41 protein-coding genes and 1 riboswitch are annotated in these 49754 nt (G+C 74.8%); of the genes, 16 read left to right on the forward strand and 25 right to left on the reverse strand.

Translation table 11 applies throughout. The features are described from left to right. Nucleotides 1-92 precede the first annotated feature (92 nt). Both ACFVZH_RS34750 and ACFVZH_RS34755 read right to left on the reverse strand, forming a co-directional pair. Entirely contained in the window at nucleotides 93-836 is a 744-nt protein-coding gene (locus ACFVZH_RS34750; RefSeq protein ID WP_384903778.1) for a hypothetical protein, read from the reverse strand. Nucleotides 837-870: 34 nt separating this feature from the next. After that, nucleotides 871-1572: a GntR family transcriptional regulator gene (locus tag ACFVZH_RS34755; protein ID WP_384903780.1), complete on the reverse strand. Its 702-nt coding sequence runs from the start codon at nucleotides 1570-1572 to the stop codon at nucleotides 871-873. A gap of 198 nt (nucleotides 1573-1770) precedes the next feature. Between ACFVZH_RS34755 and ACFVZH_RS34760 the strand changes: the two genes are divergently transcribed. After that, nucleotides 1771-3012: an amidohydrolase gene (locus ACFVZH_RS34760; RefSeq protein ID WP_384903782.1), complete on the forward strand. Its 1242-nt coding sequence runs from the start codon at nucleotides 1771-1773 to the stop codon at nucleotides 3010-3012. Beyond that, nucleotides 3009-4487, forward strand: a complete 1479-nt coding sequence (locus ACFVZH_RS34765; protein ID WP_384903784.1) for an APC family permease — start codon at nucleotides 3009-3011, stop codon at nucleotides 4485-4487. Before ACFVZH_RS34760 ends, ACFVZH_RS34765 begins: the two co-directional genes overlap by 4 nt. Nucleotides 4488-4538: 51 nt before the next feature. On the opposite strand, the gene ACFVZH_RS34770 is transcribed toward ACFVZH_RS34765, so the two are convergent. From ACFVZH_RS34770 to ACFVZH_RS34795, 6 genes are all read right to left on the reverse strand, one after another. Further along, a complete protein-coding gene (locus ACFVZH_RS34770) occupies nucleotides 4539-5744 on the reverse strand; it encodes an amidohydrolase (protein ID WP_384903786.1) in 1206 nt (401 codons plus the stop codon). 87 nt (nucleotides 5745-5831) lie between these two features. After that, a complete protein-coding gene (locus tag ACFVZH_RS34775) occupies nucleotides 5832-8627 on the reverse strand; it encodes a SpoIIE family protein phosphatase (RefSeq protein ID WP_384903788.1) in 2796 nt (931 codons plus the stop codon). Then, nucleotides 8624-10690, reverse strand: a complete 2067-nt coding sequence (locus ACFVZH_RS34780; protein ID WP_384903790.1) for a SpoIIE family protein phosphatase — start codon at nucleotides 10688-10690, stop codon at nucleotides 8624-8626. The genes ACFVZH_RS34775 and ACFVZH_RS34780 overlap by 4 nt, the downstream gene beginning before the upstream one ends. Continuing rightward, on the reverse strand, nucleotides 10687-11892 hold the full coding sequence (locus ACFVZH_RS34785; RefSeq protein ID WP_384903791.1) for an MFS transporter: 1206 nt from the start codon (nucleotides 11890-11892) through the stop codon (nucleotides 10687-10689). The genes ACFVZH_RS34780 and ACFVZH_RS34785 overlap by 4 nt, the downstream gene beginning before the upstream one ends. Nucleotides 11893-11963: 71 nt before the next feature. Beyond that, the gene (locus ACFVZH_RS34790; protein WP_384903793.1) at nucleotides 11964-12389 is read right to left on the reverse strand and encodes a hypothetical protein; all 426 of its coding nucleotides are present in this window, start codon (nucleotides 12387-12389) and stop codon (nucleotides 11964-11966) included. Nucleotides 12390-12572: 183 nt separating this feature from the next. Beyond that, complete coding sequence (locus ACFVZH_RS34795) at nucleotides 12573-14021, reverse strand: peptidoglycan D,D-transpeptidase FtsI family protein (protein WP_384903795.1); 1449 nt, start codon at nucleotides 14019-14021, stop codon at nucleotides 12573-12575. A 101-nt stretch (nucleotides 14022-14122) separates the two neighbouring features. Between ACFVZH_RS34795 and ACFVZH_RS34800 the strand changes: the two genes are divergently transcribed. Further along, nucleotides 14123-14500 carry a hypothetical protein gene (locus ACFVZH_RS34800; RefSeq protein ID WP_384903797.1) on the forward strand — a complete coding sequence of 126 codons (378 nt, stop codon included), beginning with the start codon at nucleotides 14123-14125 and terminating at the stop codon, nucleotides 14498-14500. A gap of 142 nt (nucleotides 14501-14642) precedes the next feature. Here the strand turns inward: ACFVZH_RS34800 and ACFVZH_RS34805 are convergent, their stop codons facing one another. From ACFVZH_RS34805 to ACFVZH_RS34815, 3 genes are read right to left on the reverse strand one after another with little or no spacing between them, the layout of a single operon-like run. Beyond that, entirely contained in the window at nucleotides 14643-15260 is a 618-nt protein-coding gene (locus ACFVZH_RS34805) for a response regulator (protein WP_384903850.1), read from the reverse strand. A gap of 38 nt (nucleotides 15261-15298) precedes the next feature. After that, nucleotides 15299-16531, reverse strand: coding sequence for a sensor histidine kinase (locus tag ACFVZH_RS34810; protein WP_384903799.1), 1233 nt, complete (start codon nucleotides 16529-16531; stop codon nucleotides 15299-15301). After that, nucleotides 16528-17523 (reverse strand): hypothetical protein, encoded by a 996-nt coding sequence (locus tag ACFVZH_RS34815; protein WP_384903801.1) that lies wholly within the window; start codon nucleotides 17521-17523, stop codon nucleotides 16528-16530. The genes ACFVZH_RS34810 and ACFVZH_RS34815 overlap by 4 nt, the downstream gene beginning before the upstream one ends. 175 nt (nucleotides 17524-17698) lie before the next feature. On the opposite strand from ACFVZH_RS34815, the gene ACFVZH_RS34820 reads away from it, so the two are divergent. Further along, nucleotides 17699-18196 carry a cupin domain-containing protein gene (locus ACFVZH_RS34820; protein WP_384903803.1) on the forward strand — a complete coding sequence of 166 codons (498 nt, stop codon included), beginning with the start codon at nucleotides 17699-17701 and terminating at the stop codon, nucleotides 18194-18196. 49 nt (nucleotides 18197-18245) lie between these two features. Here the strand turns inward: ACFVZH_RS34820 and ACFVZH_RS34825 are convergent, their stop codons facing one another. Next, nucleotides 18246-19016: an IclR family transcriptional regulator gene (locus tag ACFVZH_RS34825; protein ID WP_384903805.1), complete on the reverse strand. Its 771-nt coding sequence runs from the start codon at nucleotides 19014-19016 to the stop codon at nucleotides 18246-18248. 188 nt (nucleotides 19017-19204) lie between these two features. Between ACFVZH_RS34825 and ACFVZH_RS34830 the strand changes: the two genes are divergently transcribed. Next, a complete protein-coding gene (locus tag ACFVZH_RS34830) occupies nucleotides 19205-20698 on the forward strand; it encodes an aldehyde dehydrogenase (NADP(+)) (protein ID WP_384903806.1) in 1494 nt (497 codons plus the stop codon). A 3-nt stretch (nucleotides 20699-20701) separates the two neighbouring features. Here the strand turns inward: ACFVZH_RS34830 and ACFVZH_RS34835 are convergent, their stop codons facing one another. Next, nucleotides 20702-21718 carry a zinc-dependent alcohol dehydrogenase family protein gene (locus ACFVZH_RS34835; RefSeq protein ID WP_384903808.1) on the reverse strand — a complete coding sequence of 339 codons (1017 nt, stop codon included), beginning with the start codon at nucleotides 21716-21718 and terminating at the stop codon, nucleotides 20702-20704. A 101-nt stretch (nucleotides 21719-21819) separates the two neighbouring features. Here ACFVZH_RS34835 and ACFVZH_RS34840 point away from each other — a divergent pair, with 101 nt between their 5' ends. Further along, nucleotides 21820-22734 (forward strand): AraC family transcriptional regulator, encoded by a 915-nt coding sequence (locus tag ACFVZH_RS34840; protein WP_384903810.1) that lies wholly within the window; start codon nucleotides 21820-21822, stop codon nucleotides 22732-22734. 6 nt (nucleotides 22735-22740) lie between these two features. Here the strand turns inward: ACFVZH_RS34840 and ACFVZH_RS34845 are convergent, their stop codons facing one another. Beyond that, on the reverse strand, nucleotides 22741-24120 hold the full coding sequence (locus ACFVZH_RS34845) for an MFS transporter (RefSeq protein ID WP_384903812.1): 1380 nt from the start codon (nucleotides 24118-24120) through the stop codon (nucleotides 22741-22743). A 70-nt stretch (nucleotides 24121-24190) separates the two neighbouring features. On the opposite strand from ACFVZH_RS34845, the gene ACFVZH_RS34850 reads away from it, so the two are divergent. The 3 genes from ACFVZH_RS34850 (at nucleotide 24191) to ACFVZH_RS34860 (ending at nucleotide 27178) form a co-directional block, all read left to right on the forward strand. Next, nucleotides 24191-25231 (forward strand): GlxA family transcriptional regulator, encoded by a 1041-nt coding sequence (locus ACFVZH_RS34850; protein ID WP_384903813.1) that lies wholly within the window; start codon nucleotides 24191-24193, stop codon nucleotides 25229-25231. A 90-nt stretch (nucleotides 25232-25321) separates the two neighbouring features. Next, nucleotides 25322-26029 carry a DsbA family oxidoreductase gene (locus ACFVZH_RS34855; protein WP_384903815.1) on the forward strand — a complete coding sequence of 236 codons (708 nt, stop codon included), beginning with the start codon at nucleotides 25322-25324 and terminating at the stop codon, nucleotides 26027-26029. Nucleotides 26030-26119: 90 nt separating this feature from the next. Continuing rightward, a complete protein-coding gene (locus ACFVZH_RS34860) occupies nucleotides 26120-27178 on the forward strand; it encodes an aminotransferase class V-fold PLP-dependent enzyme (protein WP_384903816.1) in 1059 nt (352 codons plus the stop codon). A gap of 211 nt (nucleotides 27179-27389) precedes the next feature. Here ACFVZH_RS34860 and ACFVZH_RS34865 read toward each other — a convergent pair whose 3' ends face one another. Further along, nucleotides 27390-27899, reverse strand: a complete 510-nt coding sequence (locus ACFVZH_RS34865; protein WP_384903818.1) for a MarR family winged helix-turn-helix transcriptional regulator — start codon at nucleotides 27897-27899, stop codon at nucleotides 27390-27392. A 132-nt stretch (nucleotides 27900-28031) separates the two neighbouring features. On the opposite strand from ACFVZH_RS34865, the gene ACFVZH_RS34870 reads away from it, so the two are divergent. Beyond that, nucleotides 28032-29099: an alkene reductase gene (locus ACFVZH_RS34870; protein ID WP_384903820.1), complete on the forward strand. Its 1068-nt coding sequence runs from the start codon at nucleotides 28032-28034 to the stop codon at nucleotides 29097-29099. A 69-nt stretch (nucleotides 29100-29168) separates the two neighbouring features. On the opposite strand, the gene ACFVZH_RS34875 is transcribed toward ACFVZH_RS34870, so the two are convergent. Then, nucleotides 29169-30272, reverse strand: a complete 1104-nt coding sequence (locus tag ACFVZH_RS34875) for a pyridoxal-phosphate-dependent aminotransferase family protein (protein ID WP_384903852.1) — start codon at nucleotides 30270-30272, stop codon at nucleotides 29169-29171. A 237-nt stretch (nucleotides 30273-30509) separates the two neighbouring features. Here ACFVZH_RS34875 and ACFVZH_RS34880 point away from each other — a divergent pair, with 237 nt between their 5' ends. Then, a complete protein-coding gene (locus ACFVZH_RS34880; protein WP_384903822.1) occupies nucleotides 30510-32060 on the forward strand; it encodes an FG-GAP repeat protein in 1551 nt (516 codons plus the stop codon). Between the two features lie 51 nt (nucleotides 32061-32111). Then, nucleotides 32112-33197 (forward strand): amidohydrolase family protein, encoded by a 1086-nt coding sequence (locus ACFVZH_RS34885; protein WP_384903824.1) that lies wholly within the window; start codon nucleotides 32112-32114, stop codon nucleotides 33195-33197. An 11-nt stretch (nucleotides 33198-33208) separates the two neighbouring features. Here ACFVZH_RS34885 and ACFVZH_RS34890 read toward each other — a convergent pair whose 3' ends face one another. Further along, nucleotides 33209-34408, reverse strand: coding sequence for a cysteine desulfurase-like protein (locus ACFVZH_RS34890; protein WP_384903826.1), 1200 nt, complete (start codon nucleotides 34406-34408; stop codon nucleotides 33209-33211). A gap of 102 nt (nucleotides 34409-34510) precedes the next feature. Here ACFVZH_RS34890 and ACFVZH_RS34895 point away from each other — a divergent pair, with 102 nt between their 5' ends. Continuing rightward, nucleotides 34511-35458 (forward strand): LysR family transcriptional regulator, encoded by a 948-nt coding sequence (locus tag ACFVZH_RS34895; protein ID WP_384903828.1) that lies wholly within the window; start codon nucleotides 34511-34513, stop codon nucleotides 35456-35458. Nucleotides 35459-35464: 6 nt separating this feature from the next. Here ACFVZH_RS34895 and ACFVZH_RS34900 read toward each other — a convergent pair whose 3' ends face one another. Both ACFVZH_RS34900 and ACFVZH_RS34905 read right to left on the reverse strand, forming a co-directional pair. Continuing rightward, nucleotides 35465-36025: a GNAT family N-acetyltransferase gene (locus ACFVZH_RS34900; RefSeq protein ID WP_384903830.1), complete on the reverse strand. Its 561-nt coding sequence runs from the start codon at nucleotides 36023-36025 to the stop codon at nucleotides 35465-35467. Then, entirely contained in the window at nucleotides 36022-38178 is a 2157-nt protein-coding gene (locus ACFVZH_RS34905) for a penicillin acylase family protein (RefSeq protein WP_384903832.1), read from the reverse strand. Before ACFVZH_RS34905 ends, ACFVZH_RS34900 begins: the two co-directional genes overlap by 4 nt. Nucleotides 38179-38247: 69 nt before the next feature. Here ACFVZH_RS34905 and ACFVZH_RS34910 point away from each other — a divergent pair, with 69 nt between their 5' ends. Together ACFVZH_RS34910 and ACFVZH_RS34915 are read left to right on the forward strand one after the other, a co-directional pair. Next, nucleotides 38248-38967 (forward strand): siderophore-interacting protein, encoded by a 720-nt coding sequence (locus ACFVZH_RS34910; RefSeq protein WP_384903834.1) that lies wholly within the window; start codon nucleotides 38248-38250, stop codon nucleotides 38965-38967. Between the two features lie 288 nt (nucleotides 38968-39255). Beyond that, the gene (locus tag ACFVZH_RS34915) at nucleotides 39256-40242 is read left to right on the forward strand and encodes an SCO1860 family LAETG-anchored protein (protein ID WP_384903836.1); all 987 of its coding nucleotides are present in this window, start codon (nucleotides 39256-39258) and stop codon (nucleotides 40240-40242) included. A 90-nt stretch (nucleotides 40243-40332) separates the two neighbouring features. Here ACFVZH_RS34915 and cobC read toward each other — a convergent pair whose 3' ends face one another. Further along, complete coding sequence (gene cobC / locus ACFVZH_RS34920) at nucleotides 40333-41997, reverse strand: Rv2231c family pyridoxal phosphate-dependent protein CobC (RefSeq protein ID WP_384903838.1); 1665 nt, start codon at nucleotides 41995-41997, stop codon at nucleotides 40333-40335. A gap of 60 nt (nucleotides 41998-42057) precedes the next feature. On the opposite strand from cobC, the gene ACFVZH_RS34925 reads away from it, so the two are divergent. After that, nucleotides 42058-42786: a ZIP family metal transporter gene (locus ACFVZH_RS34925; RefSeq protein ID WP_384903839.1), complete on the forward strand. Its 729-nt coding sequence runs from the start codon at nucleotides 42058-42060 to the stop codon at nucleotides 42784-42786. Between the two features lie 2 nt (nucleotides 42787-42788). Here the strand turns inward: ACFVZH_RS34925 and ACFVZH_RS34930 are convergent, their stop codons facing one another. Genes ACFVZH_RS34930 through ACFVZH_RS34950 form a run of 5 tightly spaced genes read right to left on the reverse strand, consistent with a single transcriptional unit; the run spans nucleotide 42789 to nucleotide 49398 of the window. Next, nucleotides 42789-44174: a cobyrinate a,c-diamide synthase gene (locus ACFVZH_RS34930; protein WP_384903841.1), complete on the reverse strand. Its 1386-nt coding sequence runs from the start codon at nucleotides 44172-44174 to the stop codon at nucleotides 42789-42791. After that, complete coding sequence (gene cobO, locus ACFVZH_RS34935) at nucleotides 44168-44776, reverse strand: cob(I)yrinic acid a,c-diamide adenosyltransferase (RefSeq protein WP_384903843.1); 609 nt, start codon at nucleotides 44774-44776, stop codon at nucleotides 44168-44170. Before cobO ends, ACFVZH_RS34930 begins: the two co-directional genes overlap by 7 nt. Continuing rightward, a complete protein-coding gene (locus tag ACFVZH_RS34940) occupies nucleotides 44776-46863 on the reverse strand; it encodes a putative cobaltochelatase (RefSeq protein WP_384903844.1) in 2088 nt (695 codons plus the stop codon). Before ACFVZH_RS34940 ends, cobO begins: the two co-directional genes overlap by 1 nt. Before the next feature lie 55 nt (nucleotides 46864-46918). After that, entirely contained in the window at nucleotides 46919-48427 is a 1509-nt protein-coding gene (locus tag ACFVZH_RS34945) for a cobyric acid synthase (RefSeq protein ID WP_384903846.1), read from the reverse strand. After that, nucleotides 48424-49398: a cobalamin biosynthesis protein gene (locus ACFVZH_RS34950; protein WP_384903848.1), complete on the reverse strand. Its 975-nt coding sequence runs from the start codon at nucleotides 49396-49398 to the stop codon at nucleotides 48424-48426. The genes ACFVZH_RS34945 and ACFVZH_RS34950 overlap by 4 nt, the downstream gene beginning before the upstream one ends. 34 nt (nucleotides 49399-49432) lie before the next feature. Then, a riboswitch (cobalamin riboswitch) is annotated at nucleotides 49433-49565 on the reverse strand. Between the last annotated feature and the right edge of the window lie 189 nt (nucleotides 49566-49754).

Genomic DNA, 49754 nt, shown 5'->3' on the forward strand with positions numbered 1-49754 from the left:
CGCCAACACCAAGCCCGCGTCAGCCACCACAAACGACGCGGCCACACACCACCCGAACCTGCCCAACCGTCACGACAAGGACCGTTGCAGTACTAGGGCCGTCGGGGGGCCGTGGCCGCGGCTCCCCGGTCCGCCGCGTCCGCCGGGCGGCGCTCCTCGCGGCGGCGCCGCCAGGCGAGGGCGAAGCCGACCGCCGCGATCAGGGCGGGGGCGGCGGACTGCGCCGTGAGGGACGCCAGCCAGTCGGGGTTGAGCCGGGACGTCATGCCGCTGGTGTACTGGCAGGTGGCCTGGGGCGGGAAGAAGGAGTACTCCAGTGTCCGGGGTGCGTTGCTCCCCCAGTCGCCGCCCGTGACGCACGCCGACGACGGCCCCGCGAGCAGCTTCCAGCCGGCCAGCGCGTACAGCATCGCGAACGCGGAGCCGGTCACGAAGAGGGCCGTCGCCGTCCGGTTCAGCTTCTCCGCCCGGGACATCGGCCGCACCCAGGGGGCGCCGACGCGCGGTTCGAACCACTCCGCGACCAGGGCGGAGAACAGGCAGAGGACGAGGGCGGCCAGGACGAGCCAGAGGATCGGGCCGAGGACGACCCAGGCGTCGAGGGAGGAGACGTCCCCCCGCTCGAACTCGCAGACGGTGGCCGGGGGGAACGCCTCGTTCCGCGTCCGCAGCAGTGCGCCGGGGCCCCGGGTCATCCCCTGCATGCACCGCTCGTCGTACTCGAGCATGGTCAGCAGGGCCAGGCCGCAGCCGATCACCACCACGCCGAACGCGATCCCCGCCACGGCCCACAGGCCGCCCGTCCGGTAGCCGCCGTGCGTACGCGTGTGTGACATCCGCGCACCCTAACCGACTCCGGCGGCGGGCCCGTCAGACGCCCTCGGGCTCCCCGAGCGCGGCCAGCAGCCGCTGGGTCGACGCGCGGGTGTCCGCGACATGGGCGCGCGCCAGCGCCTCCGCGCCGGCCTCGTCCCGGTCGCGGACGGCCGCGTACAGCCGCTCGTGGGCCCCGCACATCGGCTCGCCGTCCGACTGCGCCGAGGTGAGCCGGAAGAGGCGGCGCAGCCGGGAGTCGAGCGGGGCCATCAGGTCCACCAGGAGCGGGTTGCCGGAGAGTTCGACGATCCGCCGGTGGAAGTCGGCGTTGAGGGAGACCGCCTCGCGCAGGCGACCGGACTCCGCCGCCTTCCGGGCGCGGGCCAGGAGCTTTTCCAGGTCGCGGAGCTGGGCCGGGGTGGCCTGCCGGGCGGCGAGCCGGGCGGCCAGTCCCTCCAGGTTCTCCCGCACGTCGAAGAGGTACTCGGCGTCGCGCGGTCCGAAGTCCGCCACCACCGATCCCCGGCGCGGCTGCACCGAGAGGAAGCCCTCCGACTCGAGCCGCTGCATCGCCTCGCGCACCGGCACCCGGGAGACCCGCAGGTCCTCGGCGATCTCGCGTTCCACCAGCCGCATGCCCGCCGGGTACTCCGCCTCGATGATCCGCTCGCGCAGCTCCACGTACACGCGCTCGCGCAGGGACGGATGGGTGTCCCCGATGGCGGAGCTGCGGGCGGCGGGGCGGGGGGTGGTCATCGGGCGGGCTCCAGTCGGGACGTGCGGGGGCGGTGGTCCTCCGATCTTCGCAGACCGGTTCGGGCGGCCGGCGAAGTACGGGGCCGTAAGCCATTGCCTGGTATTCGGTATACCAGCTACCTTGGCGCCGCACCGCGGTCACCAGGGAGATCCCGACGCGCCCCCCGTGACCCGTACGACCCTCTCGAAGGAGCCACCATGAGCGAGGCCACCGCCCCGCCTCCGCCCACCGCCCTGCTCGCCGCCGCCCTCCCCGACGGCCGCACCGCCGACGTCCACCTCCGCGACGGCCGGGTGCACACCGTCGAGGAGCACGTCCCCGGTGGCCCCACCCCGCCCGGCGCACTCCACCTCGGCGGCGCGCTCCTGCTGCCCGCGCTCGTCGACGGCCACGCCCACCTCGACAAGACCCTCCTCGGCGCGCCCTGGCGCCCGCACCACGCCACCGCCACCCTGCGGGAGCAGATCGACGCCGAGCGCGCCTCCCGCCGCACCGCCGACGTGCCCGTCGCCGCACGGGCCGCCGCCCTCGCCCGCCGGATGGTCTCCCTCGGCACCGGACACGTCCGCTCGCACGTCGACGTCGACCCGGACACCGGCCTCGACCACCTGCACGCCCTGCTCGGCGTCCGCGAGGAGTTCCGCGACCGGCTCGGCATCCAGCTGGTGGCCTTCCCGCAGAGCGGCGTCGTCACCGCGCCCGGCGTCGCCGACCTCCTCGACGCGGCCCTCGCCGACGGCGCCGACCTCGTCGGCGGGCTCGACCCGGTGGGCTTCGACGGCGACGCCGCCGGCCAGCTCGACACCGTCTTCGGCCTCGCCCAGCGCCACGGCAAGGGCATCGACCTGCACCTCCACGACGGCGGCGAGACCGGCACCGCCCAGCTGCGGGACATCGCCGCCCGCACCGCCGCCCTCGGGATCGGCGGCCGGGTCGCCGTCAGCCACGCCTACGCGCTCGGCGACGTCGACGACGCCGAACTCGACCGCACCTGCGCCGCCCTGGCCGCCGCCGGCGTCGCCATCATGACCAACGGGCCCAGCGGCCCGATGCCGCCCGTCGCGCGGCTGCGCGAGCACGGCGTCCGGGTCTTCGCCGGCTCCGACAACATCCGCGACACCTGGTGGCCCTACGGCACCGCCGACATGCTCGAACGCGCCACGATCATCGGCCTCAGGGCCGGGTTCATGACCGACGCCGAACTCCGCACCGCCGCCTCCCTCGTCACCGGCGAGGCCGCCGCCGCGCTCGGCCTCGACGACTACGGCATCGCCCCCGGCGCCCGCGCCGACCTCGTCGCGGTCGCCGCGGGTTCCGTCCCCGAGGCGGTCGCCGCCCATCCCCGCCGGCTGCTCGTGCTGCACGCCGGACGGATCGTCGGACCCTTCGCCGACGACACCCACCCCGAGATCGTCCCGTCCGCCGGAGGAGCAAGATGAGCACCGACACCGACACCGACACCACGCCCCGCACTGCTCCGACGGCCCCGGCGACGGAGAAGCTCGCCGCCGGCCGGATCGGCACCTTCGACCTCGTCTTCTTCGTCGTGGCCGCCGCCGCGCCGCTCACCGTCCTCGCCGGCGTCGCGCCCTTCGCCATCGGCATCGGCGGCCCCGGAGCGCCGCTGGCCTACCTCGTCTCCGGCGCCCTGCTCGCCCTCTTCGCGGCCGGTTTCACCGCGATGAGCCTGCACGTCCGCAACGCCGGGGCCTTCTACGCGTACGTCGCCCGCGGTCTCGGCCGCACCCTCGGCGTCGGCACCGCGTACGTCGCCGTCGTCTCGTACAACCTCGTCACCCCCGGAGTCGCCGCCGCGTTCGGCTACTTCGCCGCCGGATCGATCCGGGACGCCACCGGCACCGACGTGCCGTGGTGGCTGCTCTCCGGGCTCTGCGTCCTCGGCGTCGGCGTCCTCGGCTGGCTGAAGGTCACGCTCAGCGCCAAGGTCCTCGGCGTCGCCCTGGTCCTGGAGGTCCTGTCGCTGGTCGTCATGGACGCGGGCATCCTCGGCGAGCGGGGCACGGCCGCCCTCGACACCGCGTCCTTCGCCCCCTCCACGCTCGCCGCCGGCGGCGTCGCGGGCATGTTCGTCCTGGTCATCGGCGCCTTCACCGGCTTCGAGGCCACCGCGATCTTCGCCGAGGAGGTGCGCGAGCCGCGCCGGACCGTGCCACGCGCCACCTTCATCGCGATCGGCTTCCTCGCCGTCTTCTACGCCGCCGGCTGCTGGCTGATCATGGGCGCCTTCGGCACGGACGAGTCCGTCCGGCTCGCCCGCGCCGCCGACGGACCCGAACTGACCTTCCGGGCCGCCGAGCTGTACGCCGGTCCCTGGCTGGCGGACGCCATGCACGGGCTCATCGTCGTCAGCGCCTTCGCCGCCACCCTCGCCTTCCACAACGCCGCCGCCCGCTACCTCTACGCCCTCGGCCGCGAGGGCCTGCTTCCCCGCCGGCTCGGCCGGGTCTCCGGGAAGCACGGTTCGCCGGGCGGCGCCGTCGTCGCCCAGACCGGCTTCAACCTCGCCGTCGTCGCCGCCGGCGCGCTCCTCGCCGCCGACCCGTACGGCGAGGTCTTCCTCTGGACCAACAGCGTCGGCGTCCTGGGCATCATGGGCATGCAGGCCCTCGCCGCGCTCGCCGTCTGGTCCTACTTCCGGCGCGACCGGATGGGCCTCTCCGCCGCCCGGGTCGTCTGGGCGCCCCTCGTCTCCTGCGCGGGCCTCGCGGTCCTCACGGTCCTCGCCGTGGTCCACTTCGACCTGCTCACCGGCCGCACCGGCGCCGTCAACACGGCCCTGCTCGTCCCCCTTCCGCTGGTCCTCGCCGCCGGTCTCCTCGTCGCCCTCCGCATCCGGCGCACCGACCCGGAGCGCTACGCGTCGCTGACGACGGTGGACGTGGAACGCGACTGAGGCCGTACGGGGGCGGGGCCCGGCCCCCGCCCCCGTACCGCCGCGCTCCGCTCAGACCAGGCGGCCGTTCCTGGCCACGACACGGCCCGCGCGGACGACGAGGTCGCGGCGGGGAAGGTCGACGACGGTCTGGGGGAGGCATTCGGCGTCCACGAGCATGAAGTCGGCGGGGGAGCCCGGGAGGAGGTCGGACTCCGGGAGGCCGAGGAGGCCGGCGCCGCCGTCGGCGGCGAGACGGAAGCAGGCTTCGAGCTCCTCGTCGAGGCGGAGGTCGAGGGCCCAGGCGGCGAGCCAGGCGCGGTGGAGCATGTCGGCGTTGCCGAAGGGGCTCCAGCTGTCGCGGACGCCGTCCGAGCCGAGGCCGACGCGGACACCGCGCTCGGCGAGGCGGCGGAAGGGCAGGATCGTGGTGACGGACAGGGCGACGGTGGTGAGCGCCACGCCGGACTCCGCCAGCAGGTCGGCCACCTCGTCCAGGCCGCGGTCGGAGAGGCCGGCGACCGCGAAGGCGTGTGCCACGCTCACCCGGCCCTGGAGGCCGAGGGCGCGGGTGCGGGCGGCGATGTCCCGCAGCGGGGCGAGGCCCTGCTCGCCGCGGTCGTGGAGGTGGATGTCGAGGCCGAGCCCGTGCTTCTCGGCGAGTGCGAAGACCGTGCCCAGCTGGTCGCCGTCGCGGCCGCCGTCCGTGTCGAAGCCCGCCGGGTCGATGCCGCCGATGTGGGTGACGAGCCCGCTCGCGGCCGCCTCCGCCAGGAGCTCGGCCACTCCCGGGGTCCGGACCACGCCGTGCTGCGGGAAGGCGACCAGCTCCACGTCGACGATGCCGGCGAGCTTCCCGGCGGCCTCGGCGACGCCCTCGATCCCGGAGAGGCCGTACGCCGGGGCCACGTCCGCGTGGGCGCGCATCGCCCGGGTGCCCTGCGCCGCCGCGTGCGACATCAGACGCAGCGCCCGCTCGCCCACGGGGGTCGGCAGGGCGCGGGCGAGCTCGACGTCCCCCGCGACGTACTCGGCGATGCCCCGCGCCGGGCGCCTGCTGTGCCAGGGCTCGCCCCAGGAGGTCTTGTCGGGGTGGATGTGGGCGTCGACCAGGGTCGGCAGGGCCAGCCGGCCGCCGCCGTCGACCCGCTCCACGGCGGCGCCCCGCGGGACCTCCGCCACGAGCAGTCCGTCCACCGCGATCAGGTCGCGGGCCGGGCCGCCGTACGGCCGTACGGCGTGGAACAGGGTCGCGGTGCGGGGCGGCGGCGTGGTCACGGGGTCTCCTCCGGGAGGTGCGGCGGTACGGGAACGATGCCGGGATCTGGTATACCACGGGGCTTCGGAGTGTCCACCGCACCGCCCTCACCAGGCCAGATCCTCCAACGCGTCCAGATCCGGCACCACCATCGCCACCGGCTCCGCGTCGCCCGCCTCCACCCGCAGCTCGGCCCAGATCGTCTTCCCGCGCCGGGCGTACCGGGTGCCCCACCGCTCCGCGTACTGGGCCACCAGATACAGCCCGCGCCCGCCCTCGTCCGTCGTCGCCGCGTGCCGCAGGTGCGGAGAGGTACTGCTGCCGTCCGACACCTCGCAGATCAGCGCCCGGTCCTGCAGCAGCCGGACCCGCACCGGATCCGCCCCGTACCGCACCGCGTTCGTGATCAGCTCGCTGAGGACCAGCTCCGCCGAGAACGCGAGCCCGTCCAACCCCCACTCCGCCAGCTTCGCCGCCGCCGCGTTCCGCACCGGCGAGACCGCCGACGGATCCCGCGGCACCTCCCACTCCGCGATCCGCTCCCGGCCCAGCAGCCGGGTCCGCGCCACGAGCAGCGCGATGTCGTCCCGGGGCGTGGCCGACAGCAGCGTCGCGAGGACGTCCGCGCAGGTCTGCTCCGGACTCCGGCCCCGGCGCGCGAGCGAGGACCGCAGCAGCCCCAGACCGGCGTCCAGGTCCCGCCCGCGGTCCTTCAGGAGCCCGTCCGTGTACAGCACCAGCGTGCTGCCCTCCGGCAGCCGCACCTCCGTCGCCTCGAACGGCATGTCGCCCAGACCGAGCCCCAGCGGCAGCCCCGGCGGCAGCCCGGGAAACTCGACCCGCCCGTCCGGGGTGACCAGCGCGGGACCGGGATGCCCGGCGCTCGCCATCGTGCAGAGCCCCGACGACGGATCGTAGATCGCGTACAGACAGGTCGCGCCGGTGATGCCCTCGTCCCGCCGCGGGCCCCCGGCGTCCGTACCCTCCGACTCGCGGTCCTCGATCCGGCCCGTCAGCTCGTCGAGGTGGCCGAGGAGCTCGTCCGGCGGCACGTCGAGGGTCGAGAAGTTGTGCACCGCCGTCCGCAGCCGCCCCATCGTCGCCGCCGCGTGCAGCCCGTGCCCCACCACGTCCCCCACCACCAGCGCCACCCGCGCCCCCGGCAGCGGGATCACGTCGAACCAGTCGCCGCCCACACCGGCCTTCGCCGGGAGATAGCGGTACGCCACCTCCACCGCGCTCTGGTCCGGCAGCACCCGGGGCAGCAGGCTCCGCTGGAGCGTCACCGCCATCGCGTGCTCCCGGGTGAACCGGCGCGCGTTGTCGATCGCCACCGCCGCCCGCGCCGCCAGCTCCTCCGCGAACGACAGATCCTCCTCCCCGAACGACTCCGGCGTGTCCGCGCGCCAGAAGTTCGCCATGCCGAGGACCACCCCACGGGCCAGCAGCGGCACCGTGAGCAGCGAGTGCATCCCGTACGCCAGGGCCCGCGCCGCACCCTCCGGGTCCTGTGTCCGCCACCCCTCCGCCGAGGCCAGCTCCGCCTGCACCACCGCGTGCCCCGCGTTCAGGGCCTTCGCCATCGGGGTGCTGGGGACGTCGAACCGGATGGTGTCCCCCACCGGCTGGAGCGGCTGGTCCGGCCGCAGTCCGCTCATCGCCGTCCGCCGCAGCTCCGTGATCGCGGCCCCCGGCGGCTCCTCCCCGCGCAGCACCGGCTCCAGGAGCTCCACGGTGGCGAAGTCCGCGAACCGCGGCACCGCCACCTCCGCCAGCTCCTCCGCCGTCCGCACCACCTCCAGCGTCGTCCCGATCCGCACCCCCGCCTCGTAGAGCAGCTGGAGCCGACCGCGGGCCACCGCGGCCCGGCCCGTCACGGCGGCCAGTTCCGTGGTGTCCCGCATCGTCATCACGCACCCGGACGTCGCGCCGTCCGTGACCGTGGGCCGCACGCTCACCGCGAGCAGCCGGTCGCCCGCCCGGTGGACCTCGTCCGTCGCCGACCGCCCCGACTCCAGGAGCTCGACCGTCCGAGGGTCGAGACCGAGCTCCGAGACGTGCCGCCGCTCCGCTTCCGCCCCGAGCCCCAGCAGCCGGCGGGCCTCGTCGTTGGCGAGGAGCAGCCGGCGGTCGGAGTCCACGATCAGCACCCCTTCGCGGACCGCGTGCAGCACCGCCTCGTGGTGCTCCTTCATCCGGGTCATCTCCGCCGGCCCCAGACCGTGCGTCTGCCGCCGCAGCCGCCGGCTCACCAGCCCCGCGCCGCCCACCGCGATCGCCAGGGCGCCGCCCGCCACGCCGATGAGCACCGGCACCCGTCCCTCCATGGCGTGCGTGATGCTCTCCACCTCGATGCCGCTGCTGACCATGCCGACGACCCGGCCCCGCTCGTCGACCACCGGGACCACGGCCCGTACCGCGTCGTTCGGCGCGCCCCGGAAGAGCTCGGTGAACGCCTCGCCGCCCACCGCCGCCCGCGAGAGGTCCCCGGTCGCCTTCCGGCCGATCAGATCCGGCTCCGAGTCGGTGAACCGCACCCCGGCCGGGCTCAGTACCGCGACGAAGTCGACACCCGTGGCCCGCCGGGTCGTCTCCGCCCGTGCCTGGAGCGCCGCCGTCGGATCGGGGGAGGCCAGCGCCGCCTCGATGCCGGGGGCGTGGGCGAACGCCTCCGCGACCGCGAGCGAGCGGATGCGGGCGTCCCGCTCGGTGTCCCGCTGCGCCCCGTGGAACGTGAGGAACACCGCCGCGGCGATCACCAGGAGCGCGATCAGCGCCTCCAGGACGAACACCTGCCCGGCGACGCTCCGCAGCCCGGTCGCGCCGCGCTCGTCCGGCCGCTTCCCGGCCCCCTGCCCCCAGCGCCTGTCCCGGCCCGCGCCGGGGCCGTCCCGGGCGGTCATGCCGTGCTCCGCGCGATGAGCAGCGCCACGTCGTCCGGCGCTCCCGGCCGGCGCAGCGCCTGCAACAGCAGGTCGCAGGTCTCCTCCAGGGGACCGCGCGCCTCGTCGAGCAGGCCCACGAGCAGCGCGAGCCGTTCGTCGATCGCCTCGTGGCGGGTCTCGATGAGACCGTCCGTGTACAGCACCAGCCGGTCCCCGGGCCGGAACGTCACCCGGGCCGTACGGAACGTCCCGCCGCCGACGCCCAGCGGCACGCCCGTCGAGAGCCGCACCAGCTCGGCCGGGCCGTCCACCGGGACCAGTACGGGCGGCAGATGGCCCGCGTTCGCGATCCGGCAGCGGCCGTGGGCCGGGTCGTGGACGGCGAAGAGACACGTCGCGATGTAGTGCTCCAGACCTTCCGTGATCCGGTCCAGGTGCCGCAGGACCTGTGCGGGGGAGAGGTCCAGGTCCGCGAACGCGCAGGTCGCGGTACGCAGCCGGCCCATGGTCGCCGCCGCGTCGATCCCGCTGCCCATCACGTCCCCGACCACCAGCGCCGTCTTGTCGTCGGGCAGGGGGATCACGTCGTACCAGTCGCCGCCGACCTCGCTGGACGCCTGCGCCGGCTGGTACCGGGCCGCGATCTCCAGGCCCGCCAGTTCCGGCGGCGCCCCCGGCAGCAGACTGCGCTGGAGCGTCACCGCGGAGTTCCGCACGCTCTGGTACCAGCGCGCGTTGTCGATGCTCACCGCGGCCCGGGCCGCCAGCTCCGTCGCGAGCAGCACGTCGTCGTCGTCGAACGGCAGCGCGTTGCGGTCCCGCTTCAGGTCGAGCGCCCCGAGCACCTCGCCGCGCGCGATGAGCGGCACCGCCAGGTACGAGTGGACCCCGGCCCGCGCCAGCTGCTCGGCCGCCTGGGGGCTCCGCGCGATCCGAGACAGGTCCCCGGGGCCGATGCGCTCCACCAGCACCGGCAGGCCGGTGTGCACGCACCGGGTGACCAGCCGGTCCGCCCCGTACATGGCGAGCGCACCGGGCGGGTCCGCCGCCGGCAGCGCCTCCGTCCGGCCGGCGGCCTTCACCGCGAGCGCGCGGAACAGTTCGGGCCCCTCCTCGGGCGCGCCGGGCCTGCGCAGCGCGAGCACCGAGTCCAGGACGTCGACGGCGGCGATGTCCGCCAGTTCCGGCACCACGACCGAGGCCAGCTCGTCGGCGGTCCGCTCCACCTCCAGGGTGGTGCCCACCCGGGCGGAGGCGTCCGCGATCAGCGCGAGCCGTCGCCGGGACCGGTCCGCCGCCGCGTCCGCCCGGCGCCGCTCGGTCACGTCGATCACCGAGACCGCCACCCCCAGGATCCGGCCCTCGGCCCCTTCGAGTCGCGACAGCGACACCGACCAGGCGTGGGTGTGGTCCGGGTCCGCCGGTGTCCGTCCCGTCGTGGGGTGGTCGAGCAGCGGCAGGCCCGTGGCGAGCACCGTGCGCAGCGCCGCCTCCAGGCCGCCTGTGTCGAGCAGCGGCAGTACGTCGCCGATCCGCCGTCCCACGTGGAGCGCGGCCGGGATGCCGTTGATGCGTTCCAGGGCCGGGTTCACCAGGACGTAGCGCAGCTCGGTGTCGAGCAGGGCGAGGCCGATCGGCGACTGGGTGACCAGCCGGTCGGAGAGGGCGAGCTCGGTCTCCACCCGCTCCACGGCGGCGTGGTCGGCGGCGATCCCGAGCGCGTACAGCCGGCCCTCGTCGTCGGTGAGCCGCATGTTGCGGAACTCCACCTGCCGCTCTGTCCCGTCCTTGTGGCGTACGGGGAAGGTCCCCGACCACGCCGTGCCGCCGTGCAGCACCTCACCGAAGAGGCGCATCGCCTCCTCCCGGTGCTCGGCGCCGACGATCAGCCGGGCCACGTACCGGCCGAGCGCCTCGTCGGAACGGAAACCGAAGAGATCCTCCGCCTGGGGGCTCCACAGCACGATCCGGCCCCGCGCGTCCACGACCACGGCCGCCACCCCGAGGACGTCCAGCAGACCCTTGCCGTCCAGGGGCACGCCTACCCGCCCCGCCGTCCCCGGGAACGAACCGGCCGTCACGCTGCCCTCCTCCCGCCGCGCCCGTGCGCCGCGCCTCCTTCCATGCTCCTCGCCGCCCGCTCCCACCGCACCGCGAGCCCGGCGGCCCAGCCCACCCCGGCCACCGCGAGCAGCGGCAGCAGGATCCGGACGTCGAGCAGCGCGACCAGGCCCGCGCCGAGCGCGAGGGCGATCGCGTTCGGCGCGAAGACGAGGGTGTGGGCGGTCGCCGCGACCCGCCCCACGGCCTCCGGCGGGGCCTCCCGCTGCACGGCCGTGACGACGGCGACGAGCACCCACGGCAGGCCGAGCCCGATCACCGCGCTGGCGGCCAGGGCCGTGGGGCCGTACGGCAGGGCCCGCGCCCCGACCGCCAGGGCGAACAGCGCGAGGCCGACGGCGGCGAGCGTCCGCTCCGGGACGCGGCGGAGCAGCGGGCCCGTGACCAGGCCCGCGAGGACGGAACCCACGCCCTGGACCGCGTACAGCACACCGGCGTACGCGGGCGCGTGGCCGAGCCCCCGGTCGACCACGGCGTAGATCGCGGCCCCGTTCACCCCGGCGAGCAGCATCGTGAACGCGCCCGTCGCCACCAGGGGCCGCAGCACCGGCGACGCCCGCAGCAGCCGGACGCCCTCGGCCGTCTCCCGCCACCAGTGCCGGGCCGCGGGCCGCGCGGGCCGCGCCTCCCGGACCGGCATCAGCGCGAACACCGCCGCCGCGACCGCGAAGCTCGCCGCGTCGAGCAGGGCGACGGGGCCGCCTCCGTACCGGGCGAAGAGCCCCGCCGCCACCAGCGGGGCGATCAGCTTCATCGACTCGTTCGCGGTCATCCGCAGCCCGTTGAACGTGCCGAGCCGCCCCTCGTCGAGCACCGTGGACACCAGGGCCTGCTCGGCCGCCTCGTGGACGGCGCCCTGCGCCCCGTACAGGACGAGCACCGCGAACAGCAGCCACACCCGGTCCGCGGACTCCACCCACAGCAGCAGCGGCAGGAGGACCGCCATCGCCGCGTTCAGGGCGACCAGGAGGGGTCTGCGTCGCACGCGGTCGGCGAGCGTGCCGAGCAGCGGCCCGAGGAGTACGGGCGCCCAGAGGGCGAAGGCGGCCAGGGCCGCCAGACTGTCCGACCCCGTCAGGGATTTCACCCAGATCCCGGAGACCAGCCACATCGCCGTCGTTCCGAATCCGGACACGACGACACCTGTCAGATACCAGCGCATGCCCGCAGCCTGGCGTCTGAGGGGGCGGGTACGGATCGGGCAACCGCCTTAGGGCCGGCCCCGACCGGGGCCTATCCGGTGGCGGTCGCGGTCTCCCCGCGCCGCTCGTACCGCAGCGCGGCGCCCGTCACCACCGCGCCGAGGCCCTCCCACAGGCCGACGCCGAGGAAGCCGGCGGGGGCGCGGCCGGTGACGACCGCGAGGGTGAAGACCGTGCAGGTGAGGAGGCGGAACGGGACCGTCCAGCGGAAGAACGGCTTCCAGTCGGCGAGGGCGGACAGTACGTAGTACACGCCCATGTTGAGCGCGGCCATCGAGGACGCCGTCAGGAAGACCAGGGTGTGGTCGCCGTCCGCGCGCCCGCCCTCGGGCACCGGCTCGAAGCCCATGACGGTCAGCAGGGCGTCGGGGGCGACCAGGCCCACCACGCCGAGCGCGGCGGCGAGCACGCCGAAGACCGCCATGGTCCAGCCGGACAGGGAACGGGGCAGGCGCACGGCGGTCCTCCGCGGGACGAGATCAGTGACGAGATCAGGGGTGGGAGCAGGGGTGGGAGCAGGGGTGGGAGCAGGGACGAGAGCAGGGGCACACCCCGCGATTCGAATGCGTACTCGGATCGTGGAGTGTGCCCCTGCATATCGTGTGACGGGGCCCGACGGCCAATCGGCCCCCGTCCCCCGTCACTTCAGCGCCGCCGCCATCATCTTCTGCGCCACCGGGGCGGCCAGGCCGTTGCCGCTGACCTCGGAGCGGGCGGCGCCCGAGTCCTCGATCATGACCGCGACGGCGACCTGCTTCCCGGTGGAGGGGTCCTTGGCGTAGGACGTGAACCAGGCGTACGGCGTCTTGCTGTTGTTCTCGCCGTGCTGCGCCGTGCCCGTCTTGCCGCCGACCTCCGCCCCGGCCACGGCGGCATTGGTGCCCGTGCCCTGCTCCACCACGGTCACCATCGCGCTCCGCAGCTGCTCGGCCGTCGAGGAGGAGACGACCCGCTCGGTGTCCCCGTCCTTGTACGAGGTCAGCGCGTCGCCGTCGGAGTCGACGACCTCCGACACCATGTGCGGGGCCGCGAGCAGACCGTCGTTGGCGATCGCGGCCGACACCATGGCCATCTGGAGCGGGGTGGCCGTCACGTCGAACTGCCCGATGCCGGTGAGCGCCGTCTGCGCCTTGTCCATGCCGGTGGGGTACGCGCTCGCGTAGGCGCGGACCGGGACGTCGAGCGCGTCGTCGTTGAAGCCGAACTTCTCCGCCATCGCCTTCACCTTGTCCTGCCCCAGGTCGGCGGCCATCTTGGCGAAGACGTTGTTGCAGGAGTACCGGAGCGCGGTGCGGATCGTGGCGTTCTCGCAGGGCGCGGAGGCGTTCTCGTTCTTCAGGACCGTCCGGGTCCCCGGCAGGGTGTACGGGTCGGGACTGTACGTCGCCGTGTCCACCGAGCCGTAGAGACCGTCCTCCAGGGCCGCCGCCGCGACGACCAGCTTGAAGGTCGAGCCGGGCGGCAGCGGCTGGCGCAGCGCCCGGTTGACCATCGGCTTGTCCGCGTCGGTGGTCAGCGCCTTCCAGGTGTCGCCGTCCGTCGTCCCGGCGATCTTCGACGGGTCGTAGGAGGGGGTGGAGGCCAGGGCGAGGATCCGGCCGGTCGCCGGGTCTATGGCGACGGCCGCCCCCTTCTTGCTCCCCAGCGCCCGGTAGGCGGCCTTCTGCACGTCCGGGTCGATCGTGGTGACGACCGTGCCGGGCTCCTGCTGCTTGCGCGTGACGGCGTCCAGCGGGTTCTTCAGCCGGTCGTCCGTGCCGTCGAGGACACCGGAGTAGATCCCCTCCAGCTGGGTGGCCCCGTACGCCTGGGAGCTGTAGCCCGTGACCGCCGCGTACAGCTCGCCGTCCGTGTACGTGCGCTGGTAGGCGAGGTCGTCTCCCTTCGTCTTCTTCGAGCCGGTGACCGGCGAGCCGGCCACGACGATGTTCCCGAGCGGCTGCGCGTACTGCGCGATGGTCTTCCGCCGGTTCTTGGAGTCGTCCGCGAGCGCCTTGCCTTCGTACGCCTGTACCCAGGTGGCCCGCCCCAGCAGGGCCAGCACCAGGATCAGCACGAAGACCGACGTGTGCCTGATCGTCTTGTTCATCGCACCTGTGGGGACGAACAGACCGGTACCGGATGTTCCGGATGTGGCCGGTTTCTCAGCGAACCTTCATGTCCGGCCACCCGGCGGCTAGGTTTCCGATCATGAGAAACGAGGGCGTGCACGACGCCGTGGTCCCCTACGTGGTGACCGTCGAGGAGGACCGCGACCGCGGCTACTACGGCGAGGACGACCACCGCTGGTCGCTCGTCCGGCACGACGAGGTCGCCGGCGGCGCGGCGGCCGCCGAGGAGGAGGCCGAGCGGCTGGCGAGGGAGCACATACCGGCCGACCACCGGGTCTCCGTGCAGTACCACGGCCGTCCGGGCCGCCGGATCTTCCGGCTCGCCGACGGCTCGTGGCTGGTGGAGACCTGGATCTTCCACCGCAACGAGTCCGTCCTCTTCAAGGTCTCCACCGGCCGCCTCGTCCACGAGGAGGACTCGGCGTACGAGGAGTCGGCGTACGAGGAGTCGGCGTGAGCACGGGCGGGGAGCGGGACGCCTCGTCCGTGCCGGACGAGGGGCGGGAGGAGTTCCCGCGGAGCCGGCCCCGTGGCGCGCGCCGCCGCCCGCAGGGCCCGGCGGCGGAAGGGCCGGTGCGCGGTCGTGGGACCCGGGCGCCTCAGCCCGTCCGTACGAAGCCCGACTCGTAGGCCAGGATCACGGCCTGGGTGCGGTCGCGGGCGCCCAGTTTGGACAGGACCGCCGCGACATGGGTCTTGACCGTGGCGGGGCCGACGCCGATGCGGCCGGCGATCTCGGCGTTGGTGAGGCCCGTCGCCACGAGGCGCAGCACCTCCGCCTCCCGTTCGGTGAGCCGCGCCACCCAGGGCGGAGCCACCGGCGGCCGGTGGCGGGCGTGTTCGGCGGCCAGGCCGCGGACGGCGGCGGGGTAGAGCAGGGAGTCGCTGCGGGCGACGAGGCGGACCGCGCTCACCAGGTCCTCGGCCGCCGCCCGCTTGAGGAGGAAGCCGGCGGCGCCGACGCGGAGCGCGTCGTACACATAGGAGTCGTTCTCGAAGGTGGTCACCACGACGATCCGCGGCGGGTCCGTCATCCCGGCGAGGATCTGCTCGGTGGCCCGGATGCCGTCGATCTCGGGCATGCGGACGTCCATGAGGACGACGTCCGGCCGTTCCGCCCGGACGACCGACACGGCCTCGGCGCCCGTGGACGCCTCGCCGACGACCTCCAGGCCGGGCTCCGCGTCGAGGATGACCCGCAGGGCGGTCCTGACCATCCGCTCGTCGTCGGCGAGGACGATCCTGACGGGGGCGCTCACCGGGGGAGCCTGACCGCGAGGCGCCAGGCGCCGTCCGCCGGGCCGGCCGCGGCGGTGCCGCCGAGGAGCCGGGCCCGCTCGGTGATCCCGTGCAGGCCGCGCCCGCCGTCGGGCCGGGTGACCGGGGGCCGGTCGGGCAGGGGGTTCTCCACGGTGATCTCCAACTCCTCGGGACGGGCGTCGAGCCGTACGGTGACGGGCGCGCCGCCCGCGTGCCGGGCCGCGTTCGTCAGCCCTTCCTGGACGATCCGGTACGCCTGACGGGACAGCGCCTCCGGTACGCGGTCGAGGGCGCCGTCGACGGTCAGCGCGACCCGCGGCCCCGCGCCCCGCACCAGGGCCTCCAGGGCGTCGAGCCCCGGGCCCGCGCCGTCCTCGACCTCGCCGCCCCGGCGCAGCAGGCCGAGGACCCAGTCCAGTTCGCCGACCGTGCGCCGGGTGGTCTCCTCGATGGCGGTCAGGGCCTCCCGTACGAAGTCCAGGTCGGCGGCGTCGCCGTCCAGGACCCGGCGGGCGGCGCCCGCCTGGAGGGTGACGGCGCTCAGGGCGTGACCGACGGAGTCGTGCAGCTCGCGGGCGAGCCGGTTGCGGGACTCGGCCTCGGCGGCGCGCCGCTCGGCCGCCGCGAGCCGGTCCGCCGGGCTCGGCCCGAGCAGCCGGGGGGCCTGCCGGGCGAGCAGGGCCCCGGTCGCGGCGGCGACGGCGGCCAGCGCGAGCAGCAGCAGGAGGCCCGTGGGGAGCGCCGTCCAGACCCACCAGCGGTCGAGGCCCCAGTGCCGGCCGAGTTCGGAATCCCGCAGGGTGGGCGAGAACGGCAGGGCCAGGACCGCGACCGCGAACGGCGGCAGGGCCAGTGTCGCTCCGCTGATCAGGGCCCCGGCGCCCACATGGAGGGTGAACCAGGCGGCCGTCCGGGCCCTGGCCTCCCGGCCGCGCGCCGGGCCGTCCGCGAACCGGTTCGCCGCCACCCCGCACAGGGTCCGCGCCGCCGCCACCGACATCGGCCGGGCCAGCGGGAAGAGCGCGACGGCCGCGGCGAGCGGCAGCCCCACGGCGTACGCCCCGAGCTGTACCCCGAGGCTGCCGGCGAACATGCCGCCGTCGTCGAACAGCGGCCCCGTGACCAGGGTGCCGACCAGCCAGAACGGCATGAACAGCGCGCCGCCCAGGATCAGATGGAGCCAGCGGAGCCTGGCCCGCTGCCCGAACAGGGCGGTCACCGGTCTCACGCCTCGGCGCTCCGCCGCCGCAGGAACAGCGCCACGCACGCGGCGAGAAGGAACCCGGTGATCATTTCGCCAGCGTAGGACAGCTGCACGAGCTCGGGGATGCGCTTGGTCGGATCCGTCTCCGGCAGCACCGCGACGAGCGACATGTAGGCGCCCCAGCAGCCGACGGCGGCCGAGGCCGTCCAGGCCAGGGCGAGCGTGGTGCGGACCCGGAGCCGGGCGGGGCGGCGCAGGACCAGGAGGAGGGTGAGGACGACGGCGACGACGAGGAAGCCGAACCACTCGGCCTCCAGGACGTAGAAGTCGGAGTCGCGTTCGGCGATCCGCCGGGCGGACAGGCCGGTGGTCGCGCCGGCCGCCCACATCAGGTGGAGCGCGGCGGGCACCAGTGCGGCCACCGCGCCGGCCACGGCGAAGGCCCGCGCGCCGGGCCCGGAGGTGCGGGCGGGCAGCTCGCCGAGCCGGCCTCGCCAGAGGTGGCCCCAGCGGTCCCGGGCGTACAGGGCGAAGAGGGTGCCGAGGGAGAGGCCCTGGAGGATGAACCCGCCGTAGACGACGCCGAAGACCCACTCGTCCAGGAAGGGTTCGCTGGGTGCGGCGGACTTCTCGTCGCCGGTGACGAGGGCGACCGCGAGCTGCGACGGGTAGCCGGTCATGATCGGGGTGAGCAGTCCGGTCGCCGCCCACATGGGCAGGGCGAGCAGCCAGGCGGGGAACCGCCGCCCCCACGCCTGGGTGAGCAGCAGGGCGAGGACGACGACCAGGACGTCGGCGACGACCGAGATCCCGTTGGCGATCACCATCATCTGCCGGTGCTCCAGGAGCGTGCTGCCGGCCGGGATGCCGATCTCGCTGCCGGCCACCCAGGCGATCTTGAGCGAGATGTACGGGAGGCAGGCGAGGATCGCGAGGACGCGCAGCACCCGGCGGACGGTGCTCGGGCGGCCGTCGGCGGCGGGCGCCGGGGCGGGGAGAGGTGCGGTCTGTGTCATGGCTCCACGCTCCCGCGCGGGCCGGGGGCGCCACCTCCTGCCGGGTGGTGAACCGCCTCCGCCGCGCGGGGGAGACGCGGTCCTTCCCGGGTCTCCAGGCGGCGGGAATTGACCCATGTTTTCGATGATCGATTGACCCGTGACCAAGGGTCAATGACCTTCTAGAGTAGTGATCATGAACGAGATCGAGACCTTCGCCCCGCTCCTCACCCGCGCCGCCACCGCCGAGACCACCGCCGACCCGAGCAGCGTGATGACCCTGCTCGCCGACTCCGGCACCACCGGCGGGCAGCTCACCAGCTACCGCTCCTCGTTCGCGAAGGGCGCGATCGGGGCCCCGGCGCACTTCCACACCAAGGCGTCGGAGATGTTCTTCGTGCTCGGCGGCTCGCTCCAGGTCCTGGTCGGCGAGGAGCTGACCGTCCTGGAGCAGGGCGACTTCCTGCTCGTCCCGCCGCACACCCCGCACGCCTTCGCGGCGGCGCCCGGTGCCGAGGCCGACGTGCTCTTCGTCTTCACGCCCGGCATGGCCCGCTTCGACTACCTGCGTCTCCTCGGCCGGGTCATGCGGGGCGAGGCGAGCTTCGAGGAGATCAAGGCGTCCTCGGAGCAGTACGACAACCACTACGTCGACAGCCCGGTCTGGCAGAAGGCCCTCGCCGAGCGCGCGTGACCGCGGGACCCGGAGTCGCCGGACTCGGAGCCGCGGGTGACCGCGGGACTCAGAGGCGGCGGGTCGCGAGCGTCAGGCGGTCCCGCGCGTCGAAGAGCGCGTCCTTGATCAGCTGCTCGTGGGCCGGGGTGAGCCGCGCCACCGGCACCGAGCAGCTGATCGCGTCCCGCGCCGGGGTCCGGTACGGGATGGCGACGCCGAAGCAGCGGAGCCCGAGGGTGTTCTCCTCGCGGTCCACCGAGTAGCCCTGCTCGCGGATGACCCGCAGCTCCTCGATGAGCTGCTCGCGGTCGGTGATCGTGTGCTCGGTCAGGGCCGGGAGGGTCTCCGGGAGCAGCTTGCGCACCTGCTCGTCGGTGTGGGTGGCGAGCAGCGCCTTGCCGAGCGAGGTGGAGTGCGCGGGCAGTCGGCGGCCGACCCGGGTGAACGGCCGCAGGTAGTGCTGGGACTGACGGGTGGCCAGATAGACCACGTTGGTGCCGTCCAGCCGCGCCAGGTGGATCGTCTCGGTGGTGTCGTCGGACAGCCGGTCCAGGGTGGGCCGGGAGGCGGCCACCACCTCGTCGCCGTCGATGTACGAGGTGCCGACGAGCAGCGCCCGCACCCCGATGCCGTACCGGGTGCCGGTGGAGTCCGTCTCCACCCAGCCCAGTTCGACCAGGGTGCGCAGCAGCATGTACAGGCTGGACTTGGGATAGCCGACGGCCTCCTGGACGGCGGCGAGGGAGTGCATCCCCGGGCGTCCGGCGAAGTACTCGAGCAGCTCCACGGTCCGCACCGCGGACTTCACCTGCGCCCCACCCGCGTCGGCAGTCGCCATGACCCTCGCCCCTTTTGTCGTCGTCCGGTCGTCTGTCCGGTCGTCTGTCCGGCCGTTCTCCGGGTCGTCCGGCGGCCGCCCCGGCCGGGCGGGGCCCCTTGTGGAGACGGCCGGGCCGTCAATAGAGTCCCGCCCAGATGTGTTCATCTACGGGAACTGTGTTCAGAATAGCGAACAGGGGCGTGGCGGTGGCGGCAGAACCAGTGTGGAGTGTGGACCCCCGGACGGGGAAGCCGCGCGAGCAGGTTGCGGTGGAGGCCACAACGGCGGAGGTCGACCGGGCCGTCCGGGCCGCGCACGCCAGCCGCGAGGCCCTCGCCGACCGGACGGTGCGGGCCGCCTTCCTCCGTACCGCCGCCGACCTCCTCGACGGGGCCGGCGGGCAGATCGCCGAGGCCGCCGACGCCGAGACGGCCCTCGGGCCGGTCCGCCTCACCGGCGAACTCGCCCGCACCACCGCCCAGTTGCGGGCCTTCGCGGACGTCGTCGAGGAAGGCTCCTACCTCGACGTCCGGATCGACCTCCCCGACCCCGGAGCCACCCCGCCCCGGCCCGACATGCGCCGCTGGAAGATCCCGCTCGGCGTCGTCGCCGTCTACGCCGCCAGCAACTTCCCGCTCGCCTTCTCCGTCCCCGGCGGCGACACCGCGAGCGCCCTCGCGGCCGGCTGCCCGGTGGTCGTCAAGGCCCACCCCGACCACCCGGCCACCTCCGAGCTCTGCGCTTCCCTGCTGCGCCGGGCCGCCGCCAAGGCCGGCCTCCCCGAGGACGTCCTCGTCCTGGTCCACGGCTTCGAGGCGGGCGTCGAACTCGTCCGCCACCCGCTCGTCGCGGCGGCCGGCTTCACCGGCTCGATCCGGGGCGGCCGGGCCCTCTTCGACGCGGCCGTCGCCCGGCCCGTCCCCATCCCCTTCCACGGTGAACTCGGCTCCCTCAACCCGGTCGTGATCACCCCGGCCGCCGTCGGCGAGCGGGCCGAGGAGATCGGCGGCGGACTGGCCGGCTCCATGACCCTGGGCGCGGGCCAGTTCTGCACCAAGCCCGGCTTCGTCCTGGCCCCCCGGGGCGAGGACGGCGACCGTTTCCTCGCCGCCCTCACCGCCGGCGTCAGCGAGACCGAACCCTCCGTGATGCTCGACCACCGGATGCGGGACGCCTTCGTCGCCGGCGTCGCCGAGCGCGCCGCGCTCGCCGGGGTGCGCACCCCGGTCACCCCCGGCGCGGGCGGCGAGCACACCGTCAGCGCCGGCGTCCTCGACGTCGACGCCGACCGGCTCGCCGACGGCGGTCACCGGCTCCTCCTGGAGGAGTGCTTCGGCCCCGTCACCGTCGTCGCCCGCTACTCCTCCCGCGAGGAGGTCACCGCCGTCCTCGGCCTGCTGCCGGGCAACCTCACCGCCACCCTGCACATCGCCGAGGAGGACGCCGACGCGGCCCCGCTGCTCGCCGAACTCACCCCGCTGGCCGGCCGCGTCCTCGTCAACGGCTGGCCCACCGGCGTCGCCGTCGCGCCCGCCCAGCACCACGGCGGGCCCTACCCGGCCACCACCTCCACCAGCACCTCGGTCGGCGCGACCGCGATCGAGCGCTGGCTGCGCCCGGTCACCTACCAGTCGACCCCCGGCCACCTGCTCCCGCCCGAGCTCCGCGACGGCAACCCGGCGGCCGTGCCGCGGCGCTGACCGTCAGTGCGTCACGCGCACCACGATCTTCCCGAGGTGCGTGTTCGACTCCATCAGCCGGTGGGCGTCGGCGATCCGCTCCAGACCCTCGAAGGTCTCGGCGATCACCGGCGCCAGGGAGCCGTCCCGCAGCCCCGAGCCGATGAACCCGGCCGCGCGGCGGCGCCCCTCCTCGGTCCTGGCCAGGGCCCCGTTGGCGTACGTGTGGACCGTCTGCGGCCAGTTCGCCGACAGGGCCACCGGCCGCGGGTCCAGCCAGCCGTACAGCACGGCGGTGCCGCCGGGGCGCAGCGCGTCGCCGAGCCGGGCGAATCCGGGCCCGCCGATCGGGTCGAAGACCAGCTCCGCGCCCGCCCCGCCGGTGATCCCCCGCACCCGTGCGACCAGGTCCTCCGTGTCCGTGGCGATCACGTGCGCCGCCCCGAGCTCCAGCAGCGCCTTCCGCTTGCCCTCGCCGCGCGTGGCGGCGATCGGCACCGCCCCGACCCGCAGCGCCGACTGGATCGCGGCCGTCCCCACCCCGCTCGACGCTCCCGTGATCACCACGTGGTCGCCCGAGCGCAGCCCGCCGGTCAGCACCATCCCGCCGTACGCGGTGAAGTACGCCAGCCACACCGCGGCCGCCGTCACCGCGTCCACCCCGTCGGGCCGGGCCACCAGGTACTCCTGCGGCAGCACCACCCGCTCCGCGTACACCCCGTACGTCCCGAAGTCGAAGTTGGCCGCCGCCATCACCGGGTCGCCGGGGGCGTACGCGGTCACGCCCGCGCCGACCGCCTCCACCACCCCCGCCGCCTCATAGCCGAGCCGCGAACCCGGCAGCGTCGCCGGGTGGTAATAGGTGCCCGAGCGGAACAGCGCCTCGGCGCGGTTGAGCCCGATCGCCTCGACCCGTACGAGCACCTCGTCGGGCCCGGGGTCCGGCAGCGGCACCTCCTCCACCGTCAGTACCTCGGGGCCGCCGAGCTCGTGGAAGACGACCGCTCTCGTCGTCGTGCCTGTCGTCGTGTTCGTCGTCATGGCTCCGACCGTAGGCCGGGGCGGCGAGACGATCCATGTCCCCTGGGCTCCCGGACATGTCCGATCGTCTCTCCATGGCCCATAGGGAGTACGGTGCCGGGATGGACGTACTGAGCGATGCCATCGCCGCCATGCGCACCGGACGGCCCCACTCCTCCCGCACGGTCCGCTTCGCCCCCTGGGGCTTCCGCTTCCCCCCGAGCGAGGGCGCCGGATTCCACGTCGTCCTCCAGGGCACCGCCTGGCTGCTGCCCCCGGACGGCGCCGCCCCCGTCCGGCTCGGCCCCGGCGACGTCGTCCTCCTCGCCCACGGCACCGGACACGGCCTCGCCGACCGGCCCGACACCCCGCTCGTCGACGCCCTGCCCGCCCCCGACGGATCCTGGCCCACCCCGCCCGACCGCGGCCCCGTCGGCGCGGAGGAGACCCTGCTGCTGTGCGGCGCCTACCAGCTCAGCCGGGCCCGCGCCCACCCGCTCCTCACCGAGCTGCCCCCGTACGTCCACCTCCCCGCCCGGGTCGGCGCCCACCCCCGGATGCGCGCCGCCGTCGACCTGCTCGGCGCCGAACTCGCCGAACCCCAGCCGGGATCCGACGCCATCGTCCCCGCCCTCCTCGACACCCTGCTGCTCTACCTGCTCCGCACCTGGTGGCTCGCCGAACGCGCCGACCGCTCCACCGGCTGGTCCGCCGCTCTCGGCGACCCGGCGGTGGCCGGCGCCCTGCGCGCCCTCCACGGCGACCCCGCCCGGGCCTGGACCGTCGAGGAGCTCGGCGCCCTCACCGGCCTCTCCCGCGCCCCCTTCGCCCGCCGCTTCACCACCCTCGTCGGCCGCTCCCCCCTCGCGTACCTCACCTGGTGGCGGATGACCACGGCCGGCCGGCTCCTGCGCTCCGAGGACCTCCCGCTCCGCGCGGTCGCCCAACGCTCCGGCTACTCCTCGGAGTTCGCCTTCGCCAAGGCGTTCAAGCGCGAGTACGGCGTGGCGCCGGGTCGGTACCGCAAGGGAGCCTGAGGGCGGTCACCCGCGGCCGCGCGGCAGACGCAGCGAGGCCAGCGTCGTCAGGGCGAGGAGGCCGGCGCTGATCAGCAGACTCGTGCGCAGGGCCGTCGCCATGTCCCGCGCCGCGAGGGAGCCGAAGACGGCGATCGCGAGGGCGCCCGCCGTCTGGCGGATCGCGTTCAGCAGCCCCGCCGCCGTGCCCGCGCGCTCCGCCGGGACTGCCTCCATCATCGCGGCGATCAGCGGCGGCAGCGAGAAGCCGGCCCCGAGGGCGAGGGGCACGAGGAGCAGGGCCTGCGCCGCCCGTGAGGAATCCGCGTCCACGGTGAGCAGGCCGAGGAGGCCGGCGACGGCGACCGCCTGGCCGAGGACCACCGGCAGCCGGGCCCCGTACCGCGCGGCCACCTTCGCCGAGAGGACGTTCACCCCGGCGAGCAGCCCCGTCATCGGCAGGAACATCAGCCCCGCGCCGAGCGCAGACAGGCCCAGCACCTGCTGGAAGAAGAGGCCGAAGACGAAGACCATGCCGTAGAAGGCGACGCTGTTCGCCGAGCCCGCCGCCACCGCGACCGCCACCGTCGGGTTCCGGAAGAGCCCGAGGGGGACCATCGGGTGCCGCCGCCGCGCCTCGATCAGCAGGAACGCGGCGAAGGCGGCCACCGCGGTCCCCAGCGCCCACCGGGCCTCCCCGCCGCCCTCGATGGCGGCGAACGTCAGCGCCCCGAGCGCCGTCATCGCCGTCAGCTGCCCCGGCAGGTCGAACGGCGCGGGCCGGCGCTCCGAGCGCGCCACCCGGGTCAGCAGGACGAGGGCGAGAAGCCCGAGCGGGAGGTTGACGGAGAAGATGCCCCGCCAGCTCCAGGCCGTGGTCAGCGCCCCGCCCGCGACCGGGCCCAGCGCCACCGCGAGCGTGCCGCCCGCCGCCCACAGCGACACCGCGCGGGCCCGCCGCCCCGGATCGCCGTACGCCTCCCGTACGAGGGCGAGCGAGGCGGGCAGCATCACGGCCGCCGCCGCGCCCTGCACCGCACGGGCCGCGAGCAGGGCCGGAAGGCCGGGGGCGAGGCCGCAGGCGGCCGAGGCGAGCGTGAAGACGACGACCCCCGCCCCGTACGCCCGGCTCGCCCCCACCCGGTCGGCGAGCGCCCCGCTGGAGAGCAGCAGTGCGGCGAAGACCAGCGTGTACGAGTCGACCACCCACTGGAGGCCGGACATCCCGGCCCGCAGGTCGGCGCCGATCGCGGGCAGGGCGACGTTGACGACCGAAGTGTCGAGGGTGATGAGGGCGAAGCCGAGCATCGCGGCGGCCAGGGCGGTGCCGGGGGAGCCGGGACGACCCGGCGCAGGGACGGGGGAGGGGGCGGCAACGGGGTTCCCCGCGAGGTCTGTTGAGGACATGCCCCCAGCCTCGCGACCGGCGGGGACGTACAGTAGTGGCCTGAATGCCATATGCCCGGAGGTTCTGGCCATGCCCGTGGATTCCCGCGTCCGGCGCGTCGCCGTGATCGCCGCCCCGCCCGTCTCGATGTTCAACCTGGCCATCCCCGAGATGCTGTTCGGCAAGGTCGAGATCGACGGCTGCCCCGGATACGAGACCGTCATCTGCGCCCCCGACCCCGGCCCCGTCACCACCACCGGCGGCCTCGACCTGGTCGTCCCGCACGGCCTCGACGCCGTCGCCGGCGCCGACACCGTGGTCCTCGCCGGCAGCGGCTCGTACACCGACCCCGACCCCCGCGTCCTCGACGCGCTGCGCGCCGCCGCCGGGGCGGGCAGCCGGATCGCCTCCATCTGCACCGGGGCCTTCGCGCTCGCCGAGGCCGGGCTGCTCGACGGCAGGGCGGCGACGACGTACTGGGCGTACAGCCCGCTGCTCGCCGCCCGCCACCCGACCGTCGACCTCCAGGACGACGTGCTGTTCGTCCAGGACGGTCCCGTGCTCACCTCCTCCGGGTACGCGGCGGGGATCGACCTCTGCCTGCACGTCATCCGCACCGACTACGGCGCCGCCGTCGCCAACACGGTCGCCCGGCTGGCCCTCGTCGCACCCGTACGGCCCGGCGGCCAGACCCAGTTCACCCAGACCCCGCTGCCGCCCGAGCGAGGGGTGTCCTTCGCCGACACGCGCGCGTGGGCGATGGAACACCTCGACGAACCGCTCGGCCTCGCCGACCTCGCCCGGCACGCCGGGGTCTCCGTCCGCACCCTGTCGCGCCGCTTCCACGCCGAGACCGGCGTCAGCCCCCTCCAGTGGCTGCTGCACCAGCGCGTCGAACGGGCCAAGGAACTCCTGGAGACCACCTCGCTCCCCATGGACGCGGTGGCCCGCGCCGGCGGCCTCGGCACGGCCGACTCCCTGCGTCAGCACCTCCTGCGCCGCACGGGCCTGACCCCGAGCGCCTACCGCTCCACCTTCAGCCGCCTGACCGGTGGCGGGGGCGTCTCCGGCGGCCCCGCCACCGGCGATCCCCTGGTGCTCCGGGTCACACCGGGGCCGGAAACGGAATGAACGGGGCCGGTCGGCACGTTCCCGTCACGGAACACCCACCGGAACACCCACCGGCACACCCCTCATCGGCAACCCTCGGAGAGAAGTCACATGCGCGTCGAGATCTGGAGCGACATCGCCTGCCCCTGGTGCTACATCGGCAAGGCCCGCTTCGAGAAGGGGCTCGCGGCCTTCGCCCACCGCGACGACGTCGAGGTCGTGCACCGCTCCTTCGAGCTCGACCCCCACAGCCCCAAGGGCGACCGCGCCCCCGTCCTGGAGATGCTGGCGAAGAAGTACGGCCGCACCCTCGACGAGGCCCGCGCCATGGAGGCGCACGTCGCCTCCAACGCGCACTCCGAGGGCCTCGACTACCTCACCGAGGGCCGCGACCACGGCAACACCTTCGACATCCACCGGCTGCTCCACCTCGCCAAGGCCCGCGGCCGCCAGAGCGAGCTGCTCGACCTGGCCTACCGCGCCCACTTCGCCGAGGAGCGCTCCGTCTTCGACACCGGGACCCTGGTGGCGCTGGGCGTCGAGGCCGGTCTCGACGAGACCGAGGTCCGGGCCGTCCTCGCCGACGACTCCGCCTACGCCGAAGCGGTACGGGAGGACGAGCGCGAGGCCGCCGAACTCGGTGCCAACGGCGTGCCGTTCTTCGTCCTCGACCGCCGCTACGGCATCTCCGGCGGCCAGCCCGCCGAGGTCTTCACCCAGGCCCTGGAGCAGGCGTGGCAGGGCCGGGTACTCCAGCCGGTCGGTGCCGACGCGGAGGTCTGCGGCCCGGACGGCGCCTGCGAGGTTCCGCAGGTGTAACCCTCTGACCTGCGGAGATAAGCGCGTCTTGGATGTCCCCACGGTCGAATCGCCATTGACGGGTGATCGTGGGGAATCCAGGGTGGGGGCATGGAGACCCTTGACCAGCCGCTCGGCGGCGCCGAGTTCGCGCCCAAGAAGACGTATCTGAACACCTCCGCCTGCGGCCTGCTGCCCCGCCGGACCATCGAGGCCGTCACGCTCCTCGCCGAGGAGAGCGCCGACGGCCGTCCGGACGGCGCCGGCAGCTTCGCGATCGTCGACGAGGCCCGCGCCTCCTACGGCCGGATCGCGCACGTCGCCCCCGACCGGGTGGCCGTCGGCAGCTCCGTCGCCGTGCACTGCGGAATGATCGCCCAGTCGATGCCCTCGGGCGCGGAGATCCTCTTCCCCGAGGGCGAATTCTCCTCCGTCATCACCCCCTTCACCATCCGCGGCGACCTCAAGACCCGGTTCGTGCCGCTGGAGCGGCTCGCCGAGTCCGTCCGCCCCGGGACGGCGCTCGTCGCGTTCTCCGCCGTGCAGTCGGCGGACGGCCGGACGGCCGACCTCGCGGCGGTACGGGAGGCGGCGGCCGCCCACGGCGCCCGGACGCTCCTGGACGCCACCCAGTCGGCCGGCTGGCTGCCGCTGCACGCGGGGGACTGGGACTACACGGTCGCCGCCGGCTACAAGTACCTGCTCTGCCCCCGCGGCGCGTCCTTCCTCACCGTCACCGAGGAGGCGCAGGACTCGCTCCTCGCGATCCACGCCAACTGGGTCTCGGGCGAGGAGCTGTGGGTGAACAGCTACGGCCCGGTCCGTGAACTGGCCCGCACCGCACGCCGCTTCGACGAGCCCGCGGCCTTCTTCTCGTACCACGGGGCGGCCCGCTCGCTCGCCCTCCTGGAGGAGATCGGCATCGAGCGGATCGAGGCCCACGACAAGGGACTCGCGGCCCGTTTCCGCTCCGGGCTCCTGGCCCTCGGCCACGCGCCGGTCGCGGACGACTCGACGGTCGTCGCGGTCCCCGGCCTCGGCGACCGCGCGGCCGCGCTGCGGGAGGCCGGCATCCTGCTCTCGGCCCGCGCGGGCAACCTCCGGGCCTCCTTCCACCTGTACAACACGGCGGCGGACGTGGACCGCGCCCTGGAGGTCCTGGCGGGCTGAGCGGGCCGACCGGGTCCGGGCTCAACGCGGCCGGGTCCGGGCTCAACGCGGCCGGGTTCGGCGCGGTCCGGATTCAACGCGGTCGGGTTCGGCGCGGTCGGGTGGGGCGCGGTCCGGGCTCGACACCGGCCGGGTTCAACGCGCTCCGGGCTCAGCGCCGTCCGGGTTCAGCGGAGTCCGGGCTGCGTGCGTCCGCCCGGACCGCCGCCGCTCAGCAGCGGTCCGGCGCGCCCGGGCACTCGGCCGCGTCCTCGGCCTCCTCGCGGAGGTTGTCCGCCACGAGGTGGAGCAGCCGGGCCAGTTCGGCGCGGTCGGCCGGGCCGAGCCCGTCGAGCGAGACGCGCTCCAGCTCCGACCACATGCCCTCGACGCCGGCGCGCAGCGCCTGTCCGTCGTCGGTCGGCTCGACCAGGACCGCGCGGCGGTCGGCCGGGTCCGGGCTGCGGCGGACGTGGCCGCACTGCTCCAGGCGCTGGAGCATCTTGGTCACCGTCGAGGCGTCGAGGCCCAGGGACTGGATCAGCTCGGACTGCCGGACCGGCCCGCAGTCCCAGAGCCGCATCATCATCATCTCCTGGCCCGGGTAGAGGTCGAGTTCCTTGAGTCGCCGTCCGGCGGCGATCCGGTGCATCCTGGCCACCTTCGCCAGGGCGATGCCGACGGGGCCGCCGCGGGCGGCGGAGGGCACCGACTCGCTACAGACGGGGTCGGTTCCTGACATGGGGGCTCCTCGGGACGGCTCTGCTCCCCAGATTACCTTGACCCGCAGATTCCCTTGGTCGGCCAAGTAAATGGGTTACAGTGGCATCGGCCCCATTAGTTGGCCGACCACATAATCTTGTGAGGGACAGCCGTGACCACTGCATTCGACCCGATCGACCTCGCCGGAACCCGCCTCGCCAACCGCATCGCGATGGCCCCCATGACCCGCAGCCGCGCGAACGGCCAGGACGCCACCCCCACGGCCGCCGTCGCCGAGTACTACGCTCAGCGCGCCTCCGCCGGCCTCATCATCAGCGAAGGCGTCCACCCGGTCGCCGAGGGCCAGGGCTACCCCAACACCCCCGGCCTGCACAGCCGCGAGCAGATCGCCGCCTGGCGCGAGGTCACCACCGCCGTGCACGAACGCGGCGGACGGATCTTCGCCCAGCTGATGCACTCCGGCCGGATCGGCCACCCCGACATCCTCGACGGCGACCTCCACCCGGTCGGACCCTCGCCCGTCGCCGCCGCCGGCCAGGTCTACACCCACGAGGGCCCCAAGGGCTTCCTGCCCCCGCGCGAACTCACCGGCGACCAGGTGCGCGAGGCGGTCGCCGGCTTCGCCTCCGCCGCCCGCAACGCCGTCGAGGCCGGCTTCGACGGCGTCGAGATCCACGGCGCCAACGGCTACCTGATCCAGCAGTTCCTCGCCTCCGGCTCCAACCACCGCACCGACGAGTGGGGCGGCTCCGTCGAGAACCGCATCCGCTTCGCCGTCGAGGTCGTCAGGGCCGTCGCCGCCGAGATCGGCCCCGAGCGCACCGGCCTGCGCATCTCCCCGGCCAACACGCTCAACGACATCAGCGAGACCGACACCGACGAGCTCTACACCGCCCTGCTCACCGCGATCGAGCCCGTCGGCATCGCCTACCTCCACGTCCTGGAGACCGCCCCCGAACGCCGCCCGCTCGTCCTCGACCTGCGCAAGCGGTTCGCCGGCACCTTCATCCTCAACCCGGCCACCGAAGGGGAGACCGACGCGGCGTCCCTCGCCCTGATCGAGGACGGCGTCACCGACCTCGTCGCGTACGGCAGGCTGTTCATCGCCAACCCCGACCTGCCCGCCCGCCTGCGGCACGACGGCCCCTACAACACCCTGGACAGCGCCACCATGTACGCCGGCGGCGACCGCGGCTACATCGACTACCCCGCGCTGTAGCCCCGGGGACGCGAGAGGGGGCGGCGGCCCGGCCCCGGACCCCGCCCCCCTCACCCGTACCGACCGGCGCTACTGGCTCCAGGCTTCGGTGACCGCCCGGCGCGCGCCCTCCAGGTCCACCGTCCGGCCCGACTCGCCGAGCGCCGCGCCGAGCGCGGCCAGCGAGGACTGCACGGCGCCCGGCGTCGCGTCCACCCCGTAGTGGTTGACCCGGATCATCTCCTTGGCCAGCGCTCCGCCGCCCGCGATCAGCGGCAGCGACGGATCGGCCGCCAGGGCCTTCGCCACCAGCTCGGAGGCGTCCGCGCCGGCCGGCACGCGCAGCGTCGTCGCCACCGGGGCCGCGTCCGCCGCCTCGTACACGTACGGCTCCAGGCCGCCGCCCAGCGCCAGCGCGCCCGCCCGGGTCGCGGCCGCCGCCGAGGCGTGGCGCGCCATCAGCGCGTCCAGACCCTCCGCCTCGATCCGCTCCACGCACGCCTCGAGAGCCAGCATCTCCAGCTGCGCCGGCGCGTGCAGCAGCGCCTTCCGGCCGCCGTCGATCCAGCGCTCCTTCCAGTCCAGGAGGGAGAGGTACGAGCGGCGCGGCGCGGCCGGGTTGGCGGCGAACCGCTCCCACGCCCGCGCGCTCACCGATACCGCCGACACACCCGCCGGCCCGCCCATCGCCTTCTGCGCGCCGATGATGCACATGTCCACGCCCCACGCGTCCGGCAGCACCGGCTCCGCGCCGATCGACGCCACCGCGTCCAGGTAGAACAGCGCGCCGTGCGCCCGCACGACCTCACCGATCTCCGCCACCGGGTTGGTGTTGCCGGTCGCCGCCTCCGCGTGCACCAGCGACACGAAGTCGATCTCCGGGTGCGCGGCGAGCGCCTGCTCCACCTGAGCCGCCGTCACCGCCGTGTGGAACGGCACCTCCAGGTCGACCACGATCGCCCCGCAGTCCCGCAGCCAGTTGCCGAAGGTCTGCCCGTACGGACCGGTGACGATGTTCAGCGCGGTCGAACCGGCCCGCGCCCCGCTCCGGATGCACCCCTCCAGGGGGAGCAGCGCCTCGCCCTGGGTGATCACCACGTCCTGCTCCGTGGAGAGCAGCGCGGCCACCCGCCGCTCGATCGACGCGAAATGCGCGGCGGTCAGCGGGGCCAGGTCCAGGAGCGGATGTGTCACGGTCACGGCGGTGCCTTCTTCGACTCGGTGCGGTGCGGGTGGAGCTCCGGGCCAGCGTACCGAGCGGCCCCCGGCGGGCCCCCGGGACCCACCTTCCCGAAAAACCCCAAAAGGGATCTTCTCCGCCGTGCAACCGTCTTCGGGCATCGCGTGTCCAACAGGACGACGGACCGGGCACGGGCCCCGTCCGGCACACCCCCGCAGCCGCCCGGAACCCTCCGACCCAGGAGCCGCTCCATGCGCAAGCACCGTTCCGCCGCCCTCGCCGCGGCGACGCTCCTCCTTCTCACCGGCGCGGGGATCGCGACCGCCCCCACCGCCTGGGCCGGGGTGCCCGGCGGCACCCGCGCCGACGACCGCAACCACGACTTCGACGGAGACGGCTTCGACGACGTCCTCGTCGGCGCCCCCGGCGCCACCGTCGGCGGCAGGCGCGGCGCCGGCCTCGTCACCGTCCAGTACGGCTCGCCGGACGGCATCGACACCCGCGCCGCGACGATCATCAGCCAGGACACCGCCGGGGTGCCCGGAGCCGCCGAGACAGGCGACTCCTTCGGCGCCGCCGTCGCCACCGGCGACCTGGACGGCGACGGCTACGACGACGCCGTCGTCGGCGCCCCCGGCGAGGACATCGGCACCGTCGCCGACGCGGGCGGCGCCGTCGTCCTCTGGGGCTCCCCGCACGGCCTCGTCGGCCCCGACAGCCGCTGGCTCGACAGCCTGCTCGGCCCGGCGGCCGGGGCCCGCTTCGGCTCCGCCTTCGCCGCCGCCCGGTTCACCGCCGAGACCGCGGGCGACCAGCTGATCGTCCTCGACCGCCGGTACGCGGAATGGCACCGGTTCGGCGGCGCGGCCGCCCGCCCCGGCGAGGCCCGCGGGGCCGCCGACCGCCGCGCGCACCACGCCGAGCAGCTCGGCCGCGCCGCCCTCGGCGGGACCCCGGCGCGCACCGCCGAGGAGCCGCCGCCGCCCCGCGACATCGCCGCCAGGTCCGTCACCACCGGCGACTACGACCGCAACGGCTTCGCCGACCTGGTGATCAGCGGGGTCACCACCGGGGCCGAACCCGGCCACGGCTGGTCCTGGTACCTCGCGGGACAGGCCGACTCCCTCGTCTACCGGCGCGAGCTGCGCGGCGGCCCGGTCACCGCCTCCGGCGACCTGGACGGCGACGGCTACGACGACCTCGTGACCGCCGAGCCGCACAGCCCCGACGACGGCGGCGACACCATGACCGGCGGTCTCGTCGGCGTCTACCGCGGCGGCCCGGACGGCCCCGCGGGCGCCACCGGCGTCGGCACCCCGCCGCAGTGGTGGACCCAGGACTCGCCCGGGGTCCCGGGCGCCGCCGAGCGCGGTGACGGCTGGGGCTCCGACCTCTCCCTCGGCGACACCGACCGCGACGGCAGGGCCGACCTCGCGATCGGCGCCCCCGGCGAGGACGTCGGCACCGTCGCCGACGCGGGCATGGTCACCGTCCTGCGCGGCACCGCCAGGGGGCTGACCGGCACCGGCGCCCTCTCCTGGACGCAGGACTCGCCCGCCGTCCCGGGTGCCGTGGAGCGCGGCGACCTGTTCGGCGGCCAGGTCCGGCTCGTCGACCCGGACGCCGACGGCCGCTTCGGCCTGCTCGCCGCCGCCCCCGGGGAGAACACCGGGGACGGGCACGTCCTCGTCCTCCCGGCCGGTTCGCGCGGGCTCACCGCGACCGGCTCGTGGAGCTACGGAGTCGCCTCCTTCCGCGGCCCCTACCTCGACGGTCGCTACGGGGCCGCGATCGACGAGTGAGCCGGTGAACCGGGCTCCCGGCCGGGGCACCCGCCCTCGTACAGTGCAGGCATGAACGATCACGCGGTGCTGCACGTGAAGGGGCGGGTGCTCGTCGGCCCGGAGGACGTACGCGACGAACTGTGGTGCGTCGGCGGGCGGATCACCTTCGACCGGCCCGCCGCCGAGGCGGTGACCGTCGAGGGCTGGGCGCTCCCCGGGCTCGTCGACGCCCACTGCCACGTCGGCCTCGACCGGCACGGCCCCGTCGACGACGCCACCAGCGAGAAGCAGGCCCTCACCGACCGGGACGCCGGCACCCTGCTGATCCGGGACGCCGGTTCGCCCTCCGACACCCGCTGGATCGACGACCGCGAGGACCTGCCGAAGGTCATCCGCGCCGGGCGGCACATCGCCCGCACCCGCCGCTACATCCGCAACTACGCCCACGAGATCGAGCCCGCCGACCTCGTCGCGTACGTCGGCGGGGAGGCCCGCCGGGGCGACGGCTGGGTCAAGCTCGTCGGCGACTGGATCGACCGCGAGGCCGGCGACCTCACCGCCTGCTGGCCGCGGCCCGAGGTGGAGGCCGCCATCGCCGAGGCGCACCGGCTCGGCGCCCGCGTCACCGCCCACTGCTTCGCCGAGGACTCGCTCCGCGACCTCGTCGAGGCGGGCATCGACTGCATCGAGCACGCCACCGGCCTCACCGAGGACACCATCCCGCTCTTCGCCGAGCGGGGCGTCGCGATCGTGCCGACGCTGGTCAACATCGCGACCTTCCCGCACCTCGCCGACGGCGGCCAGGAGAAGTTCCCCCGCTGGTCGGCCCATATGCGCCGACTCCACGAGCGGCGCTACGACACCGTCCGCGCCGCCTACGACGCAGGCGTCCCCGTCTTCGTCGGCACCGACGCGGGCGGCTCCCTCGCCCACGGTCTCGTCGCCGAGGAGGTCGAGGAGCTGACCCGGGCCGGCATCCCCCCGGTCGACGCGCTCGCCGCCACCGCCTGGCGCGCCAGGGCCTGGCTCGGCCGCCCCTCCCTGGAGGAGGGCGCCCCGGCCGACCTCGTCGTCTACGGCGAGGACCCGCGCGCGGACGTCCGCGTCCTCGCGGCACCGCGCCGGGTCGTCGTCAACGGCCGCGTGATCGGCTGAGCCCGTACGGGTCAGAGGAAGGCGGCGAGACCTTCGAGGACCCGGTCCACGTCGTCGGCGGTGGTGTACGGCGCCAGGCCCAGCCTCAGGGCGGGGTCCTCCAGCTTCAGCGCGGTGAAGGGTTCGTGGGCGTAGAACGATCCCGCGGGGGCCACCACGTTCCGCGAGGCGAGGTGGACCTGGGCCTCGCGGGCGTCGCGGCCTTCGAAGGCCATCAGGAGGGTGGGGGTGCGGTCGGCGGCCTTCGAGTGGACGGTGACGGCGTCGCCGAGAGCCGCCAGTCCGCCCTCCAGCCGTGCGCGCAGTGCCTGCTCGTGCCGGTGCAGGGAGCCGAGCGAGTGCGCGAGGCGTTCCCTGCGGGTGCTCCCCGCGCCCGGGTCCATCGCGGCGAGGAAGTCCACGGCGGCCGTGACGCCCGCCAGGATCTCGTACGGCAGCGTGCCGAACTCGAAGCGCTCCGGCACGTTGTCGGGGGAGGGGAGCAGTTTGTCCGGGCGCAGCGTTTCGAGGAGTTCGGGCGCCCCGGCGAGCACTCCGCAGTGCGGTCCGAGGAACTTGTACGGCGAGCAGACGAACAGGTCCGCGCCGAGGGCCGGCACGTCCACCAGGTGGTGCGCGGTGTAGTGCACCCCGTCCACGTACACCAGCGCACCGAGCTCGTGGGCCCGGTCGGCGATCCGGCGGACGGGCGGCTTGGTGCCCAGCACGTTCGAGGCCGCCGTGACCGCCACCAGCCGGGTCCGCGGGGAGAGGGCCCGCTCGTACGAGTCGAGGTCGAGCTCCGTGGTCCCGGCGTCGATCTCGATCCAGCGGACCGTCACCCCGGCGCGCTCGGCCGCCTGGATCCACGGGCGGACGTTGGAGTCGTGGTCGAGCCGGCTCAGGACGATCTCGTCGCCCGCCCTCCAGTCCTTGGCCAGATGGCGGGAGAAGTCGTACGTGAGCTGGGTGGCGCTGCGGCCGTGGACGACGCCCTCGGCGGGCATGTTCAGCAGGTCCGCGCAGGCGTCGCGGAAGTCCTCGACGGCGTGTGCCGCGTTCCGCTCGGAGGGGCTGACCGCCCCCCGGTTGGACAGCGGACCGGTCAGCGTCGCGGCGATGGCGTCGGCGACCGGGCGGGGCGTCTGGGTCCCGCCGGGGCCGTCGAAGAACGCGAGGCCGGTGTCGAGGGAGGGGAAGTGGGCCCGGAGGGCGGTGAGGTCGATGGCCATGGCCTCGGCTTTCTGTCGGGCGGCGCGCCAGGGGTACCTGAAATCTGACACCTGCGGCCCGACACGTACAGCGATGAATCACGAAGAGAGAGTTCACGGATCATGAAGTCCCAGCCGGATCTGAAGCTCCTGGCCACCTTCCTGGCCGTGGTGCGTCACGGCTCCATGGCCGAGGCCGCGACGGCGCTCGGCTACGTACCGTCCGCCGTCTCCCAGCACGTCGCCGCGCTCGAACGCGACCTGGGCGTCGAGCTGCTCGTCCGCCGCCCCGGCAGCCGGCTGATCCTGACGGCGGCCGGCCGCTCCCTCGCCCGGGCGGCCGAGACCCTCTTCGACGCGACCGCCCGGTTCCGGGACGCCGCCGACGGGATCGCCCGCCGCGAGATCGCCGAACTGCGCGTCGGCACCTACCCCAGCGCGATGAGCCACCTGCTCCCCGGTGTCCTGTCCACCCTCAAGGACCGGGGCCACGGCTCCCGGATCCGCCTCATCGACGTGGAGACGGACAGGGGACTGCCCAAGGTGAGGTCGGGCGACATGGACCTGCTCATCGCCTACCGCTATCTGCCCGAGGACCCGCCGGCCCCCTCCGAGGAGTGGACCGTCACGTCCCTCGGCCGCGAGCCGCTCGTCGTCGTCGCGGCCGCCGAACCGGGCGGCGGCCCGGTCGCACTGGCCGACTGCCTGGAGAAGGAGTGGATCTCGGGCCATGCCCACAACGCCGACCGGCGCCTGCTGCACCGCTGGGCCGGAGAACTCGGCATCGCACCCCGGGTCACGCTGGAGACCGAGGACCTCCACAGCATGCTCGCCATGATCCGCGCCGGTCTCGCGGTGGGTCTGATCCCGGCGACCCTCCTGGGCGGCGCACCGGGCGAGGCCGGCGTCCGGCGGGTGACCCTGCCCCCCGATGCCCCGCCGCTCCACCGGGAGATCCTCGCCGTGAGCCGCCCCGGCATCCGGCCCCGGGTCGTCGACGAGCTGGTCACGCTGCTGACGGAGGCGCTGCGAGGCGTCCGGCCCCGGAGCGCCCGGGATCAGGACGGCTAAGGCGGTCTAGCGGGTGAGGAAGGCCAGCCGGGCCCGCTTCTCCGGGATGAAGACCTCCGGGAGGTCCACCTCGGGCAGGACGACCTCCGGGCCGGGGACGAAGCCGACGCGGACCATGCGGGCGATGGCCTTCTCGTTGGCGGCGTCCGGGTCGACGACGATGCGGGTGCGGTCGCGCAGGGTGAACTCGACGAGGGTGGCGAGCAGGCGGCCGGAGAAGCCGGGCTCGGGCGCGGTGCTCGGGGCGAGGAGCAGGTGGACGCCGATGTCGCCGGGGAGCACCTCGTAGCACTCGCCGACCCGGTCGGCCTCCGGGTCGTAGGTCTGGAAGAGGGCGACGGGCATGTCGTCCCGGGTGACGAGGTAGCCGTGGTGGGTGGTGAGGGAGTCGAGGTGCGCGTAGATCTCGCGGACCTGCTCGACGGTGGTGCCGCCCATGCCCCAGAAGCGGGCCCGGTCCTCGTTCACCCAGCCGTGGATGAGGGGGGCGTCGCGGTCGGGGTCGACGGGTGCGACGCGGATGGTGCCGAAGCCTTCGACGGTGCGGTCGTACAGGGGCGTGGTCATGCCGATTCCTCTTCGGTGAGCAGGTTCCAGTCGGTGGTGACGGGGGCGAGGTCGCCCCGCAGCCACAGGGGCAGCTGGTCGCGGTGGTGCGGGTCGCCGGGGACGCCGGACGCGCCGAACGGCACGATCCAGCGGCTTCGTTCGCGGTCGGCGAGGTCCCAGACGTACCGGGCGGCGGAGGCGCGGGCGCTGCGGTCGGTCCACCCGGGCACGCTGGACGTGGACAGCACGCAGTCGTGGTCCCCGCCGAGCCCGGGCCACGGGTCGTCGGCGTCCGGCAGCGCCTGCCAGGGCGCGAGCCGGTGGGTGGTGCCCCAGGCGGCGGGCGGTTCGCCCGCGCCGACCTCGTCGAGCGCCTCGCGCACGATCCGGTCGATGTCCCCGGCGGGCACGGGACCGGCGGTGAGCAGGGTCTCCAGGGCGAAGGCGACCCGCGGGCCGAGGGCCAGCCAGGGACGGAACAGCTCCGGGTACGGGGCGGGTTCGCGCAGCGCGGCGAAGGCGTCGTGGCCGGCCAGCCGGCGGACCACCGCGCCGCGCACGGCGGCGTAGAGCCCGGCTCCGGTGCTCTCCGCGTCCATCCGCCGGTCCCAGCCGAGCAGCCGTTCGCGGACGGCGACGGCTGCGGGGGAGAGGCCGTCGGCGTTCGCCGCCACCTTCTCCAGGAGCCGGGCCGCCGAGGGGTTGTCGGTGTCCGCGTGGACGGCGGCGGTGGTCTCCGGGGTCCAGGACGCCGAGGTGTCGAGCAGCTCGGCGATCCGGGCCGCCCGGTGCGGCGGGGCGAACTCGACGCCCAGGGGCGCGGCCAGTCCGCGGGCGTTCGCCATCACCGCGTGGCCGCGCACCTCGGCGCGCGGCAGCGGCGCCGGCTCCGCCTCCCAGTGGTGCGCCGGGTCCCAGGCGGGCACGACGCGCAGGGAGTTGGCGCGGTCCCGTACGGGCACGTGGCCGGCGACCCGGTGGAGCAGGCCGCCGCGGGTGTCGGCGGCCTGGACGACGTTCACCGGCTCGATCCAGCGGTCGAGGGCCGTGTCGACGTCGGCGACGGTCCGGGCGCGCAGGAGCGCGGGCAGGACCCCGAAGCCGAGCTCCCCGGTGACCCGGGGCGGGTGGCGCAGGCTGACGGCCTCCCAGCCGGAGGACCCGTCCTCCGGGCCGTCGTCGGCGGCGGTGCCGGCCGCGCCGTCGGCCTCGGTGCCCGCCGCGGGTCCGCCGTCCACGCCGATGATCACGGGCCCCCGGTCCGTCTCGATCACCTCGATCACGACGGGTTCCGCGCCCGCGACCTCGATGGTCTCGGTGTGCGTCGCCGCCGGGCGCCGGCCTTCGGGGCCGAGGGCCTCGACACCGCCGTCGGGGAGCCGGTGCAGCCGCTCGCGGTACAGGTCCTGGTAGTCCGCCATCGCGTTGGTGATCGCCCAGGCCACCGGCCCGGTGTGGCCGAAGTGGGCGAGACCGGGGATGCCCGGTACGGCGAGGCCGACGACGTCGTACGCGGGGCAGGCGAGCCGGATCTGCTGGTAGACGCCGGGTGCCTCGATGAACCGGTGCGGGTCGCCGGCGACCAGGGCCGCCCCGCTCGCGGTCCGTTCGCCCGCCACCACCCAGCCGTTGGATCCGGCGGTGCCGGGGCCGTCCGTCGCGAACAGCTCCGTCCACTCCTCGCCGAGTCGGCGGGCGACCTCGTCCCGCCACAGCTTGGTGGGGAATCCGGCGAAGAGGATGTGGGTGGACAGCCAGACGGCGAGCGGGGTCCAGGGCTCCCACCGGCCGGGCGCGAGGCCGGTCGCCGTGAACTCGGGTGCGCGCCGGGCCCCTTCGGCGAGGCCGTCGTTGACGCCGTCCACGTAGGCGCGGACCCAGGCCGCCGTCTCCGGGTCGGTGCGGTCGAGCCGCTCGAAGCAGCGGCGGGCGGTGTCGGCGAGCCGGGCCTGGCGGACGAAGGTGTCCCAGCCGAGCTCGGCGGCGCCCAGGAAGGCGGCGGTGGTGCCCTGGGTCCGGTGCCGCTCGACCTCCAGCTGCCAGGCGCGGTCGTGTGCGGTGACCCGGCCCTGGGCGAAGGCGAGTTCGTCCGCGTCCCCGGCGCGCAGATGGGGGACGCCCCAGGCGTCCCGGTAGACCTCGATGCTCACGGAGACCCCGATCCCGTCCATGTCCGCGTAGATTTTCTTAGGTTAGGCTGGCCTAAATTAATCTACAGGAGTTCAGGGGAGGGGATTGCGGTGGGTCACGGTTGGCAGGGTGTCGTTCTCAAGCTGATGCGCGGCAGGGACTTCACGTTCACCGTCACGGGGGCCGAGCAGGTCACCGAGGACTACCGCCGGGTGCACCTCACGGACGGCGGTCTGCTCGCCGCCGCCGGGGTCCATCCCACGATGTGGGTACGCCTCTGGTTCCGCGACGCGGGCAAGCCGCACCAGCGCGCCTACACCCTGGTCGACCCCGACCCGGCGGCCGGCACCTTCAGTCTGGAGTTCGCCCTCCACGATGGCGTCGCCAGCCGGTGGGCCCGCACCTGCGCCCCCGGCGACACTGTGGAGGCCACTCTCCAGGGCACCGGCTTCGAGGCCCCCGCCCCGCTGCCCGAGCGGCTGCTCGTGGTCGGCGACCCCGCCTCGCTGCCCGCGGTCAACTCCCTGCTCGACGCGCTCCCCGGCGTCCCGGCGACCGTCTGGTTCGAGACCCGGCACGCCTCCGACGAGGAGCTTCCGGTCCGGCTCGACCCCGAGCGGCACGAGCTGCGCCGGGTGCCGCGCCAGGACGGCGGCGCCTCGCTCGTCGCCCGGGTGAAGGCCGAACTCCCCGCGCTCGCCGACACCGGCGCGTACGTCTGGATCGCCTGCGACACCGCGACCACCCGCACCCTCGCCGCGTACGTCCGCAAGGACCTCGCCCTTCCCAAGGAGCGCGTCCACGCGCTCGGGTACTGGCGCGCGAGCTGAGTGCACCGGGTTGACGATCCGTGACGTGGGAGCGTCATGGATCGTTCTCACCCAATCCGCGCGCACCACCCCGTACGAAAGACGCGGGGCGTGCGGGAACGGTTGTGTCTTAAATAATCGAAAAAGAACACGGAAACCCCCCTTTGGAGTGAACTCACCTCAGGCGACTGCCGGTTCACTCTCCGTGCGTAAAGATTCCGGTGTCTCAAGTCGCCGAGGCCGCGCCGACCCACCGTCCCCGTGGTGAGCGGCCGGCGACGCCATGTCTCCTGTGGGGGTTCCACCATCTTGAACAGCAACACCTTCCGCATGCCCGTACGCCGTACCGCCGCCGCCGCGACCGTCGCCGCGCTGACCGTCGGCCCCGTGCTCCTCGCGGCCCCCGCGGCGCACGCCACGGGCGGCGAAGGGCGTGCCACCGCCGTCGTCCTGCGGACCGGCCTCGACGTCTCCCTGCTCGGCAAGACGGTGAACGTGCCGGTCCGGGCCTCCCTCAACGAGGTCAAGGCGCCGCAGACCGAGAGCGAGACCGCGCTCTCGGTGAAGGTCCAGGGAGCCGAGGGCGGCGAACCGATCGACATCCTCGCCGCCGACGTCGCCACCTCGAAGGCCACCGTCGACGAGGACAAGGCCGAGGGGTACGTGAACCTGGTCAAGGCGCAGGTGCACGTCCCCGGCATCCCCGCGCTCTCCCTCATCGAGGTCGAGAAGGTCACCTCCAAGGCACTGTGCGAGACGGGCAGGAAGCCGGTCGCCGAGTCCAACGTCCTCGGCCACGTCACCGTCTTCGGCAAGAAGACCACCCTGTCGACCGGCGGCCGGACCCATGTCAGCGTGCCCGGCGTCGGCGACGTGACCCTGGACCTCTCCCGTACCTCCACGACCTCCCGCACCGCCGCCGCCACCACCCTCGAACTCAAGGTGGAGGTCAACCCGCTGGAGCTCGGCGTGGCCGAGGTCAACGGCACCGTCACGCTCGCCGAGGCGACCTGCGAGACGCCCGAAGGCGTCGCCCCGACCAAGAAGCCCACCGAGAAGCCGACGCAGCAGCCCACCGAGCGCCCGTCCGAGCAGCCCACCCAGCAGCCCTCCGTCAAGCCCGGCGGCGACGGCGGCATCAAGACCGACAACGGCGGCACCACGCCCACCGAACACCTCGCCGAGACCGGCGGCAGCTCCACCACCCCGTACATCGCGGCCGGAGCCCTCGCCCTCGTCGTCGCGGGCGGCGGCGCCCTCGCGCTGACCCGCTCGCGCGCCCGCTCCCGCGGCTGACGGCCCGAGGGGGAGGCGCCGGGGGGTGCCGTGGGGAACGGGTGCGGGGAGGGCGACGACGTCGCCCTCCCCGCACCCGTGTGTGTGCCCTCAGCCGCCGATCAGGAGCGCCTGGTCCAGGGCCTGGAGGAAACGGTTCGTCGTCGCCCGGTCCCGCACCGCGAGCCGCAGCCAGTGGCGGTCGAGCCCCGGGAAGGTGTCGCCCCGGCGGGCCGCGAACCCCAGCGACCGCAGCCGCTCCCGGACCGTGTCCGCGCCGTCGATCCGGACCAGCACGAAGGGGCCCTCCGCCCCCGCGACCGTCCGGACCTCGTCGAACTCCGCCAGCCCGGCCAGCAGGTGGGCCCGCTCCACCCCCATCCGGTGCGCCGCGTGCTCGGCCTCCGCGAGCGCCGCCCGCGACATGCACGCCTCCGCCGCCACCAGGGCCGGCGTCGACACCGGCCACAGCGGCTGCGCCCGCTCCAGGGCCGCGACCGTCTCCGGTTCCGCCAGCACATAGCCGATCCGCAGCCCGGCGAGCCCCCAGGTCTTGGTGAGGCTGCGCAGCACCACGAGCCCGGGCACGTCGGTCCGCCCGGCCAGCGCCTCCCGCTCGCCCGGCACCGCGTCGATGAACGCCTCGTCCACCACCAGCGTCCGCCCCGGCCGGGCGAGCGCGGCGATCGACGCGGCCGGATGCAGCACCGAGGTCGGGTTCGTGGGGTTCCCGATCACCACCAGGTCCGCGTCCTGCGGCACCATCGCCGGATCCAGCGTGAAGCCGTCCTCCTCGCGCAGCAGCACCCGGCCCACCTCGTGCCCGGCGTCCCGCAGCGCCGCCTCCGGCTCGGTGAACTGCGGATGCACCACGACCGGCCGACGCACCTCCAGCGCCCGCGCGATCAGCACGAACGCCTCCGCCGCGCCGGCCGTGAGCAGGACCCGGTTCGACGTCAGGTCGTGCCGCTCGGCGACCGCGGCCCGCGCGGCCCGGCCGTCGGGATAGGCCGCGAGGCCGGTCAGCGAGTCCGCGATGCGCTCCCGCAGCCAGTCCGGCGGGGTGTTCGTCCGGACGTTGACCGCGAGGTCGATCAGTTTCTCGTCCCTGACCTCGGCGTCACCGTGGTGGCGCAGGTCGTGGGTGTCGGTATCCGTGTGGGTGTCCATGGCCGCCGTCGTGTGGGGGGTGGGGATCGTGGGGGGTGATCCGGGCTCGCCAGCGATGTACCCGTGAGCCCGGGGCAACAACCGTACGCCTGGGGCGCCTTCGTTCGGAAGAAACGGGACGGAAGTGGCGATAGCGCACGTTGCACCCCTGGATTTCCGTTTAGGTACGAGAAGTGCGGCTCCGCCAACACTCGCCCTATTCGCCCCCTTTGCGTGCCCGGCCCCCACTACCGGTCCCGCGCGCCCGGCCCCCGCGTCCGGTCCCACACCCTCGACCGTTCCCGCACCCGCAGTCGTTCCCTCGCCCTCGCCCGCGCCCGGCTCGGCTCCCGGCTCCGCGCCCGCCGCCAGCAGGGCCGCGGCCTCCGCCACGGACGCCGTGCCCGCCACGGCCAGCGGCAGCGCCGACGGATGCGGTACGGGCACGGCCGCCAGCTCCCCGGCCGGGAACCCCCGCACCGGTACGCCGAGCACCGCCGCCGCCCCCGCGATCCCCGGCTCCGCCGCCCGCGCGTCCAGCGTGGCCAGCGACCGGACGTCGGCGCGCGTCAGCCCCGCCTCCCGCAGCACGGCGTCGACCAGCGCGAGGACCTCCTCCGCCGGCACGCCCGACCGGGCCCCGACGCCGAGGTGCGCGGACGGCGTCCCATCCGATAGCAAAGGCCCATGGCTGTAGTCGTCGCGCTCGGCGCGTTCCTGATGACGCTCTTCGGCGGCTGGGTCGCGCAACGCGTCACCGACCGCCGCCACCTCGTCCTCGGCCTCGCCGGCGGACTCATGCTCGGCGTCGTCGGACTCGACCCCCTGCCGGAGGCCCTGGAGGCCGCGGGCGACGACGTCTACGGAGTGCCGCAGGCGCTGCTGCTCTTCGTCGGCGGCTTCCTCTTCGCCCATGTGATGGAGCGTCTTCTCGCCGTCCGCAGCGCGGCGCACGGCGTCGCCCCCGGCGACCGGGTGCCGCAGGTCGGCCTCACCGCCGCCGCCGCGATGGTCGGCCACAGCCTCATGGACGGCATCGCGCTGGGCGCCGCCTTCCAGGTCGGCGGCGGCATGGGCGCCACCGTCGCACTCGCCGTCATCACCCACGACTTCGCCGACGGCTTCAACACGTACACGATCACGAGCCTTTACGGGAACGCCCGCCGCAAGGCCCTCGCCATGCTCGTCGCCGACGCCGTCGCCCCGCTCGTCGGCGCCGCCTCCACTCTGCTGTTCACCCTTCCGGAGGAACTGCTCGGCAGCTATCTCGGGTTCTTCGGCGGCGCCCTGCTCTATCTCGCCGCGGCCGAGATCCTGCCCGAGGCCCACCACGACCACCCCGCCCGCTCCACCCTGCTGTGCACGGTGGGGGGCGTGGCCTTCATCTGGCTCGTCGTGGGCCTCTCCGGCGGCTGACCTCACGCGCAGTGCTCCACGAACCGCGCGGCGACCTCCGGGGACCCCGCCCAGTGGGTGTGCACATAGCTCGCGTGCACCCCGCCCCGCACGAACCCCTCCACCCGCCGCTCCGGCTGCCGCAGTCCCCAGGCGGGCGTCGCCCCGGCCCCGGGCTCGATCACGGTCCGGTGGAACTCGTGGCCCCGCATCCGCGCCCCGGCGGGCGCGAGGACGCTGTCGCCGATCGCGACGGCGTCCCGGTACCCGAGCGTGAGCCGCTGAGACATCCGCGCGTCGGCGTCCAGCACCCCGCACATGGGGTTGCCGTCGAGGGACCGCGCCAGATACAGCAGACCGGCGCACTCCGCGGCGATCGGCGCCCCGGACGCGGCGAGCTCGGCCACGGCCTTCCTGAGCGGCTCGTTGGCGGACAGCTGCTCCCCGTACATCTCGGGGAAGCCACCGCCTATGACGAGACCACTCGTCCCCTCGGGCAGAGCCTCGTCCCGCAGCGGGTCGAAGGTGACGACCTCGGCGCCGGCGGCGGTGAGCAGCTCGGCGTGCTCGGCATACGAGAACGTGAACGCGGCCCCACCGGCGACGGCCACCCGCCGTGGTGCGCGGTCGTTCCGCGGGGCGGAACGGGTGGGTATGACGGAACCACCGGCGTGCAGCCGCCCGGCCACCGCCGGCTCCCACGCCTCCGCGTGCAGCTCAGGCGCACTGCGGGCCAGCGCCAGCAGGGCCTCCAGGTCGCACCCGGCAAGCACCTGCTCCGCCTGCGCCGCGACCGCCTCCACCGCGGCCGCCTGCCGCTCGGCCACCGGCACGAGTCCCAGATGCCGCGACGGCGTGGCCACGGCCGGCGCCCGCCGCAGGACACCCAGCACCGGCACCCCCGACTCGCCGAGCGCCTCCCGCAGCAGGTGCTCGTGCCGGTCCGTCGCGACCTTGTTGAGGATCACGCCCCCGATCCGCACCTCCGGGTCCCAGGACGCGAACCCGTGCACGAGCGCCGCCACCGACCGCGACTGCGAGGACGCGTCGACGACGAGGACCACCGGTGCCTTGAGGAGCTTCGCCACCTGGGCGGTGGACGCCAGCTCGCCCTGGTCGGCGGCCCCGTCGTACAGGCCCATGACCCCTTCGACCACGGCCAGGTCGCAGCCGCGCGCCCCGTGCAGGAAGAGCGGCGCGACCAGCCCCGTACCGCACATGTAGGAGTCGAGGTTGCGGCCGGGCCGGCCGGTGGCGAGGGCGTGGTAGCCGGGGTCGATGTAGTCGGGGCCGACCTTGTGCGGGGAGACGGCCAGACCACGGCCGGCGAACGCGGCCATGAGGCCGGTCGCGACCGTGGTCTTGCCCGCGCCCGAGGAGGGCGCGGCGATGACGAGACGTGCTACCACTCGATGCCCCGCTGGCCCTTCTGACCGGCGTCCATCGGGTGCTTGACCTTGGACATGTCGGTGACGAGATCGGCGAAGTCGACCAGTTCCTGCGGGGCGTTGCGGCCGGTGATGACGACGTGCTGGTGCCCGGGGCGGTCGCGGAGCACCTCGACGACCTCCTTGGTGTCGATCCAGCCCCAGTGCAGCAGGTAGGCGAACTCGTCGAGGACGTAGAACGTGTACTTCTCCTCGGCGAGGTCGCGCTTGACCTGCTCCCAGCCCTCGCGGGCCTTCTCCTCGTGGGTCTGCTCGCCCTCGGCGACCTCGCGCTGGATCCAGGACCAGCCCTCGCCCATCTTGTTCCAGGTGACCGTGCCGCCCTTGCCGGTCTCGCCGAGCGCCTTGAGGGCGTTCTCCTCGCCGACCTTCCACTTGGCGGACTTGACGAACTGGAACACCCCGATCGGCCAGCCCTGGTTCCAGGCGCGCAGCGCCATGCCGAACGCGGCGGTCGACTTCCCCTTGCCGACGCCGGTGTGCACCATCACGAGTGCGCGGTTGCGGCGCTGACGGGTGGTGAGACCGTCGTCGGGTACGACGGTCGGCTGTCCCTGCGGCATTAGGCGGCCCTCCATGTTGTCTGCGTGGTGTGTCCTGCTGCCTGTACGTCTCTGACGAGGCCGGCGATCGAGTCGGCGCGCAGCTCGTCCAAGGTCACGGCGCTGCCCCCGAGTTCGCGGGCGAGCTGCGCTGCGAGCCCGAGCCGCACCGGCCCGGTCTCGCAGTCCACGACGACGCTCGCCGTGCCCTCGGCTGCGTGCAGCCGCGCGGCCCGGGCGGCGAGTGCCAGCGGGTCGCCGCCGGTCCGGCCGCCGGTGGCCCGGCCGTCGGTCACGACGACGAGCAGCGGGCGGCGCGACGGGTCCCGCAGCCGCTCGACGCGCAGCACGTCGTGGGCCTTGAGCAGCCCGGCCGAGAGCGGCGTACGGCCACCCGTCGGGAGCTGTTCGAGGCGGGCGGCGGCGGCGTCCACGGACGAGGTCGGCGGCAGCGCCACCTCGGCGTCCCGGCCCCGGAAGGTGACCAGGCCGACCTTGTCGCGCCGCTGGTAGGCGTCGAGCAGCAGGGACAGGACGGCGCCCTTGACGGCGCTCATCCGCTGCCGGGCCGCCATCGAGCCGGAGGCGTCGACCGCGAAGAGCACCAGGTTCCCCTCGCGCCCCTCCCGGGTCGCCTGCCGCAGGTCGTCGCGGCGGACCACCAGGCCGGGGCCGGTGCGCCCGCGCGCCTTCTGGTGCGGGGCGGCGGCCCGTACGGTCGCGGACAGGTGCAGCTTGGTCAGCGCGCCCCGGGGCCGTACCGATCCCGTCGTCCTGCCGTGCTCGGTCCGGGCCCGGGACCGGCGTCCGGCCGCGCCCTCGCCGAGCCCGGGCACGCTCAGCATCCTCGTACGGAACGGCTCGGCGGCCCCGACGGCGGCGCGCTCGCCGGCGCCGGAGCCCTGCGGCGCCGGCGCGGGGGACTCCCCGGGAGCCGGGACGTCCTCGGGCGCGGACACGTCCTCGGGGGCCGGTGCGTTCTCGGCCGCCGGGCCGTCACCCTGCGGCGGAACGCCCCCGCCGCCGTCCGGACCGCCGTCCCCGCCGGGGCCCGGGTCGCCCGGGCCGTCGGGCTCCGGGTCCTCGTCGGGCTCCTCGCCCTTGAACTGCTCCAGCGTCTCGTCGAGCTTGTCCTCGTCGAGGCCGGGCGCGTCGAAGGGCGAGCGCCGGCGGCGGTGGGGGAGGGCCAGGAGCGCGGCCTGCCGCACGTCCTCGGAGGTGACCTCCGTCCGCCCCGCCCACGCGGCGAGCGCGGTCGCCGTCCGGGCCATCACGATGTCGGCGCGCATGCCGTCCACCTCGAACGCGGCGCAGGTCGCGGCGATCTGGAGCAGCACGGCGTCCCCGAGCGTCACCCGCGACAGCAACTCCCGGGCGGCGACGATCCGTTCGCGCAGCGCGGCCTCCTCGCCCGCCCAGCGGGCGGCGAAGGCGGCCGGGTCGTCCTCGAAGGCGAGCCGCCGCCGGACGACCTCCACCCGCTGCTCGGGCACGCGCGAGGCGGCGACCTCCACGGTCAGTCCGAACCGGTCGAGCAACTGCGGCCGCAGCTCGCCCTCTTCGGGGTTCATCGTCCCGACCAGCAGGAAGCGCGCGGCATGCCGCACGGAGACGCCCTCGCGCTCGACGTACGAGGAGCCCATCGCGGCCGCGTCGAGGAGAAGGTCGATGAGGTGGTCGTGGAGGAGGTTGACCTCGTCGACGTAGAGGATGCCCCGGTGGGCGTCGGCGAGCAGGCCCGGCTCGAACGCCTTCACGCCGTCGGCGAGCGCCTTCTCGATGTCGAGCGCGCCGACGAGCCGGTCCTCGGAGGCGCCGACGGGCAGCTCGACCATCCGGGCCGGCCGCGCGTCCGCCCCGAGGACCTCGTGCGGCCCGTCCGGGCACGCGGCGTCGGGCGCGCCGGGATCACAGCTGAACCGGCACCCGGCGACCACCGGGACCTCCGGCAGCAGCTCGGCGAGGGCGCGGACGGCGGTGGACTTCGCGGTGCCCTTCTCGCCCCGCACGAGAACCCCGCCGACGGCCGGGCTGACGGCGTTCAGCAGCAGCGCGAGCCGCAGGTCGTCCATGCCGACGACGGCGGTGAACGGATAGCGGGTGCTCATCGGGTGGTCCTTTCCTCGAGTTCGGTTCGCTTGTGCCCCGGTGGGCGGACCCGCGTCACGGCGCACCCGGCGGCACGAACGGCAGCCCCGCCGGAGCGCCCCGTTCGATCAGCCGCAGCAGCGCGTCGGTGTCCGCGTGTTCCTCGATCAGGTCGCCGAGGCGGTCGAGCTGCTCCTCCCGGAGGGCGCCGAAGGACGTGTCGGGGGCGGGGACGAACCGCCGTCCCGCCGCCGCCGCGACCTCCCGCAGGAACGCCCGGCGGAAGCCGTCGCTCTCCAGCGAGCCGTGCCAGTGGGTGCCCCACACGGAGCCGACCCGGCAGCCGTCCAGGAACGGCTCCCCGCCGTCCACCGACGCGATCCCGTGGTGGATCTCGTACCCCTCGACGCGTTCCCCGAGCGCCTCGCCGACCGGCCGGGCGAGGGTCTTCTCGCGCGCGAACCGGACCCGTACGGGCAGCAGCCCGAGTCCTTCGACGGCCCCCGCCCGCGACTCGACCTCGTCGTCGATGTGCTCGCCGAGGACCTGGAAGCCGCCGCAGATGCCGAGCACCGGCCGTCCCTCGGCCGCGCGGCGGGCCAGCTCGTCGGCGAGCCCCCGCTCCCGCAGCCAGGCGAGCGCCTTGACCGTCCCGCGGGTGCCGGGCACGACGACCAGATCGGCGTCGACCAGCTCCTCCGGCCGGTCCACGAACCGGACGACGACGCCCGGCTCGGCGGCCAGCGCGTCGACGTCCGTGAAGTTGGACATGAGCGGTACGGCGCAGACGGCGACCCGCAGCACGTCGGCGCCGACCGGCGGCGCGACGACGGACTCGCGGACGGTGCCCCGCAGCGAGACCCGCAGGCCGTCCTCCTCGTCGATGCCGAGCCCGTGCGCGTACGGCAGGACGCCGAAGGTCCGCCGCCCGGTCAGCCCGTGGAGCATGTCGAGGCCGGGTTCGAGCAGGGTCACGTCGCCCCGGAACTTGTTCACCAGGTATCCGGCGACGAGCGCCTGGTCCTCGGGGCTCAGCAGCGCCGTCGTCCCGAAGAACTGGGCGAAGACGCCGCCCCGGTCGATGTCGCCGACGACCACCACGGGCAGCTTCGCGGCCCGCGCGATGCCCATGTTCACGATGTCCGTGCGCCGCAGGTTGATCTCGGCCGGACTGCCCGCCCCCTCGCAGATCACGGCGTCGTACATGCCCCGGAGTTCCTCCAGGCACGCCAGGACGGGCTCGAAGAGTTCCTTCTGCCGCCCGCCGTGGTAGCCGCGGGCGCTCAGTTCGCCGACCGGCCTGCCCATCAGGACGACCTGGCTGGAGCGGTCGCTGCCGGGCTTGAGCAGCACCGGGTTCATCAGCGCGGTCGGCTCGACGCGGGCGGCCTGGGCCTGCATGGCCTGGGCCCGCCCGATCTCGGCGCCCTCGCGGGTGACGAAGGAGTTCAGGGACATGTTCTGTCCCTTGAAAGGCGCCACCTTCAGGCCCTGGCGGACCAGCCAGCGGCAGATTCCGGCCGTCACGACGCTCTTGCCGGCGTCGGACGTGGTCCCGGCGACGAGCAGTCCGCCACCCCTCATGCGTTCCTCCGCTTCAGCGCGCTCACGATCAGCCGGCCGCCCACGCAGGCGGCCAGGGTCAGTCCGGTGACCCGGCGGGACAGCCGGACCGCCCGGTCGATGTCGGCGACCTCGACGGCCCGCCCCGCCCCGTTGAGGACGGGCCGGTGCTCGACGCGTCCGCCGTAGGAGAGGGTTCCGCCGAGCCGGACGCCGAGGGCGCCCGCGAAGGCGGCCTCGACGGGGCCCGCGTTGGGACTGGGGTGCTGCGCCGCGTCCGCCCGCCAGGCCCGTACCGCTCCGCGCGGATCGCCGCCGGCGACGGTCGCGAGGGCGGCGGTCAGCCGGGCGCCGGGCCAGCCGGCCACGTCGTCCAGCCGCGCCGAGGCCCAGCCGAACCGGCGGTGGCGGGGGGACTTGTGGCCGACCATCGCGTCCAGGGTGTTGACGGCCCGGAAGCCGACCAGCCCCGGCACGCCCGCGACGGCGCCCCAGAAGAGGGCGCCGACCACGGCGTCGGAGGTGTTCTCGGCGACGGACTCGACGACCGCCCGGGCCATCGCGGGGCCGTCCAGCGACTGCGGGTCGCGGCCGCAGAGGTGGGGCAGCCGCTCGCGGGCCACCTCCAGGTCCCCGGCGGCGAGCGCCCCGCCGATGGCGCGGGCCTCGCGGCCCAGGGTCGTACCGCCGACGACGGCCCAGACGGAGGCGGCGGTCAGGGCGACGGAGGCGGCGCGGCTGCCCCGTACCGTGCGGGCGGCGAGGGCGCCGGCCGCGGCGGTGGCACCGGCGCAGACGGCGGTGTGCAGGGCTCCCCAGCCGCGGTGGTCGTGGTGGAGGCGCTGTTCGACGGCGGCGGCCGCCCGGCCGAACGCGGCGACGGGATGTCCGCGGCGGGGGTCGCCGACGAGCTGGTCGACGGCGAGGCCGAGGGCCGCTCCGTACGCGAAGACACCGGTGGCTCTGGATACGCTGCGGCTGCGGCCGGGCATGGCGCTATGTCCTCACTCAGGGTCCGCGCCCTGGATCGACGTGACCGGCGGCGAGAGTTCCTGACTCCCGGACCCTGGGGGTCCGGTCACAGTGGCGGGACCGCGCCGGATTCGCACCGGACTTCCTCTACTGCCGCCGTAATGGCCTCGGCAGTCCACCACGGCCCGAGAACACCCGTCAACTCACCCTTGACCTGCGTCGCGTCACTGTGCGGAGCACCACAAACACGACGGACGGGGGGGGGGCCCCCCCCAGGGGGGGGCGCCCCCCCCCGGTGGCCGGGGCCCGCACGCGCCCCTCAAGGTGATGACGGTCCCCCCCCCCCCCCCCCGCACCGCCGACACAGCGGGGGGGC

The sequence above is a fragment of the Streptomyces sp. NPDC059534 genome (assembly GCF_042743475.1).
Classification (GTDB): Bacteria; Actinomycetota; Actinomycetes; order Streptomycetales; family Streptomycetaceae; genus Streptomyces.

Excerpts from the sequence above, each read along its gene's own strand:
- ACFVZH_RS34750 (WP_384903778.1), bottom strand. The coding sequence starts at position 836 with ATGTCACACACGCGTACGCACGGCGGCTACCGGACGGGCGGCCTGTGG.
- ACFVZH_RS34755 (WP_384903780.1), bottom strand. The coding sequence starts at position 1,572 with ATGACCACCCCCCGCCCCGCCGCCCGCAGCTCCGCCATCGGGGACACC.
- ACFVZH_RS34760 (WP_384903782.1), top strand. The coding sequence starts at position 1,771 with ATGAGCGAGGCCACCGCCCCGCCTCCGCCCACCGCCCTGCTCGCCGCC.
- ACFVZH_RS34765 (WP_384903784.1), top strand. The coding sequence starts at position 3,009 with ATGAGCACCGACACCGACACCGACACCACGCCCCGCACTGCTCCGACG.
- ACFVZH_RS34775 (WP_384903788.1), bottom strand. The coding sequence starts at position 8,627 with ATGACCGCCCGGGACGGCCCCGGCGCGGGCCGGGACAGGCGCTGGGGG.
- ACFVZH_RS34785 (WP_384903791.1), bottom strand. The coding sequence starts at position 11,892 with ATGCGCTGGTATCTGACAGGTGTCGTCGTGTCCGGATTCGGAACGACG.
- ACFVZH_RS34795 (WP_384903795.1), bottom strand. The coding sequence starts at position 14,021 with ATGAACAAGACGATCAGGCACACGTCGGTCTTCGTGCTGATCCTGGTG.
- ACFVZH_RS34800 (WP_384903797.1), top strand. The coding sequence starts at position 14,123 with ATGAGAAACGAGGGCGTGCACGACGCCGTGGTCCCCTACGTGGTGACC.
- ACFVZH_RS34805 (WP_384903850.1), bottom strand. The coding sequence starts at position 15,260 with ATGGTCAGGACCGCCCTGCGGGTCATCCTCGACGCGGAGCCCGGCCTG.
- ACFVZH_RS34815 (WP_384903801.1), bottom strand. The coding sequence starts at position 17,523 with ATGACACAGACCGCACCTCTCCCCGCCCCGGCGCCCGCCGCCGACGGC.
- ACFVZH_RS34820 (WP_384903803.1), top strand. The coding sequence starts at position 17,699 with ATGAACGAGATCGAGACCTTCGCCCCGCTCCTCACCCGCGCCGCCACC.
- ACFVZH_RS34825 (WP_384903805.1), bottom strand. The coding sequence starts at position 19,016 with ATGGCGACTGCCGACGCGGGTGGGGCGCAGGTGAAGTCCGCGGTGCGG.
- ACFVZH_RS34835 (WP_384903808.1), bottom strand. The coding sequence starts at position 21,718 with ATGACGACGAACACGACGACAGGCACGACGACGAGAGCGGTCGTCTTC.
- ACFVZH_RS34840 (WP_384903810.1), top strand. The coding sequence starts at position 21,820 with ATGGACGTACTGAGCGATGCCATCGCCGCCATGCGCACCGGACGGCCC.
- ACFVZH_RS34845 (WP_384903812.1), bottom strand. The coding sequence starts at position 24,120 with ATGTCCTCAACAGACCTCGCGGGGAACCCCGTTGCCGCCCCCTCCCCC.
- ACFVZH_RS34850 (WP_384903813.1), top strand. The coding sequence starts at position 24,191 with ATGCCCGTGGATTCCCGCGTCCGGCGCGTCGCCGTGATCGCCGCCCCG.
- ACFVZH_RS34855 (WP_384903815.1), top strand. The coding sequence starts at position 25,322 with ATGCGCGTCGAGATCTGGAGCGACATCGCCTGCCCCTGGTGCTACATC.
- ACFVZH_RS34860 (WP_384903816.1), top strand. The coding sequence starts at position 26,120 with ATGGAGACCCTTGACCAGCCGCTCGGCGGCGCCGAGTTCGCGCCCAAG.
- ACFVZH_RS34865 (WP_384903818.1), bottom strand. The coding sequence starts at position 27,899 with ATGTCAGGAACCGACCCCGTCTGTAGCGAGTCGGTGCCCTCCGCCGCC.
- ACFVZH_RS34880 (WP_384903822.1), top strand. The coding sequence starts at position 30,510 with ATGCGCAAGCACCGTTCCGCCGCCCTCGCCGCGGCGACGCTCCTCCTT.
- ACFVZH_RS34885 (WP_384903824.1), top strand. The coding sequence starts at position 32,112 with ATGAACGATCACGCGGTGCTGCACGTGAAGGGGCGGGTGCTCGTCGGC.
- ACFVZH_RS34890 (WP_384903826.1), bottom strand. The coding sequence starts at position 34,408 with ATGGCCATCGACCTCACCGCCCTCCGGGCCCACTTCCCCTCCCTCGAC.
- ACFVZH_RS34895 (WP_384903828.1), top strand. The coding sequence starts at position 34,511 with ATGAAGTCCCAGCCGGATCTGAAGCTCCTGGCCACCTTCCTGGCCGTG.
- ACFVZH_RS34900 (WP_384903830.1), bottom strand. The coding sequence starts at position 36,025 with ATGACCACGCCCCTGTACGACCGCACCGTCGAAGGCTTCGGCACCATC.
- ACFVZH_RS34905 (WP_384903832.1), bottom strand. The coding sequence starts at position 38,178 with ATGGACGGGATCGGGGTCTCCGTGAGCATCGAGGTCTACCGGGACGCC.
- ACFVZH_RS34925 (WP_384903839.1), top strand. The coding sequence starts at position 42,058 with ATGGCTGTAGTCGTCGCGCTCGGCGCGTTCCTGATGACGCTCTTCGGC.
- cobO (WP_384903843.1), bottom strand. The coding sequence starts at position 44,776 with ATGCCGCAGGGACAGCCGACCGTCGTACCCGACGACGGTCTCACCACC.
- ACFVZH_RS34940 (WP_384903844.1), bottom strand. The coding sequence starts at position 46,863 with ATGAGCACCCGCTATCCGTTCACCGCCGTCGTCGGCATGGACGACCTG.
- ACFVZH_RS34945 (WP_384903846.1), bottom strand. The coding sequence starts at position 48,427 with ATGAGGGGTGGCGGACTGCTCGTCGCCGGGACCACGTCCGACGCCGGC.
- ACFVZH_RS34950 (WP_384903848.1), bottom strand. The coding sequence starts at position 49,398 with ATGCCCGGCCGCAGCCGCAGCGTATCCAGAGCCACCGGTGTCTTCGCG.